Source organism: Vibrio sp. ArtGut-C1, from assembly GCF_002105475.1.
In the GTDB taxonomy this organism is placed as follows: Bacteria; Pseudomonadota; Gammaproteobacteria; order Enterobacterales; family Vibrionaceae; genus Vibrio; species Vibrio diabolicus.
The window spans coordinates 55,652-113,322 of sequence record NZ_NCTH01000003.1 but is presented as its reverse complement, the minus strand read 5'-3'; the positions used below and the strand labels follow the sequence as shown (position 1 = coordinate 113,322).

54 protein-coding genes and 1 riboswitch (2 of these 55 running past the window's edge) are annotated in these 57,671 nt (G+C 45.9%); of the genes, 27 read left to right on the top strand and 27 right to left on the bottom strand.

Annotated features, from left to right (window positions below; translation table 11 throughout):
- From B7360_RS03795 to B7360_RS03770, 6 genes are all read right to left on the bottom strand, one after another.
- Window positions 1-1,064 carry the 5' portion of an acetolactate synthase 3 large subunit gene (locus tag B7360_RS03795; RefSeq protein WP_085342747.1) on the bottom strand. 661 nt of this gene lie to the left of the window's left edge, so the window shows 1,064 of its 1,725 coding nt (coding positions 1-1,064); the start codon lies at window positions 1,062-1,064; the stop codon falls past the left edge of the window.
- Window positions 1,065-1,513: 449 nt separating this feature from the next.
- Window positions 1,514-3,322, bottom strand: coding sequence for a long-chain fatty acid--CoA ligase (locus B7360_RS03790; protein WP_047009048.1), 1,809 nt, complete (start codon window positions 3,320-3,322; stop codon window positions 1,514-1,516).
- A 294-nt stretch (window positions 3,323-3,616) separates the two neighbouring features.
- A complete protein-coding gene (calR, locus tag B7360_RS03785) occupies window positions 3,617-4,576 on the bottom strand; it encodes a LysR family transcriptional regulator CalR (RefSeq protein WP_005379693.1) in 960 nt (319 codons plus the stop codon).
- A gap of 556 nt (window positions 4,577-5,132) precedes the next feature.
- Window positions 5,133-6,179 carry an MJ1255/VC2487 family glycosyltransferase gene (locus B7360_RS03780; RefSeq protein ID WP_006742735.1) on the bottom strand — a complete coding sequence of 349 codons (1,047 nt, stop codon included), beginning with the start codon at window positions 6,177-6,179 and terminating at the stop codon, window positions 5,133-5,135.
- Window positions 6,180-6,182: 3 nt separating this feature from the next.
- A complete protein-coding gene (locus B7360_RS03775; RefSeq protein ID WP_046874026.1) occupies window positions 6,183-6,731 on the bottom strand; it encodes a phosphatase PAP2 family protein in 549 nt (182 codons plus the stop codon).
- Between the two features lie 152 nt (window positions 6,732-6,883).
- Window positions 6,884-7,681 (bottom strand): SH3 domain-containing protein, encoded by a 798-nt coding sequence (locus B7360_RS03770; protein ID WP_085342746.1) that lies wholly within the window; start codon window positions 7,679-7,681, stop codon window positions 6,884-6,886.
- Between the two features lie 513 nt (window positions 7,682-8,194).
- On the opposite strand from B7360_RS03770, the gene leuA reads away from it, so the two are divergent.
- From leuA to B7360_RS03740, 5 genes are all read left to right on the top strand, one after another.
- Window positions 8,195-9,742 carry a 2-isopropylmalate synthase gene (gene leuA, locus B7360_RS03760; RefSeq protein WP_006742733.1) on the top strand — a complete coding sequence of 516 codons (1,548 nt, stop codon included), beginning with the start codon at window positions 8,195-8,197 and terminating at the stop codon, window positions 9,740-9,742.
- 82 nt (window positions 9,743-9,824) lie between these two features.
- Window positions 9,825-10,916, top strand: a complete 1,092-nt coding sequence (gene leuB, locus B7360_RS03755; RefSeq protein ID WP_006742732.1) for a 3-isopropylmalate dehydrogenase — start codon at window positions 9,825-9,827, stop codon at window positions 10,914-10,916.
- A 110-nt stretch (window positions 10,917-11,026) separates the two neighbouring features.
- A complete protein-coding gene (leuC, locus tag B7360_RS03750) occupies window positions 11,027-12,427 on the top strand; it encodes a 3-isopropylmalate dehydratase large subunit (RefSeq protein WP_005383069.1) in 1,401 nt (466 codons plus the stop codon).
- Between the two features lie 11 nt (window positions 12,428-12,438).
- Complete coding sequence (gene leuD / locus B7360_RS03745; protein WP_005430484.1) at window positions 12,439-13,041, top strand: 3-isopropylmalate dehydratase small subunit; 603 nt, start codon at window positions 12,439-12,441, stop codon at window positions 13,039-13,041.
- A gap of 135 nt (window positions 13,042-13,176) precedes the next feature.
- Window positions 13,177-13,959, top strand: a complete 783-nt coding sequence (locus tag B7360_RS03740; protein ID WP_085342745.1) for a DUF547 domain-containing protein — start codon at window positions 13,177-13,179, stop codon at window positions 13,957-13,959.
- 100 nt (window positions 13,960-14,059) lie between these two features.
- Here B7360_RS03740 and djlA read toward each other — a convergent pair whose 3' ends face one another.
- On the bottom strand, window positions 14,060-14,914 hold the full coding sequence (djlA, locus tag B7360_RS03735; RefSeq protein ID WP_085342744.1) for a co-chaperone DjlA: 855 nt from the start codon (window positions 14,912-14,914) through the stop codon (window positions 14,060-14,062).
- Window positions 14,915-15,180: 266 nt separating this feature from the next.
- Here djlA and lptD point away from each other — a divergent pair, with 266 nt between their 5' ends.
- From lptD to B7360_RS03705, 6 genes are all read left to right on the top strand, one after another.
- Entirely contained in the window at window positions 15,181-17,526 is a 2,346-nt protein-coding gene (gene lptD / locus B7360_RS03730; protein WP_085342743.1) for an LPS assembly protein LptD, read from the top strand.
- Between the two features lie 60 nt (window positions 17,527-17,586).
- Entirely contained in the window at window positions 17,587-18,870 is a 1,284-nt protein-coding gene (gene surA, locus B7360_RS03725) for a peptidylprolyl isomerase SurA (protein ID WP_085342742.1), read from the top strand.
- Entirely contained in the window at window positions 18,860-19,858 is a 999-nt protein-coding gene (pdxA, locus tag B7360_RS03720) for a 4-hydroxythreonine-4-phosphate dehydrogenase PdxA (protein WP_005383085.1), read from the top strand. The genes surA and pdxA overlap by 11 nt, the downstream gene beginning before the upstream one ends.
- Entirely contained in the window at window positions 19,855-20,664 is an 810-nt protein-coding gene (rsmA, locus tag B7360_RS03715; RefSeq protein WP_005379669.1) for a 16S rRNA (adenine(1518)-N(6)/adenine(1519)-N(6))-dimethyltransferase RsmA, read from the top strand. Before pdxA ends, rsmA begins: the two co-directional genes overlap by 4 nt.
- 75 nt (window positions 20,665-20,739) lie before the next feature.
- Window positions 20,740-21,120 carry a Co2+/Mg2+ efflux protein ApaG gene (gene apaG / locus B7360_RS03710; protein ID WP_005379668.1) on the top strand — a complete coding sequence of 127 codons (381 nt, stop codon included), beginning with the start codon at window positions 20,740-20,742 and terminating at the stop codon, window positions 21,118-21,120.
- Between the two features lie 15 nt (window positions 21,121-21,135).
- The gene (locus B7360_RS03705; RefSeq protein WP_085342741.1) at window positions 21,136-21,942 is read left to right on the top strand and encodes a symmetrical bis(5'-nucleosyl)-tetraphosphatase; all 807 of its coding nucleotides are present in this window, start codon (window positions 21,136-21,138) and stop codon (window positions 21,940-21,942) included.
- Window positions 21,943-22,210: 268 nt separating this feature from the next.
- Here B7360_RS03705 and folA read toward each other — a convergent pair whose 3' ends face one another.
- The 6 genes from folA to rplU form a co-directional block, all read right to left on the bottom strand.
- On the bottom strand, window positions 22,211-22,690 hold the full coding sequence (gene folA, locus B7360_RS03700; RefSeq protein ID WP_046874034.1) for a type 3 dihydrofolate reductase: 480 nt from the start codon (window positions 22,688-22,690) through the stop codon (window positions 22,211-22,213).
- Window positions 22,691-22,699: 9 nt separating this feature from the next.
- Window positions 22,700-23,173, bottom strand: a complete 474-nt coding sequence (locus B7360_RS03695; protein ID WP_005392295.1) for a threonine/serine exporter family protein — start codon at window positions 23,171-23,173, stop codon at window positions 22,700-22,702.
- The gene (locus B7360_RS03690; RefSeq protein WP_085342740.1) at window positions 23,173-23,973 is read right to left on the bottom strand and encodes a threonine/serine exporter family protein; all 801 of its coding nucleotides are present in this window, start codon (window positions 23,971-23,973) and stop codon (window positions 23,173-23,175) included. The genes B7360_RS03695 and B7360_RS03690 overlap by 1 nt, the downstream gene beginning before the upstream one ends.
- Before the next feature lie 195 nt (window positions 23,974-24,168).
- Window positions 24,169-25,344, bottom strand: coding sequence for an Obg family GTPase CgtA (gene cgtA, locus B7360_RS03685; protein ID WP_005383091.1), 1,176 nt, complete (start codon window positions 25,342-25,344; stop codon window positions 24,169-24,171).
- 206 nt (window positions 25,345-25,550) lie between these two features.
- The gene (rpmA, locus tag B7360_RS03680) at window positions 25,551-25,808 is read right to left on the bottom strand and encodes a 50S ribosomal protein L27 (RefSeq protein ID WP_005383095.1); all 258 of its coding nucleotides are present in this window, start codon (window positions 25,806-25,808) and stop codon (window positions 25,551-25,553) included.
- Window positions 25,809-25,828: 20 nt separating this feature from the next.
- Window positions 25,829-26,140: a 50S ribosomal protein L21 gene (gene rplU, locus B7360_RS03675; protein ID WP_005383096.1), complete on the bottom strand. Its 312-nt coding sequence runs from the start codon at window positions 26,138-26,140 to the stop codon at window positions 25,829-25,831.
- A gap of 256 nt (window positions 26,141-26,396) precedes the next feature.
- On the opposite strand from rplU, the gene ispB reads away from it, so the two are divergent.
- Window positions 26,397-27,368, top strand: a complete 972-nt coding sequence (gene ispB, locus B7360_RS03670) for an octaprenyl diphosphate synthase (RefSeq protein ID WP_005392297.1) — start codon at window positions 26,397-26,399, stop codon at window positions 27,366-27,368.
- A gap of 89 nt (window positions 27,369-27,457) precedes the next feature.
- Here the strand turns inward: ispB and B7360_RS03665 are convergent, their stop codons facing one another.
- Together B7360_RS03665 and mdh are read right to left on the bottom strand one after the other, a co-directional pair.
- Complete coding sequence (locus tag B7360_RS03665; RefSeq protein WP_005392299.1) at window positions 27,458-27,649, bottom strand: hypothetical protein; 192 nt, start codon at window positions 27,647-27,649, stop codon at window positions 27,458-27,460.
- Window positions 27,650-27,762: 113 nt separating this feature from the next.
- Window positions 27,763-28,698: a malate dehydrogenase gene (gene mdh / locus B7360_RS03660; protein ID WP_005392300.1), complete on the bottom strand. Its 936-nt coding sequence runs from the start codon at window positions 28,696-28,698 to the stop codon at window positions 27,763-27,765.
- A gap of 359 nt (window positions 28,699-29,057) precedes the next feature.
- On the opposite strand from mdh, the gene argR reads away from it, so the two are divergent.
- The 4 genes from argR to B7360_RS03635 all read left to right on the top strand — a co-directional run bounded on the left by argR (window position 29,058) and on the right by B7360_RS03635 (window position 34,264).
- Window positions 29,058-29,528 (top strand): transcriptional regulator ArgR, encoded by a 471-nt coding sequence (gene argR, locus B7360_RS03655; protein WP_031780246.1) that lies wholly within the window; start codon window positions 29,058-29,060, stop codon window positions 29,526-29,528.
- A 404-nt stretch (window positions 29,529-29,932) separates the two neighbouring features.
- Entirely contained in the window at window positions 29,933-30,901 is a 969-nt protein-coding gene (locus B7360_RS03650) for a TAXI family TRAP transporter solute-binding subunit (protein ID WP_005392302.1), read from the top strand.
- Window positions 30,902-31,196: 295 nt separating this feature from the next.
- Window positions 31,197-33,776 carry a TRAP transporter permease gene (locus B7360_RS03640; RefSeq protein WP_085342739.1) on the top strand — a complete coding sequence of 860 codons (2,580 nt, stop codon included), beginning with the start codon at window positions 31,197-31,199 and terminating at the stop codon, window positions 33,774-33,776.
- Between the two features lie 44 nt (window positions 33,777-33,820).
- Complete coding sequence (locus tag B7360_RS03635) at window positions 33,821-34,264, top strand: universal stress protein (RefSeq protein ID WP_085342738.1); 444 nt, start codon at window positions 33,821-33,823, stop codon at window positions 34,262-34,264.
- 63 nt (window positions 34,265-34,327) lie between these two features.
- Here B7360_RS03635 and B7360_RS03630 read toward each other — a convergent pair whose 3' ends face one another.
- The gene (locus B7360_RS03630; protein WP_006742959.1) at window positions 34,328-35,404 is read right to left on the bottom strand and encodes an alkene reductase; all 1,077 of its coding nucleotides are present in this window, start codon (window positions 35,402-35,404) and stop codon (window positions 34,328-34,330) included.
- Between the two features lie 92 nt (window positions 35,405-35,496).
- Between B7360_RS03630 and B7360_RS03625 the strand changes: the two genes are divergently transcribed.
- The gene (locus tag B7360_RS03625; RefSeq protein WP_006742960.1) at window positions 35,497-36,444 is read left to right on the top strand and encodes a LysR family transcriptional regulator; all 948 of its coding nucleotides are present in this window, start codon (window positions 35,497-35,499) and stop codon (window positions 36,442-36,444) included.
- Window positions 36,445-36,462: 18 nt separating this feature from the next.
- Here B7360_RS03625 and thiQ read toward each other — a convergent pair whose 3' ends face one another.
- The 5 genes from thiQ to mpl form a co-directional block, all read right to left on the bottom strand.
- Complete coding sequence (gene thiQ, locus B7360_RS03620; protein ID WP_047009041.1) at window positions 36,463-37,167, bottom strand: thiamine ABC transporter ATP-binding protein; 705 nt, start codon at window positions 37,165-37,167, stop codon at window positions 36,463-36,465.
- Entirely contained in the window at window positions 37,167-38,753 is a 1,587-nt protein-coding gene (thiP, locus tag B7360_RS03615) for a thiamine/thiamine pyrophosphate ABC transporter permease ThiP (RefSeq protein ID WP_079882924.1), read from the bottom strand. The genes thiQ and thiP overlap by 1 nt, the downstream gene beginning before the upstream one ends.
- Window positions 38,754-38,794: 41 nt before the next feature.
- Window positions 38,795-39,787: a thiamine ABC transporter substrate binding subunit gene (thiB, locus tag B7360_RS03610; protein WP_047009039.1), complete on the bottom strand. Its 993-nt coding sequence runs from the start codon at window positions 39,785-39,787 to the stop codon at window positions 38,795-38,797.
- 71 nt (window positions 39,788-39,858) lie between these two features.
- Window positions 39,859-39,995: riboswitch (TPP riboswitch) on the bottom strand.
- 37 nt (window positions 39,996-40,032) lie between these two features.
- Window positions 40,033-40,668: a flavin prenyltransferase UbiX gene (locus tag B7360_RS03605; RefSeq protein WP_006742964.1), complete on the bottom strand. Its 636-nt coding sequence runs from the start codon at window positions 40,666-40,668 to the stop codon at window positions 40,033-40,035.
- Between the two features lie 4 nt (window positions 40,669-40,672).
- A complete protein-coding gene (mpl, locus tag B7360_RS03600) occupies window positions 40,673-42,031 on the bottom strand; it encodes a UDP-N-acetylmuramate:L-alanyl-gamma-D-glutamyl-meso-diaminopimelate ligase (RefSeq protein WP_085342737.1) in 1,359 nt (452 codons plus the stop codon).
- A gap of 312 nt (window positions 42,032-42,343) precedes the next feature.
- Here mpl and fbp point away from each other — a divergent pair, with 312 nt between their 5' ends.
- On the top strand, window positions 42,344-43,360 hold the full coding sequence (gene fbp, locus B7360_RS03595; protein ID WP_005392321.1) for a class 1 fructose-bisphosphatase: 1,017 nt from the start codon (window positions 42,344-42,346) through the stop codon (window positions 43,358-43,360).
- Window positions 43,361-43,487: 127 nt separating this feature from the next.
- Complete coding sequence (ppa, locus tag B7360_RS03590) at window positions 43,488-44,018, top strand: inorganic diphosphatase (RefSeq protein ID WP_085342736.1); 531 nt, start codon at window positions 43,488-43,490, stop codon at window positions 44,016-44,018.
- A 74-nt stretch (window positions 44,019-44,092) separates the two neighbouring features.
- Here ppa and B7360_RS03585 read toward each other — a convergent pair whose 3' ends face one another.
- Genes B7360_RS03585 through B7360_RS03570 form a run of 4 tightly spaced genes read right to left on the bottom strand, consistent with a single transcriptional unit; the run spans window position 44,093 to window position 50,371 of the window.
- Window positions 44,093-44,455, bottom strand: coding sequence for a DUF2799 domain-containing protein (locus tag B7360_RS03585; RefSeq protein ID WP_085342735.1), 363 nt, complete (start codon window positions 44,453-44,455; stop codon window positions 44,093-44,095).
- 49 nt (window positions 44,456-44,504) lie between these two features.
- Entirely contained in the window at window positions 44,505-44,852 is a 348-nt protein-coding gene (locus B7360_RS03580) for a gamma-glutamylcyclotransferase (protein WP_012841162.1), read from the bottom strand.
- Window positions 44,853-44,897: 45 nt separating this feature from the next.
- Window positions 44,898-48,662: a translocation/assembly module TamB domain-containing protein gene (locus B7360_RS03575; RefSeq protein WP_085342734.1), complete on the bottom strand. Its 3,765-nt coding sequence runs from the start codon at window positions 48,660-48,662 to the stop codon at window positions 44,898-44,900.
- Window positions 48,659-50,371 carry an autotransporter assembly complex family protein gene (locus tag B7360_RS03570; protein WP_046874047.1) on the bottom strand — a complete coding sequence of 571 codons (1,713 nt, stop codon included), beginning with the start codon at window positions 50,369-50,371 and terminating at the stop codon, window positions 48,659-48,661. Before B7360_RS03570 ends, B7360_RS03575 begins: the two co-directional genes overlap by 4 nt.
- A gap of 167 nt (window positions 50,372-50,538) precedes the next feature.
- On the opposite strand from B7360_RS03570, the gene msrA reads away from it, so the two are divergent.
- Window positions 50,539-51,177 (top strand): peptide-methionine (S)-S-oxide reductase MsrA, encoded by a 639-nt coding sequence (msrA, locus tag B7360_RS03565; protein ID WP_085342733.1) that lies wholly within the window; start codon window positions 50,539-50,541, stop codon window positions 51,175-51,177.
- Window positions 51,178-51,263: 86 nt separating this feature from the next.
- On the opposite strand, the gene B7360_RS03560 is transcribed toward msrA, so the two are convergent.
- Entirely contained in the window at window positions 51,264-51,464 is a 201-nt protein-coding gene (locus B7360_RS03560) for a DUF1107 domain-containing protein (protein ID WP_012841164.1), read from the bottom strand.
- A gap of 214 nt (window positions 51,465-51,678) precedes the next feature.
- Between B7360_RS03560 and B7360_RS03555 the strand changes: the two genes are divergently transcribed.
- From B7360_RS03555 to B7360_RS03525, 7 genes are all read left to right on the top strand, one after another.
- Window positions 51,679-52,230, top strand: coding sequence for a YtfJ family protein (locus B7360_RS03555; protein WP_005392336.1), 552 nt, complete (start codon window positions 51,679-51,681; stop codon window positions 52,228-52,230).
- 236 nt (window positions 52,231-52,466) lie between these two features.
- Window positions 52,467-52,766 (top strand): DUF2607 family protein, encoded by a 300-nt coding sequence (locus B7360_RS03550; protein WP_085342732.1) that lies wholly within the window; start codon window positions 52,467-52,469, stop codon window positions 52,764-52,766.
- Between the two features lie 134 nt (window positions 52,767-52,900).
- Window positions 52,901-53,536, top strand: coding sequence for a DUF2796 domain-containing protein (locus B7360_RS03545; protein WP_085342731.1), 636 nt, complete (start codon window positions 52,901-52,903; stop codon window positions 53,534-53,536).
- 52 nt (window positions 53,537-53,588) lie between these two features.
- Entirely contained in the window at window positions 53,589-54,317 is a 729-nt protein-coding gene (locus B7360_RS03540) for an ABC transporter ATP-binding protein (RefSeq protein ID WP_085342730.1), read from the top strand.
- Window positions 54,314-55,573 carry an ABC transporter permease gene (locus B7360_RS03535; RefSeq protein ID WP_085342729.1) on the top strand — a complete coding sequence of 420 codons (1,260 nt, stop codon included), beginning with the start codon at window positions 54,314-54,316 and terminating at the stop codon, window positions 55,571-55,573. The genes B7360_RS03540 and B7360_RS03535 overlap by 4 nt, the downstream gene beginning before the upstream one ends.
- 4 nt (window positions 55,574-55,577) lie before the next feature.
- The gene (locus tag B7360_RS03530) at window positions 55,578-56,072 is read left to right on the top strand and encodes a DUF3299 domain-containing protein (protein ID WP_012841166.1); all 495 of its coding nucleotides are present in this window, start codon (window positions 55,578-55,580) and stop codon (window positions 56,070-56,072) included.
- Between the two features lie 322 nt (window positions 56,073-56,394).
- The gene (locus B7360_RS03525; protein WP_006742971.1) at window positions 56,395-57,300 is read left to right on the top strand and encodes a TIGR03899 family protein; all 906 of its coding nucleotides are present in this window, start codon (window positions 56,395-56,397) and stop codon (window positions 57,298-57,300) included.
- Window positions 57,301-57,389: 89 nt separating this feature from the next.
- On the opposite strand, the gene cysC is transcribed toward B7360_RS03525, so the two are convergent.
- Window positions 57,390-57,671: the 3' portion of an adenylyl-sulfate kinase gene (gene cysC, locus B7360_RS03520; protein WP_005392350.1), read on the bottom strand. It continues 336 nt past the right edge of the window; the window shows 282 of its 618 coding nt (coding positions 337-618); its start codon lies beyond the right edge, outside the window; it ends in the stop codon at window positions 57,390-57,392.

The window sequence follows — 57,671 nt, the reverse complement described above, 5'->3', positions numbered from 1 at the left end:
TCATCCCACCATGCGGTGATGGCATCTTCATCGTTCCCACCTTCTTGCTCTGCCAGCAGGCCAAGCATGGTTGTAAGCACTTTTTCCGCAGAGCCTACGATAGGTAAATCCACCTTCACGTTTTTCGAGATCGATGATGGATCGATATCAATATGCATGACTTTTGCGTTTGGGCAGTATTTTTCAAGGTTGTTCGTTGTGCGATCATCAAAACGCACACCGATACCAAAAATGAGATCCGCTTCATGCATCGCCATATTGGCTTCGTAAGTACCGTGCATACCCAGCATGCCCAGTGAGTTTTTATGTGTTCCAGGGAATGCGCCTAGTCCCATCAACGTACTGACTACTGGAAGGTTCAGCTTGTCGGAGAGCTCTAAAATATGTTCATGAGCGCCAGAAATCACAGCACCACCACCGATATAAAGCACTGGTTTTTTCGCTTCTAATAGCGATTTAAGCGCTTTTTTAATCTGGCCTTTATGACCCGACGTCGTCGGCTTGTAAGAACGCATTGAAAGCGTTTCTGGGTATTGGTAAGGCAGTTTGATTTGCGGATTCATTACATCTTTCGGCAAGTCAATCACTACTGGACCAGGTCGACCTGTGGTCGCGATATAAAACGCTTTCTTGATCGTTTCAGGAATATCTTCCGCTTTTTTCACTAAAAAGCTGTGTTTGACCACTGGGCGAGAGACACCAACGATGTCACATTCTTGGAAAGCATCATTACCAATTAGGCTATTAGGTACGTTACCCGAGATAACGATCATTGGGATGGAGTCCATATAAGCCGTGGCAATACCAGTAATGGTATTGGTCGCGCCCGGACCTGAACATACCAGTACGACACCCGGTTTACCGGTAGCGCGAGCGTAACCATCTGCCATATGAGTGGCGGCTTGCTCATGCCTTACAAGTACGTGTTTGATTTGATCGGTTTTGGCATGCAGTGCATCGTAGATATCCAAAACGGAGCCACCTGGGTAGCCAAAGATCTGCTCTACGTGCTCTTCTATCAGAGATTGAACCACCATCTCTGCGCCTGACAACATTGCTGTCATAATTGCTCTCCTTAGCCAGTTTCCTCACCGTAAGGTCAACGGATTGGTCTGGTTTTACATAGTCTAGGTCTTATTCGTAGCCTAATCGAAATACTTCCACGTTTTCGGCTATGTCTTGCGTTCGTCATAACATCCCGCAAGGTTACCCAACAAATGTAACGTTTTATTATCAACGGGTCTAATGAGAGGTTGGTCTACTTTTTAAACAAGATGCTAGTAATTAGAATGTTAGTAGGAATAGCAGCCACACATACCTTATTTCACAGTACAACCTAAAAATTTAACGTTTAAAAAAAGAACATTATTTCAGAACCTTTTAAGTATAGGGTGCTAAATAGCTGTATTTGGTGAGCAAAATAGAAAGAATCAACACAAACAAAAATCCCCAGTAATGCGCAATCACATCACTGGGGATTTTTTCATCAATATAAAATCTAAGTCAGCTTAAGTTACTTTTTCTCTGACTTTTCCTTATACATTTCTTCAATTTCATCTTGGTATTTGTCATTGATGACTTTACGACGCAGTTTTTGAGTTGGCGTTAACTCACCATCATCCATAGAGAAAGCTCTTGGTAACAGTTTAAACTTCTTCACCTGTTCAAACTTTGCCAACTCTTTTTGGAGATCGTTAACACGCTTCTCAAGCATTTCGACCACTTGGTGATGCTTAATCAATTCAACGCGATCGTGATACTTGATATTCAGCTCTTTCGCATACTCTTCAAGAGAATCAAAACACGGCACAATCAGCGCCGAGACAAACTTACGCGTGTCCGCGATAACCGCGATTTGCTCGATGAAGTGGTCTTTACCAATCGCACCTTCAATCATTTGTGGAGCGATGTATTTACCACCTGAAGTTTTCATCAACTCTTTGATACGATCAGTGATGAACAGGTTGCCATTTTCATCAATGTAACCCGCATCGCCAGTTTTTAGGAAACCGTGCTCATCAAAGGTCTTTTCGGTCTCTTCTGGCATTTTGTAATAGCCACGCATCACCATTGGACCACGCACCAGAATCTCGTTGTTCTCACCGATCTTCACTTGCGCGCCAGGCATCGACATACCAATAGAGTCTGGGTTAAAGCACTTATCATCCCAACACGATACTGTCGCCGTGGTTTCAGTCATGCCGTAACCTAACTTCACATTGATACCAATCGCGTGGAAGAATCGGCCTATGGTTTCATCTAACTTTGCACCGCCACACGGCATAAAGTTGATTTGTCCACCAAGTAACGCTCGCAGCTTGCTCAGAACCAATTTATCCGCCAGGGCATATGACTTGCGCAGCATGAGCGATGGCTGACGTTTTTCTTGATGACAAGCGGCCATTTTTGCGCCCATGTTCACAGCCCAAGTAAACATGATCTTGCGATGAATTGGCGCGCGAGACACTTTCTCGTGAATCGCAGAGAAGATCTTCTCATAGAAACGCGGCACGGCACACATCACGGTAGGTTGCACTTGGCTCAGTGCATCACGCACCTGCATGGTGTCTTGCAAATAGCAGTTGGTCGCCCCTTTGTACAACACATAAAAGGTCCAAGCGCGTTCAAATACGTGTGACAGCGGAAGGAAACACAGTGACACATCACTTTGAGAAAGGCTCAAACGTTGATCGTGCCCTTCCAATTGCGCCGCAATGTTTGCGTAGTCCAACATGACACCCTTAGGTTGGCCTGTTGTGCCCGAGGTGTAGATCAGCGTGAGTAGATCATCTTCTTTTGCTTGCTCTAAACGTGCGTCTAATTCAACTTGGTATGTGGCATCGCCTTTGGCGACAAATGCTTGCCAAGAGATAACGAAATCATGCTCGCCAAGTTCGATATCATCAGACATGGCAACAATGAGCTCTAACTGCTCGCACTGGTCGAAAATGCTCACTGCTGCGTCAAATTGTGGCTGCTCACCAACAAACAGCACTTTGACGTCTGCGTTGTCAATGATGTACGCCGACTGAGCGGCGGTATTGGTTGGGTAAATAGGTACTGTTACGCCGCGTAGTTGTAGCGCTGCAATATCAGCAATCGTCCATTGCGGCATGTTGTTCGAGAAAATGCCGATTTTATCTTGGACTCCTAATCCCTGAGCCAAAAGTGCAAGTGATAAAGCATCAACTTGCTGACCAAATTGCGTCCACGTAATACCTTGCCATTCCTCACCCACTTTATGCTTGAGTGCAACGCGTGTACCACCGTTCGCAATTTGTTCACGAATACGTTTAACGATATGAAAATCTAACTTGGCCATTCTTTTACTTACCTTTTGGCTTACAGGCGTAAGCTAATTGAGCGAACAAGTGTACTCACGGCTTGCTAAAACGCAACTGACCAGTATCAAACTTATCACTAATAAGAGACAACTATCACTTATACGTCGCGAACATACCCAAAACTGCTGAATGATTACTCTATTTAACTTACTGTTTCGATTGTTGATTGCTAAAACAAAAAGCCCCGAGAGACAAAAATCTCTCGGGGACCAATGAATTGTAAAAATTGATGATTACCAATATGGTCTTAACCGATAAGACCAAACGTCATCTTATTTTGCGGCAACCACTTCACCACACGTGATCATCAGTTGATCGCGCAGCCAAATGTGGCCTTTATCTTTTTCACTTGATTCATGCCAGCTTAAGAAGCCGCTGATTTCCTTGTTTGCAAATGGGAAGTCTAGAATTTGCAGCTGATCGCTGTTTACCGCATTTTCTGCCATCCAACGTGGCGCGATAGTCACAAGCTCAGATTGACCTACCACATATAGTAGGTTGCTTAGACTAGAGCCTTCGTACGCGGCTTGGCAATCCAGTTCACGATATGCTTGTTCTGAGAAGCTGCGTTGACCGTGCACTTTCGATAACTTCGCATGTTTTTCGTTAAGCAGTTGCTCGGCCGTTACACCACCTTGAATGCGTGGGTGTGTTTTTGACGCGATAACCACTAATTCATCTTTGAAGATTTCAGTACTTGAGAAACCTTGCTCATCAAAGCGAGCATAATCGATCACGAAATCAATTTCTTGATAGCGCATACGCTCAGACAACAGACGGTCAAATTCTGCATCTAGGTGAAGCTGAACGTTTGGTGCTTGTTGATTCACTTTTGCCATGATCTTCGGAGCAAAACGCATGTCACAAGGACTGCAAATCGCCAGCTTAAATAAGCGAGTCGAAGATTCTGGTTGGAATACGGAGCTAGGAAGTTCATTACGAATCAGCTGTAATGCTTGGCGAATTGGACCAAACAATTGACGAGCGCGTTGCGTTGGCTGAATACCACGGCCCTGACGCATAAACAGCTCGTCGTTAAACATCACTTTTAGGCGTGCCACGGCATTACTTACTGCCGGCTGAGACATGCCTAAGTTATGTGCTGCACGAGTAATATTTTGCTCTTGCATCACAGCATCAAATACAGTCAGTAGGTTTAAATCTACACCACGCAAAGTGCTTTCCATACGGTAGCTAGCAATTGCGCTCATCGCATCTTTCTTCTCTAACATTGAGTGCGCCTCTTTTGTAATCGTCAACTTTGTTCATTAAATTCATAACGAATAGAATCCCATCTCGCACAAAAGACGGCGGCTGGATTCGAATCATTTTACGAATAGATAACCTAACTTTTTATTATATTTGCTGTCCGGATACTTCCGGCTCGAACTGTACTATCAACTAATCGATTGCGGTTTCGCAACTAGATTGATATTTAATCAGTAAATTTTAGCCGATTAGGTATTTACCCTTTAAATAACAATAACTTGATAAAAACATAAAAAACTATAAAACACGTAAAAGCGCATTCTTTGAGGAAGTATTTAGCAAATTGATGAGACGGATGGTCACCACACGCATGCATTTATCCTAGTTATTAGTCGAAGGCAAACCAACAGATGACGACTATATCTCTGAGTGAAATTTGCACTTATCAGTCAAATTATCAGCAAATACACATTGAATAGAAATGAAAGAGAAAGAATAAAAATGCAGCCTTCTAGATTGAAAGGCTGCAACAAAATCGTGTCAAAAATAGGAAGGAACAATGTACTTAGAACAACGTACTTAAATGTTCGACACGTAACTTGGGAAATCAACTTGCTCCCACAACTGTTTGGATAACTCCGCTTGTGAATCCCACGCGCCTTGCAATACCCAATGGACAATGGCCTGAGCAACATCTGGATATTTCACACTTTCGGCTTGCTGCTCCTTTAGCCACTGGCGTACTGCGGAAATGTCTAAGCTCTCCATCGACATCGCAAGTCCTAAGTCTTCTAAGGTCGCGACATTGCTTTGTTGCTCAAACTGACCTGAGAGTGGCTTAAGCAATAATTTTTTCCCTAGAGACAGAGCTTCCGAAGGGAGCTCGAATCCACCATTGGCAATGACACCACTACACCGATGCAAATGATGCTGAAAGTTGCTGTGGCATAAAGGGCGTAATTCTATGTTTTCCACTTGCTCACATTCGATCACATCGGGGTGATAACAGATGAACGCTTGCTGGTTAAAATGGAACAGTAAATCCGAGATGTCTTCAATGGATTCGAACGGTAGATACACCAAAACAAAATCATCATTTTCTGCTTGGCTATCGACGGTATGCACTATCGGTGGTAGCAAAGGTTGATCAAAATGATGCCAATGCAAACCAAGGTGGTGTTGAGAAGGCGCAAAGTATTCAATGACGGATTTGTCTAACCAACTCGCTCCCTTTAACGGCACTGGATAACGGAAAGCATTTTGATGACTGATACCAATCGACGGCTTATTTTGTTGTTTTGCCGCCCATGCCGTAACAGGCTCGAAATCATTGAGCACGAGATCATAGGACGACAAATCAAGCTGTTTAACTTCTTTGCAAAATTGCACCAAATTGTTACTCAATGCTGTTTTCGCATAGTTCACTGAACCTTTTTCAGTGATAAAGGTGAAGCCTCGGCGAGTCTGATAATCGCCAAACGCTTCCATTGAAAAGTACTTTTCAGGCGCTCGTCCAGAAAACAAAAAATCGACCTCAACATCGTGCTCTTTAAACGCATGACTCATCGCCCTCGCACGCGCAATATGTCCGTTTCCTGTCCCTTGAACACCGTATAAGATTTTCATCAATTAGCCTCCCAGCATCGCAATCGCTAACCCACCACAAAGGCTACCTAGCAGTGCACCAATGATGACATCGGTAAAAAAGTGCACCCCCAATAAGATTCGCGCGGTTCCGATTAAACTTGCCCAAAAGAATGCAGCAACGCCTAGGCTCGGATAGAAATGATCAATCAGCGTCGCCATGACAAACGCAGCGGCAGTGTGTCCTGAAGGCAGGCTATAGCGATCAGAGGGGGTAATAAAAGCAGGAAGGAGTGCACTGAGTTCTTCAGGGCGACGACGCTTAAAACTGTTTTTCAGCGCCCAATAAATTGGCAACTCGATGGCAAAAGCAAGTAAACCCGCCAGTAAAAACCAGACTCCCTGCTCTTTATCTAAATACCAAGCTAATAAACCTAGCACCAAGTACAGATGTCCGTCACCACTGTGGGAGACTCCTTTACTGATGTTGGCAACTTGCTGATTAAAACGGTGCTTAAGACAAACACTAGAGAGCGCTAAATCAAACTTAGCAATGGTTGCAATTGGCTGTGTAACTGTCTCTATGGTTCGCATGTGACCTTTCCTTACTTTGACAACGCCGTTGTGTGAAAAGTAGGAGGTTTAGGTGACAACTGCATGACGGGAGTTTGGACAATTAATGACAAATGCCAAATTAGAGTGTGCCCAATAATCTATCTATTGAGCACAATCGCAGGAGAGAACGATTAAGAAGGGTTTGCTTGCTGCGGTTGAGGCGTATCGATATACCAGACTTTTCTCTTCTTACGACAGGCGCGCAAAGAGCCCATCGTCATGTCGCCATCTTTTGTCAGCTCGTAGCTAAGGGAGCGGCAAGTGTAATTTCCTGACAGTTCATGCTCTATACCCGTTTGCTCAGTTGTGCTCGAAACAGACTCTAAAAGAGGATTAGGCTGTGTCGATAGAATGTCACGATTTACCACATTGCTGCGCGCATAATCCTTATGGACGTAACCTTTTATCACGCCTTTCTGTTCAACGAGAAACCAAGGTTGGTCCACCACTTTTGCCAACACATTAAAAACTTCCCCTTTCGATAACACGCCAAGCTTTTCTCCTTCTAGGCTCGGCTTGGATCGCAGGTTTAATGTGGTCTTAGAGCGATAGGAGACATCCATAAACTCAACGGGGTTTGAGATATCCACACCGTCAGCTGTTGGTCGGAAGACTTCCGCTTGTTGTTTCTCACTAGGTTGCACTCGGATCTTCCACCACGAATAGGTTTCCGGATCTTTGCCTTTAAATTTATCTCGACTGTCCGACTCAAGAGCAACGAGCATTTGATTCAAAAACGACTCACGTCCCTCGTAGCTCAAGAATCGATCCATTTGATCATTAATCACCATGACACTCTGAGAGTGATCATTAATAGCAACAGGGGAAACCTCTGCCATATAGGTTTGAGATTGAAACAGCTGACAACCCGATAAGCTGACCAGAGTAATTACTGCGGCTGAACGTCCAAATTGTTTTGCTAACCTCATTATTCCTTAACCCTTCTTTTTACCTAGTGCAACTGCACTACTATAAATGGTCATTCAAAACTTTTGCCAAACAATTCGGGCCTTTGTGTGACAAGTCGCAATCCCAATGTTTGTTTTGGTAATGAAACGTTGCAAACTTGATGAGAACTTGCCTCTTCTAGCACGTTTCTATCGCACCATGCCGTTTCACTTAGTGCATCATTTTTCTCAAGCAAACGAAAAGACTCATCCGATATGAATAAAAAATCGACTTTAGGGTTGACGCGCTTCATGGAGTGCGGTACTAATTTGTTAACTTAATTATGTGGAAAGCTTAACAACTATGTCAGCTCATTTTTCTATTCTGCTTAGCCTCCTCCTGATCGTGACCAGTTCGCGCGGGTAGGCTGTGGAAGAAAAATAACCACACCAATTTCTAAGAACCCGCATGAGAATGCGGGTTTTTTTATATCTAAATACTGGAAGTAAACGATTAACTTGCACGAAAGTGCAGAAATCAGGAAGGAAGCAAACATGAACGATCAGGTCATTATATTCGACACCACATTGCGTGATGGCGAGCAAGCGTTGTCAGCAAGCTTGACGGTTAAAGAAAAACTGCAAATTGCCTATGCGCTGGAAAGACTCGGCGTTGATGTTATCGAAGCTGGCTTCCCAATCTCTTCACCTGGTGATTTCGAGTCGGTACAAACCATTGCAAAAAACATCAAAAACAGTCGAGTTTGTGCCCTTTCGCGTGCCGTTGCGAAAGATATTGATGCCGCCGCTGAAGCATTAAAAGTGGCCGACCAATTCCGTATTCACACGTTTTTAGCCACTTCCACCATTCACGTAGAAGACAAACTACGCCGCAGCTACGACGATGTACTAGAAATGGCAGTCAACGCCGTTAAACATGCGCGTAACTACACCGATGATGTCGAGTTTTCTTGTGAAGATGCAGGGCGTACTCCTATCGATAACCTATGTCGCATGGTAGAAGCTGCCATCAATGCAGGTGCGAGCACAATCAACATTCCAGATACCGTTGGCTACACAGTACCAAGCGAGTTTGGTGGCATTATTCAAACCCTTTTCAACCGCGTTCCAAACATTGATAAAGCGATCATCTCCGTTCACTGTCACGACGACTTGGGGATGTCAGTTGCCAACTCTATTGCCGCAGTTCAAGCCGGCGCGCGTCAGATAGAAGGCACCATCAATGGCATTGGTGAGCGAGCGGGTAACTGTTCACTTGAAGAGATCGCAATGATCATCAAGACGCGTCAAGAGTTCTTGGGCGTTCACACTGGCATTAAACATGATGAAATTCACCGCACCAGTAAATTGGTGAGCCAGTTATGCAACATGCCAATTCAGAGCAACAAAGCGATTGTGGGCGCGAATGCCTTTAGCCACTCTTCAGGTATCCACCAGGATGGCATGTTAAAGAATAAGAATACCTACGAAATCATGACCCCTGAGTCGATTGGCCTTAAAAACCAAGCACTAAACCTAACCAGCCGTAGTGGTCGCGCAGCCGTGAAGAGCCACATGGACACCATGGGATACAACGAGGACGAGTACAACCTAGACGCTCTATACGCGGACTTCTTGAAACTTGCCGACCGCAAAGGCCAAGTGTTCGATTACGATCTAGAGGCCCTAATGCACTTCTCGAACCTGCGTGAAGAAGATGACTTCTACAAACTGAACTACCTAAGCGTGCAATCGGGCAGCGTAATGGCCACCACCAGCATCAAAATGCAATGTGGCGATGAAGAAATGTGTGAAGCGGCAGTCGGTAATGGCCCAGTTGATGCGCTATACCAATGTATCTACCGCGTGACAGGCTACGACATCGTACTGGATAAATTCGACCTAACAGCGAAAGGCGAAGGTGAAGATGGTTTGGGTCAAGCTGACATCATTGCCAACTACAAAGGTCGTAAATACCACGGCACGGGCGTTTCCACCGATATCGTTGAAGCTTCCGGTCAAGCACTATTGCACGTTATTAATAGCATCCACCGTGCAGACAAAATAGAAGAAATGAAGCAGAAAAAGATTGCGACTGTGTAATAACAACCGGGCTGCATGGCTCAGGAAAGAACACGCTCGTTGAAATAATTAAGCTCAAAATTAGAAAACTTAAAGGATTAACATGACAGACAAATCATACAAAATTGCCGTCCTACCCGGTGACGGCATCGGCCCGGAAGTAATGGCGCAAGCACACAAAGTATTGGATGCTATCGAAAAGAAGCATGGTATTGCGTTTGAGCGTGACGAGCATGATGTAGGCGGCATCGCGATCGATAATCACGGCTCTCCACTTCCAGAAAGCACAGTAAAAGCGTGTGAAGAGTCTGATGCAGTCCTATTCGGTTCAGTTGGCGGTCCGAAGTGGGAACACTTGCCACCAAATGACCAACCTGAACGCGGTGCCCTACTACCACTACGCAAACACTTCCAACTGTTTTGTAACCTACGCCCAGCGCAAATCCACGCAGGCCTGGAAGCTTTCTCACCACTTCGTGCTGACATCTCAGGCCGTGGTTTTGACATCGTTGTGGTCCGTGAACTGACTGGTGGTATCTATTTCGGTCAACCAAAAGGCCGTGAAGGCGAAGGCGCGACAGAAAAAGCGTTTGATACTGAGGTGTACCACCGCTTTGAGATCGAACGTATTGCAAAAATCGCTTTTGAGTCTGCTCGTCTACGTCGCAAGAAAGTGTGCTCTATCGACAAAGCGAACGTTCTACAAAGCTCTATTCTATGGCGTGAAGTAGTCGAAGAAATCGCAAAAGATTACCCAGATGTCGAGCTATCACACATGTACATCGACAACGCAACCATGCAGCTTATCAAAGACCCAGCTCAGTTCGACGTAATGCTGTGTTCAAACATCTTCGGCGACATCATTTCTGATGAGTGCGCAATGATCACTGGCTCTATGGGTATGTTGCCTTCAGCGAGCCTAAACGAAAGCAAATTCGGTCTGTACGAGCCAGCAGGCGGCAGTGCACCAGATATCGCAGGTAAGAACATCGCTAACCCAGTGGCGCAAATCCTATCTGCGGCACTGATGTTACGTTATAGCCTTGGCGAAGAAGCCGCAGCACAAGACATCGAAGCAGCGGTGTCGAAAGCACTTTCAGCTGGCGAGCTAACAGGCGACCTTGCAGGCAACAACCCGGCACTTACAACATCAGAGATGGGCGATAAGATCGCTGAGTACATCTTAAACTCGTAATACAGAACAGATTCATAATAAATACTAAATCCTCTATCCACCAATGACTTACCTCTAATTCATTGGTGCTAAAACAAAGCAACAAGGATAACGAGGAAAGGAAGCAAACAATGGGCAAAACACTATACGAAAAAGTCTACGACGCACACGTTGCCGTCGCAGCAGAAGGGGAAAACCCTATCTTGTACATCGACCGTCACTTGGTACATGAAGTGACGTCTCCGCAAGCATTTGACGGCTTGCGTGAAAAAGGTCGCAAAGTGCGTCAGGTCAGCAAAACTTTTGCCACCATGGACCACAACGTTTCGACAACCACTAAAGATATCAACGCATCCGGTGAGATGGCGCGTATCCAGATGGAAACGCTATCGAAAAACTGTGAAGAGTTTGGTGTAACGCTTTACGACATTAACCACAAATACCAAGGTATTGTGCACGTTATGGGTCCAGAACTTGGTATTACCCTACCGGGCATGACCATTGTTTGTGGTGACTCGCACACTGCTACACACGGTGCATTCGGCTCTCTAGCTTTTGGTATTGGCACCTCTGAAGTTGAGCACGTATTAGCAACTCAAACGCTAAAACAAGCGCGCGCTAAAACGATGAAGATCGAAGTAAAAGGCAAAGTGGCTCCGGGCATTACTGCGAAAGACATTGTGCTAGCCATCATCGGTGAAACGACAGCAGCAGGCGGTACAGGCTACGTTGTTGAATTCTGTGGTGAAGCGATCACAGACCTTTCAATGGAAGGCCGCATGACCGTATGTAACATGGCAATTGAGCTAGGTGCGAAAGCCGGTTTGATTGCGCCAGATGAAACCACGTTCGAATACATCAAAGGCCGTAAATTCTCACCTCAAGGTGCCGACTTTGATGCAGCAGTAGAATACTGGAAGACATTAAAAACGGACGATGATGCTCAGTTTGATGCGGTCGTGACACTAAACGCAGCGGATATCAGACCACAAGTCACTTGGGGTACTAACCCAGGCCAAGTGATCGCAGTAGATCAACCTATCCCAGCACCAGAAAGCTTTGCCGACCCAGTAGAAAAAGCATCGGCAGAAAAAGCATTGGCTTACATGGGCCTGGAGGCAGGCAAGTCATTGTCTGATTACAACGTCGATAAAGTCTTCGTTGGCTCTTGTACTAACTCACGTATCGAAGACATGCGCGCAGCCGCTGAAGTAGCGAAAGGTCGCAAAGTCGCGCCTCACGTTCAAGCGCTAATCGTTCCTGGCTCTGAGCAAGTAAAAGCGCAAGCAGAAGCGGAAGGCCTAGATGTCATCTTTAAAGAAGCGGGCTTTGAGTGGCGCCTACCAGGTTGCTCGATGTGTCTAGCAATGAACAATGACCGTTTGGGTCCACATGAACGTTGTGCATCTACTTCAAACCGTAACTTTGAAGGCCGCCAAGGTCGTGATGGCCGTACCCACCTAGTGAGCCCTGCGATGGCAGCGGCGGCAGCAATTGCTGGTCACTTTGTAGATATTCGTGAACTAGACTAAGGAGCAAACAAATGTCAGGCTTTAAACAACACACAGGCTTAGTTGTTCCTCTAGATGCAGCGAACGTTGATACTGATGCCATCATACCAAAGCAGTTCCTGCAAAAGGTGTCTCGTCTAGGTTTCGGTAAGCACCTATTCCATGACTGGCGCTTCCTAGATGATGCTGGCGAACAGCCAAATCCAGAGTTCGTGATGAACGCTCCGCGCTACCAAGGCGCTTCTATCTTGCTAGCGCGTGAAAACTTCGGTTGTGGTTCATCTCGTGAGCACGCACCATGGGCACTAGCGGATTACGGCATCAAAGCGATGATCGCACCAAGCTTTGCCGATATTTTTTACGGTAACTCGATCAACAACCAAATGGTGCCAGTTCGTTTGACTGAGCAAGAAGTGGATGAGATCTTCCAGTTTGTTGAGGCAAATGAAGGCGCAGAAGTCGAGGTCGATTTAGAAGCGAATGTGGTTCGTGCCAACGGCAAAGAGTATGGTTTTGAAATCGATTCGTTCCGTCGTCACTGCTTACTAAACGGTTTGGACAACATAGGCCTAACCCTTCAGCACGAAGATAAGATTGCTGAGTACGAAGCGAATATCCCAAGCTTCTTAAGCTAATTAAAATCGCAATTTAAACAAACAAAAGGTTGGCTTATGTCAGCCTTTTTTCTTTTATTTTCATTGCCTCAAGAAAGAAACTTCGCCTTATGCAGGTCTACACTATCAATAAGGTTTTAACCCAAAGGTATCTCTATGAAGCGTCTGTTATTGCTATTGTGTTCTCTAGTTTCTTTCTCGGCGTTCGCTGCACCTAAATCTGATTTATGGCCGTATTGGCAACAATCGAATCAGGCCAACCAAACCCAAATTTCTCATCAGGAATGGCAACAACTGTTAGACAATTACTTGGTTGAACAAGGTGAGAATACTTTGTTTCGTTATAGCCAAGTGACCTCTGTCGATAAAACTAAGCTGAAACAATACATCCAGCGTTTGGCAAAACTAGACCCTCTACAATACAGCCAAGCAGAGCAATACGCCTATTGGGTGAACCTTTACAACGCCACCACGGTTGATCTTATTTTGGATAACTATCCCGTCGAATCCATCACCAAGCTGGGTGGCTTATTTAGCTTTGGTCCTTGGGGAGATGATGTGGTCGTGGTCAACGGGAAGGATCTGACTTTAAACGATATTGAACATCGAATTTTGCGTCCAATTTGGAATGACCCAAGAACACATTACGCCGTAAATTGTGCAAGTTTGGGATGCCCTAACCTACAAGCTCAAGCATTCACTGCCGAAAACACTGAAGCCTTACTTGAAAGTGCTGCCAGAACGTTTATTAACAGCAACAAAGGCGTATCCATTCAAGGAAACACGGCACAGCTGTCTTCCATTTATGATTGGTTTGCAGCGGACTTTGGTGGAGAAAAACAAGTCTTCAGCCACATCGCGAAGTACGCGCCACAGTACAAAGACTTCTCTGGAAAAGTGAAGTACGAATACGATTGGAGTTTGAATCAAGCTGACTAATTTATCGCCACCGTTCAGCTTGCAACGCTTTTGGTCACCCGTAACCCAAAAGCTAACAAGGGCACCAAGTGCCCTTTTTACTTTCTAGATTTTGACAAAATCACTTAAAGCCTTTGACCTTTTTAATCAGATCGTAAGCGTTTTGAATCTCTTGAGATTTTTCTTTCGCTACGTTCATCATCTCTGGTGGTAGACCTTTAGCCATCAATTTGTCTGGGTGATGCTCGTTCATCAGTTTACGATAAGCACGCTTGACGGTTTTACTGTCGGCACCTGAAGACACATCCAGAATTTTGTACGCGTCAGCCAGTTGATCCGCTTGTGAAGCTTGTTGCCAGCTACCTCCAGAAGATTGGCCTTGATGCTGACCATGAAAACCACCCTGGCTTTGGAAACGGAATGCGGCTTCTTGCATTTGCAAGCGACGCTCTAGCTGCTCAGAAGAGAAACCCAAACCACGTGCTATTTTGTGTAACACATTTCGTTCACTAGGATGAATCGAGCCGTCAGCAAAGGCCGCCGAGATTTGTAGTTCAAGGAAAAATTGCAACAAGTCAAAACGGCCTGCTGTCGAAATTTTCACACGAACAAGAACGTCTTCTAACGGAAAGTCACTGTCTTTACCTTCACGAAACGCATCTTGCGCAGCGCGGCGCTGTTCGCCATGCAAATTCATGCGATCCATCATGGCAGAAGCCAGTTGGATTTCCTCTTTGGTGACTTGGCCTTTCGCTTTTGCCACATGTCCCATTACCGCAAACGCCGCTTTAAAAAATTCTTCTTGGCGCTGAGCTTGGCTCGGCCCTTTTCCAAAGCCGCCAGTAGAGAACCCGGCTTGACTCAAGCGACGTGCTTTATCGAATTGATGGCCAATAAATAAGCCAAAGAGTAAACCTAGCGGCCCGCCAAGTAACAAGCCAAAAAAGGCACCCAGAATTTTGCCAAAAATATGCATTATGTGTTCTCTATCAATGAATTTTTATCGACGACGGCGGTCTTATAGTGCCGGATGCAACGATTTCCTTTATGATAATGGAATTAGTTTTATTTCGGCTAGGCCATTTCGCCTGCTTATCTTTGCAGCTATTTTGTCGTCATTATGCCACAGTGAATCAATACGCTGGGATAAATGCGACTATAGTTGATTCATTTGGCTATTACGCTAGGGTACAACAAGCCCTATAGCCATCGAGTAGTAGTGACACAGGAAAGTTCAATTCAATGCAACATTTCTCCCGCACATGTTTAGCGGCCTCTATCAGCACCGCCTTGTTTGTACCCACCACTCAAGCTGAAGCGAATATCCATGATAGTGTGCAGGAAATGCCCGCCACAGATCAATGTTTGGTCGATACCAGTGGCGAGGAGGACGCTCTTAATACCCCAGTAGTGGTAGAAGCTGACACCCTGCAAGCCATCAATGGTGACAAAGCTCAGTACTCAGGTAATGTACAAGTCACCCAAGGCCAGAAGAAAATCACCGCAGATAGCGTAACGCTGCACCAACAAGATAACGTCGTGGTTGCCGAAGGCAACGTGACTTTCAATGACGGCCAAGTCAAAGCTCGATCTGATCGTGTTACTAATGACATCAACCAAGACACGTTTTCACTGGAGAACACCGATTATCAGTTCCTTTGCCAACAAGGTCGAGGCACAGCAGCATACATCGCGCGTACAGGTCAGTCGGTTTATGAACTCGAAGATGGTTCTATTACATCATGTCCTCAAGGCGACAATTCATGGCGTTTAGTGGCATCAGGTATTGACGTTGACCAAGATGAAGAGACGGCGACGCTGCACCATCCTCGATTTGAAGTGTTAGATGTGCCTGTTTTCTATGTGCCGTATCTAACCATGCCAATTGGAGATACGCGTAAAACGGGTTTCCTCTTCCCTTCTTTATCGTATGGTTCTAGCGATGGTATGGAAGTCGAGGTGCCATTCTATTGGAACATCGCGCCTCAATATGACATGACGCTCACCACGCTCTATATGCAGCAGCGTGGAACAAAACTCGATACTGATTTCCGCTACCTAACGGATGGCTGGGGGAATGGTGAAATCAAAGGCGAATACCTCAATAGCGATCGCAAATATCAAGACGAGTCTCGTTGGGGCTACCAAGTTAAACACGACGGTATTATCAATAAACAGTGGATAGTCAAAGTCGATTACTCAAAAGTGAGTGATATTGATTACTTCCTCGATCTCGACTCCGATATTGGTAACCGTGAAGATGGTCAACTGGTTCAAGAAGGACAAGTACAATATCGTTCTGATTTCTGGGATGCCTCGTTAACCGTTCGTGACTTCCAAATCTTATTGAAAGAAGAGAACCGCCCTTATCGCCTGCTTCCTCAGTTAGACTTGAACTACTACACGCCATTGTGGGGAGATTACCTCAACTTTGACGTGAAGAGCCAAGTGAGCCGCTTCGATACGAGCGATACTGCGCGACCAAATGCGACCCGTGTTCATATTGAGCCAGGACTTACATTGCCGCTTTCAAATTCATGGGCAACGTGGACAACGGAAGCTCGCGTGCTTTCCACGTACTACTCTCAAGACTTAACGGGTCTGACAGATGTCAACTTGCAAAACCAGTTAGATGACGAAGTTTCTCGTGTTATCCCCGAGTTCCGTACGCATGCGCAACTTTACTTAGAGCGAGACACGAGTTGGATCAAGGGCTACACACAAACACTGGAGCCTCAGCTGCAGTACTTGTACGTACCTGAAGAAGATCAAACCAATATCTACAACTACGATACCACCTTGCTACAAACCGACTACTACGGGCTATTCCGCAGTCGTAAGTACAGTGGCATTGATAAAATCGCCTCTGCGAACCAGTTAAGCTACGGTGCAAGTACGCGCTTCTTTGATGATGACTATAAAGAGCGTCTTAACGTTTCATTTGGTCAGATTTACTACTTCGATAAAAAGACCAAACTGAGCAACAGCCCAAATCTTCCGGATGAGACCACCAACTACTCATCATGGGCGATTGAAGCTGATTTCAACTACAACGATTACTTGTTCTATCACGGTGGAATTCAATACGATATCGATTTGAGCTCCATGCAGTTGGCGAACAGTACCTTAGAGTACCAATTTAACGGTGGCTTTATTCAGGGTAACTATCGTTACGTCACGCGTGAATACATCGAAGATACGATCATTCTCGAAAACCTAGACACAATTACTCGTAAAGGCATTTCACAAGCAGGTATTGTAGCGGCCTACGAGTTCAACCCGAACTGGTCTGCAAGTGGTCAATACTACTACGACCTAAATGAAAATGCGGACCTAGAATGGCTAGCGAGCCTGCGTTACCAGTCTGACTGTTGGTACATTGGTGTGACTTACGCCAACCAATTGCTTGGTTGGGAAAACCAAACTATCGGCAGCACTGGCGCATCACCTGAATACGAAAATAACTTTAGCGTTAACTTCGGTATTCAAGGCTTTGCGACCAATCAGCGTGAAGACACTGCAGTCAAAGAACTGGATGGTTCTGACAACGCGATTAAGTACGGCCGCCCATTCTATCTGAACAATTAATCGAAATAGGCGTCTTAAATGAATAAGACGCCTATTCAAAAAATACTGACGGAATTTTAAATGAAAATTTGGAAATCAATCTTATTCACGACCCTACTCTCTTGCGGAGCGGTTGCAGCACCAGTAGAGATCGATAAGGTTGCGGTCATCGTGAACGACGGTGTAATTCTACAAAGCGACATCGAAACAGCGATGAAAACGCTGCAAGCCAACGCACGTCAAAGCGGAAAGAGCTTACCTTCTGCTAGCGTGTTAAAAGAACAAGTTGTTGAAAAGCTGATTATTGACACGTTGCAAGGCCAAGAAGCAGACCGTATCGGTGTGCGTATTGACGATAACCGCTTAAACCAAGCGATTGCGGAGATCGCACGTAATAATGAACAATCTGTAGAACAACTCGCCGCTTCTGTAGAAAGTGAAGGCTTGAGTTACCCAGAATTCCGCGAACAAATCCGTAAGGAAATCGCCGCTTCAGAAGCCCGTAATGCACTGGTTCGTCGCCGTATTAATATCCTTCCAGCAGAAGTCGACAGCCTTGCTGAGCAACTATCACAAGAAACCAATGCGACCGTTCAATACAAAATTGGACACATTCAACTGCGCTTCTCTGATGACAAAGAAAAGTCTGCTGTAGAAGCAGAAGCAAAAGAGCTGGCGAAAAAGCTAAACGAAGGTGCAGACTTTACGGAGATGGCCTACACCTACTCAAAAGGTCCTAAAGCTTTACAAGGTGGCGACTGGGGCTGGATGCGTAAAGAAGAAATGCCAACCATCTTTGCCGATCAGATCAAAATGCAAAACAAAGGCAGCATCATTGGCCCATTCCGCAGTGGCGTCGGTTTCCACATCCTAAAAATTGAAGATGTAAAAGGCTTAGAAACGGTTGCGGTAACGGAAGTAAATGCGCGTCATATTTTGATTAAACCAACCGTGATTCTGAGTGACGAAGGGGCGAAGAAGCAACTGAATGAGTTTGTACGCCGCATCAAAGCTGGCGAAGCCACTTTCGCTCAATTGGCAACGCAATACAGCCAAGACCCTGGCTCGGCAGCACAAGACGGTGAGCTAGGTTATCAAACGCCAGATCTGTACGTGCCAGAATTTAAACACCAAGTAGAAACTCTGCCTGTTGGCTCAATCAGCGAACCGTTCAAAACCGTTCACGGCTGGCATATCGTTGAAGTGTTGGATCGTCGCCAAGTTGACCGTACTGACTCAGCGATGAAGAATAAGGCTTACCGTATTCTATTTAACCGTAAATTTAATGAAGAAGCGGGCGCATGGATGCAAGAGCTACGCGCAAGTGCGTTTGTTGAAATCGTGGATGACAACAATGACAACTAATACAATTCGTAGAATTGTCGTAACCGCAGGGGAACCTGCGGGTATCGGCCCAGACTTAGTGCTTGCCCTATCGAAAGAAGATTGGGCGCACCAAATTGTCGTCTGTGCCGATAAGAATATGCTGACGGAGCGAGCCAAGCAGCTTGGCATCGAAGTCCAACTGTCTGATTACAATCCAGAAGAAGCACCTAAAGCACAAAAAGCTGGCACGCTTATCGTTGATCATATCCAAATATCGGAACCTGCGGTCGCAGGCGAGCTCAATGAAGCGAATGGCCACTATGTATTAAAAACGCTAGAAAGAGCGGCTTTAGGCTGTATGAATGATGAATTTGATGCTATTGTCACCGGCCCTGTTCATAAGGGGGTGATTAATCGCGCAGGTGTTGCATTCAGTGGTCATACTGAGTTTTTCGCCGAGAAGTCACAAACGCCGCTAGTCGTAATGATGCTAGCAACGGAAGGGCTACGCGTGGCGCTGGTTACAACACATATTCCTTTAGCTTATGTGTCCAAAGCGGTCACCGAAGAGCGATTAGAAAAAATCATCGATATTCTTCATAAAGACCTTGTAGAAAAGTTTGCTATCGCACAACCAAACATCTACGTTTGCGGGCTTAACCCTCATGCTGGCGAAGATGGCTGCTTAGGTCGTGAAGAGATCGAAACCATCACTCCAACACTGGAAAAGATTCGACAAGAAAAAGGTATCAACCTGATCGGCCCTTTGCCGGCAGATACCATTTTCAATGAAAAATATTTAAATGATGCTGATGCTGTTTTAGGCATGTACCACGACCAAGTGTTGCCAGTATTAAAATACAAAGGCTTTGGTCGTTCAGTAAACATTACTCTTGGTCTACCTTTTATTAGAACATCGGTGGATCACGGTACTGCATTAGATCTGGCAGGGACAGGTCAAGCGGATACAGGGAGTTTCCGAACAGCGCTCACGCATGCGATAGATTTGGTAGAGAAGAAACAATGAGAAATGATGTCCATTTAGGACACAAAGCGCGTAAACGTTTTGGTCAAAACTTCCTGAACGATCCATACATTATTGATGGAATCGTATCAGCGATTAACCCAAAACCAGGTCAAAACCTGGTTGAAATCGGTCCTGGTCTTGGTGCAATCACTGAGCCGGTAGGTCGTGAAGTGGATAAATTCACGGTCATCGAACTGGACCGCGATCTGGCGGAACGCCTACGTACTCACCCTGAACTGGCGGATAAGTTGACCATCCATGAGGGTGACGCTATGCGTTTTGACTTCACTCAATTAGTGAAGCCAAACAACAAGCTACGCATTTTCGGTAACTTGCCGTACAACATCTCTACACCATTGATGTTCCACCTTTTTGAATTCCATAAAGACATTCAAGACATGCACTTTATGCTGCAAAAAGAAGTGGTAAACCGCTTAGCTGCCGGTCCTGGCAGCAAAGCTTACGGCCGTTTAACGGTAATGGCTCAGTACTACTGTAAAGTGGTACCAGTACTGGAAGTACCGCCAACGGCATTCGTTCCACCACCGAAAGTGGACTCTGCTGTCGTTCGTCTAGTGCCATACGAAGAGCTACCATGCCCTGCGAAAGATCTGCGTTTGCTGGATCGCGTTTGTCGTGAAGGCTTTAACCAACGTCGTAAAACAGTTCGTAACTGCTACAAATCGTTGTTAAGCACAGAAGTACTAGAAGAGCTAGGTGTTAATCCAAGCATGCGTCCAGAGAACCTGACGCTAGAACAATTCGTCGCGATGGCGAACTGGCTTGCGGATAACCCGCAGCACTAAGAACTCAAACGATAAGCCAAACCCTTGCCGGTTTGGCTTATTATTATTGGGATATTACGTTTCTGAGGAGTGCACATGGACGTCATTCAACCTTGCATCAAAATTCAAGTTCACACCAAATACATCGAAGAACAGTCCAATCCTGAGCTACAACGCTACGTTTTCGCCTATATCATCACCATCAAAAACCTTAGCCAACAAACCGTGCAGTTAGTGAGCCGTCGCTGGTTAATCACAGACTCGAATGGCAAGCAAATGACGGTTGAAGGTGATGGTGTGGTGGGTCAACAACCTTTTATTCCAAGCAATGATGAATACACGTACAGTAGCGGAACCGCGTTAGAAACCCCTGTCGGCGTTATGCAAGGGCACTACAAAATGCTGGATGAAAAAGGACAGGAGTTCATCACCGAAATTGAACCCTTTCGTCTTGCTGTTCCAAATGTTTTAAATTAGTAAATTGGAGATTCAGTGGCTACCTATATTGTTGGCGATATTCAAGGCTGTTTTGATGAATTGCAGCGACTACTAGAAGAAGTCTCTTTCTCTGCGAAAAAAGACCAACTTTGGCTCGCTGGTGATTTGGTCGCCAGAGGGCCTAAATCACTAGAAACTTTACGCTTTGTGAAGTCGCTTGGCAAAAGCGCAACCGTTGTGCTTGGTAATCACGACCTTCACCTGCTCGCCGTTGCTCACGGGATAAAAAAGGTCAAAGACAAAGATAAAACCGCGCCTATTTTCACAGCACCCGACAAAGAAGATCTATTAGCATGGCTAGCTCAGCAACCTCTTATGGCTGAGCATGACGAGTTCGTGATGTGTCACGCTGGTATATCACCGCAGTGGAATCTAAAAACCGCAAGAAAATGTGCCCGCGAAGTTGAACGCATCATCCAAAGTGAAGAGCTGCCTTGGCTCTTAAAAAACATGTACAGTAATCAACCTGATTCCTGGGATGACTCTCTACAGGGTTTGGACCGATACCGTTATATTATCAATGCTTTTACGCGGATGCGCTTTTGTTTCCCCGATGGTCGTTTGGATATGGATTGTAAACTACCACCACAACAAGTTTCCGGTAACGAACTTATTCCATGGTTTGATGTACCTCAGCGCGTTCACCTCAATAAAACGGTGTTATTTGGTCACTGGGCTGCACTACAAGGCCATGTAGACGAAGAGATCATCGGTCTGGATACTGGCTGTGTTTGGGGCGGAAGCCTAACCATGATCCGTTGGGACGATAAGAAAATCTTTACTCAGGATGCGTTAAGTTAAACACGGAATAATAGTCGATAATCCATCGTAGGGAGAATGCCTGTCACCTAACATCTCCTGTAGGGTCATTCCAGCGAGCCTTAGCGAGACTAGGAATCTAATATCCGCACGCTGCGGGTAGATAGAGATACCTTTGACAACAAAGTACTCGTATAGAAGATCCTGAATCACGCTCCTCCGTCGCTTTCAGGATGATGGCAGGCCGGGATGGCCGCTCGCTGTTATACGAACGGCATTATCGTATTAACTACGCTGTATTAATCTCGAATTACTTTTCTAACACAGTAAAGCGCATGTTGTAGGCGTTCTTCTCATCGGCTTGATACTTTTCTGAGTAAGTTTCCTTAAACTCGTCTCCCCAATCTGGGAACTGAGTATCACCATCAATCGCGGCTTCAATGTGTGTTACATATAGTTTATTGGCCATCGGTAGGCAAGCTGCGTAAATCGCACCACCACCAATGATCATCACTTCTTCCACGTCACCAGCCACGTCCAAAGCTTGCTCAATCGATGTTACGGTAGTGACGCCTTCGATCTTTAGTGTCTCATCACGGCTGATAACAATATTCAAGCGACCAGGTAAAGGGCGACCAATAGACTCATAGGTTTTGCGTCCCATCACAACCGGTTTTCCCATGGTGCAACGCTTAAACCAAGCGAAATCAGCGGGAAGATGCCAAGGCATTTGATTGTCTTTGCCAATGATGCGATTGTCGGCCATCGCGGCAATCATACTAATGATCATGTTAGGTCCTTATACAATAGGTCTGCGGCGATAGAATAACAGCCCTGGAACAGCAAGACCAACAGCTAAACCTGCAATAATAAACATGGCCTTAAGAAAGTTCTCCATACAAGTTGCAACGAGCTCAGGTGAATAACCAATATGGTTGATCTCAACCATGGCTATCATTGCTTTGTATGCAAACACGCCAGGTACCATCGGGATCAAAGCTGCCACAGTGAACACTTTTGGGTGCGCGAGAAAGCGGCGAGACCAGTATACCCCGATCATCCCAACTAGCGTCGCGGCAAAAAAGGTCGCCCATTCAATGGGAATACCAAACTGCATCATCAAATAACGGCTGCCGTGTCCAATCGCGCCGCCAACAGCGCAATACACTAAAGCTCTTTGTGGCACGTTAAAAACCAGTGCAAATCCAACTGCGGGAATCGCAGCGAAAAACATGTCATTCAGCAGGCCAAGCATCAAATCAAACAAACTCATTAGATTGCCCACCCCCAAATTCCAGTAACGCTCATCGCAGCAACGATGCCCAAACACGTCGCCAACGTCAGTAAGCTGGCCATCACAAACCGGGCAATCCCCATGTTAATGTGCCCTTTCAGCATGTCTGCCACTGAGTTAATCAACGGGAAACCCGGTACAAGCATTAATACCGACGATGCCATTGCAACGGTGGGCATATTGCCGATTTGGTAGATTTCCGCTTGCGCAGAAATTAGGGTCGTGACAAAGGCGGTCGCTGCAAAGTTCAGTAAAGGGTTAAAGTGACGATGACCAATTTCTTGGCGAACGATCATGCCACCAGCTGATGCTAAAAAGGTCATAACAAATACCCCCCAATCGCCACCAGCCAGATGACTGAATGCCGCACATGACAAGCCAATCATAAACACCACCAGCCAGCGGTTATAACGCTCTGGACTGATGGCGTTCAGCTTTTTCTGCGCCATGGTTTCATCGAGCAGCCCACGCTCCATCATGATGCAGATACGTTGAATTTGCGTAATAACGCGCATATTAATGCCACGATCGGCACAACTTCGGGTGGTGGTGATGCAGTGTCCATCCATTACCGTCGTTACAACCAGTGCATTGGCTGATAGCGCAACCGCAACTTCATTAACCCCACAAGCAAGGCCAATACGGCGCATAATATCGCTCACCAGAGTACTTTCAGCACCATGAGCGAGTAGCATTTGCCCGGCTTGGGCAACAAGGCGAGAAATAGATCGTTGAGTGGATACCGCCAACTCTCCAGACGGTATGGTTTCTAGAGTCATAAATCAGTCTAATTCCTTTTAGGGTGTTGCTCATTCATACGCGAGAGGTCCAAACTAGCCCTCAAAAATCACGACGTATCGGCTATTGTGCCGTAAATCACACCATCTAAATATGATTTAGATACAAAAAAAGCCGCAATAAATAATTGCGGCTTAATGAATTATTGGTAAACAGGCATTGTTTGACGGTTCTGATTAGTCACGAACGTAGACAACGTGACCGTCATCTTCTTCATCGTCCCAGTCATCCCAATCGTCGTCGTCATCTTCAGTGATAACGTCTTTACCCGCCATCGCATCTTTATGGTAGTCATCCCACATGAAGTTAACTTTATCTTCTTCAGCCACTTCTTCCTCTTCGCGAGGTAGATTATCCATAAAGTCAGCCAGTTTGTAACAAAGCTCTTTAGTGCCGTTGCGGTTGATCGCCGAGATCTTAAAGTACTCGTCTTCCCAGCCTAGTGCGTCTAAGATTTCTTGGATCTTCTCATTCGCTTCTTCTTCAGGCATTAAATCAACTTTGTTGAATACTAACCAGCGTGGCTTGCTTGCCAGTTTTTCACTGTATTGCTCTAGCTCATCAATGATCGTTAGTGCATTTTGCACCGGATCAGACTGATCAATTGGCATAATATCGATCATGTGCAGCAACACTCGGCAACGCTCTAAGTGCTTCAAGAATCGAATACCAAGACCAGCGCCATCTGCTGCACCTTCGATAAGACCTGGAATGTCTGCAACAACAAAGCTTTTCTCTGGTACGACACTCACTACGCCCAAGCTTGGGATCAACGTCGTGAATGGGTAATCAGCGACTTTTGGTTTTGCTGCTGAGACTGCGCGGATAAAGGTTGATTTACCTGCATTAGGTAGACCAAGCATACCAACGTCAGCAAGAAGCAATAGCTCAAGGCGAATTTCACGTACTTCACCTTTTGTGCCTAATGTTCTTTGACGAGGCGCGCGGTTTACTGAAGATTTGAAACGCGTGTTACCTAGACCGTGCCAACCGCCTTTTGCGATCATCACTTTCTTACCGTGTTCAGCAACTTCTGCCACGATTTCATTTGTGTGGATATCCACTGCGCGCGTACCTACAGGCACACGAAGAACGATGTCTTTACCACGTTTACCAGTACAGTTACCACCGCGGCCATTCTCACCACGCTCCGCTTCGTAGAAGCGCTGGAAACGATAATCAATCAGAGTGTTAAGGTTTTCATCGGCTTGGATATAAACATCACCACCGTCGCCACCATCACCGCCATCAGGGCCACCTTTAGTGATGAACTTTTCACGCCAGAAACTCACAACGCCGCTACCGCCGTCGCCAGCCTGAACTTTTACTACCGCTTCATCTACGAACTTCATCTTTTACTCCGACTACTTCGTGCGTGGATTAAATCTACTTTGTCATCTGACAATTTTAGCAGATGACAGATCTAAGCTCCCAGCCCACAAATAAGGTGGAAACGAGAAACTTCGATATGTCGACTGCCATAAATAAAAAACCCCGCCGATTCGGCAGGGCTTTTGAATTCAGCTTAAAGCTATTAAGTAACTTGGTAAAAACCTAATTACTCAGCTTCGATGCTTACAAACTTACGGTTCTTAGGACCTTTCACTTCGAACTTCACTTTACCTTCAGTAAGAGCGAATAGAGTGTGGTCTTTACCGATACCTACGTTGTTACCAGCGTGGAACTTAGTACCACGTTGACGAACGATGATGTTACCTGCAAGTACAGATTCACCACCGAAACGCTTAACACCTAGACGTTTGCTTTCTGAATCGCGGCCGTTACGAGTAGAACCACCAGCTTTTTTGTGTGCCATTGTTAAACTCTCCTAATAGATTAAGCGTTGATACCAGTGATCTTCACTTCAGTGAACCACTGACGGTGACCCTGTTGCTTACGAGAGTGCTTACGACGACGGAACTTAACGATTTTAACTTTATCGCCACGACCGTGTTGTACAACTTCAGCAACAATTTTGCCGCCCTCTACAAGAGGAGCACCAACTTTGATGTCTTCGCCGTTAGCAACAAGAAGAACTTTATCAAATTCTACAGTTGCACCAGTTTCAACGTCTAATTTCTCTAAACGAAGAGTTTGACCTTCGCTTACACGGTGTTGTTTACCACCAGATTGGAAAACAGCGTACATATTTTACTCCGCTTTTTCCGCACAGCCTTTCTTGAGGGTGTGCGCTAAACTAATCATCAATAGGGCGCAGATTCTACAGAATAGATGCTCCTATGACAAGCCATATTTTGAAAAAATTGGCGAAAAGCTAATCGCCAAAGAAAAGTGCGGCAATCATGCCCTTTAGTAATGTATTAATCAACGTTTTTTAGTGTATTATTCGACAATTATATAAATCGAATAAGCCTTGCAGGGTCTAACTTCAGCCGGATATACGATGGATTTTAAAACTATCCAAGCGCTTACTGCCGATGACATGGCAAAAGTGAATGAAACAATTCAAGCCCAACTTAATTCTGATGTCTCTTTAATCAACCAGCTCGGTTTTTATATCGTGAGTGGTGGAGGCAAACGTCTGAGACCGCTTTTAGCGATACTGTCAGCCCGCGCACTTGGTTACCAAGGCAACGGTCATACAATGGCAGCTGCGTTTATTGAGTTCATCCATACAGCGACTTTGCTGCATGATGACGTGGTCGACGAATCAGACATGCGCCGCGGTAAAGCAACTGCGAATGCTGCATTTGGCAATGCTGCTAGCGTGTTAGTTGGGGACTTTATCTATACTCGCTCATTCCAAATGATGACGGAGCTAGGATCCATGAAGATCCTTAAGCTAATGAGCAACGCCGTAAACGTGATCGCCGAAGGTGAAGTTCAGCAGTTGATGAACTGTAACGATCCTGACACGACAGAAGAAAGCTACATGCAAGTCATCTACTCTAAGACAGCACGCTTATTTGAGTCTGCAACTCAAATTGGCGCAATCTTAAACGATGCTCCTGAGCATGTTGAAATCGCAATGCAAAATTACGGTAAGTATTTGGGTACTGCGTTTCAGCTTATTGATGACGTCATGGATTACACCTCTGATGGCGAAGACATGGGTAAAAATGTGGGGGATGATTTGGCTGAAGGCAAGCCAACTTTACCTCTACTTCACGCTATGCGTAATACCACGCCAGACAATGCCCTCATGATTCGCGAAGCAATTGAGAAGGCCAATGGCATGGATCGCTTAGAAGAAATTCTCGCGGTGATGAAAGAGGCCGGATCTCTGGAATACACGACGCAAAAAGCACTAGAAGAAGCAGACAAAGCAATCGAAGAACTATCAGTATTGCCGGAATCTGAATACAAGCAAGCGCTTATTACTCTGGCTCATGTCGCGGTACAACGCACGAAGTAATCATAGCAACCCATAACGCAAGACTTAAAACAAAAAGGAAGAGCAAGCTCTTCCTTTTTTGTATCTGATACCTAATGCCGTGATAGGCGCTAGTAATATCTGTCACTACCGCCATGCAGTTGTGGGTCATCTTCTATTTCATCAAAGCTAACCGCAATCTGCTGATCAGAGCCTTGTTTCGACAACAGTACCGTCTCTGCTTCACGGTCGACCACCAATATCGTACCTACGCCCTGCTGGCACTCAACAACCATGCCTTTACGGATTCGACTTGCTTCCATCATCTTCTCCTTCACCACGTTGTTTTGATCAAGTAATTTTACGAAGCAGAGAAGCCAAAGATCAAAAAAGCCGATCATTTTGATCGGCTTTCTTCTTATTCGAGCTTTCTAGATTACTTTGCGAATTCAACACCAATGTTGATGTCGCCATTTAGTGTTTCTAGCATACCGTCTAGTGCAGACTTTTCGTAGTCGCTGAGTTTGCCGTAGCTTAGTACTTCTTCTACGCCTTCTTTACCCAGTTTCACAGGCTGTGCGAAGTAAGTCGCATGTTCACCGTCGCCTTCAACGTATGCACATTCAACTACGCCTTCTTCTCCTTGAAGAGCACGAACTAGAGACAGACCAAAGCGACATGCAGCTTGGCCCATTGATAGTGTTGCACTACCACCACCCGCTTTCGCTTCTACAACTTCAGTACCTGCGTTTTGAATACGTTTCGTTAATGCTTCTACTTCTTCAGCTGTAAACTCAACGCCTTCCACTTGAGACAGTAGAGGTAAGATCGTTACGCCAGAGTGACCACCGATAACAGGTACGCGAATGTCACCTGGATCTTTGTCTTTTAGCTCTGCAACGAATGTTTCTGAACGGATAACATCCAGTGTTGTTACACCGAACAAGCGACGCTTATCGTAAACACCCGCTTTTTTAAGTACTTCAGCGGCAATTGGCACTGTTGTATTTACCGGGTTTGTGATGATACCAACACAAGCTTTCGGACAAACAACCGCAATCTTCTCCGCTAGCGACTTAACGATACCAGCATTTACATTGAATAGATCCGCGCGATCCATACCAGGCTTACGAGCAACACCTGCAGAAATCAGCACAACATCCGCACCTTCTAGTGCTGGAGTAGGATCTTCACCCGCGTAACCTTTGATAGAAACTGGCGTCGGGATGTGGCTAAGATCAGCAGCCACACCAGGAGTTACTGGAGCAATATCGTATAGGGCTAAATCAGAACCAGCAGGAAGACGGTTCTTAAGTAGAAGGGCCAGGGCTTGACCGATGCCACCAGCGGCACCAATAACGGCTACTTTCATGTAGTTCTCCTTGAGAGTATTTCTCTTATAAACGTATTCGTAGGGTAGTTTGTAACCAACTTAAATAAAGCTATCGGAATCACAACTTGATTACAATCAATTAACGCTAGCTTTGCGACCTCGCGCAACTCGCTGTTACCGTGCTACAAATGGGGCTTGGATTATTCTTTTATTCTGTTGAAATGACAAGGAATTCAAGAAAACAAAAACAGCCCTACTTCATATAGTTAAAGAATTCCATGTGGTATATAGTTTACAGTGACGTAACTAACATAATACTGGGACTCTTTGGCACCGCATGAATATATATGCGAGAATATGCAAAATTGCTGACCCGTAATAAGAGATTCGTAATGACTATGCGCAATTCAGAAAAACAAGACAACTTAGTCCGCGCCTTTAAAGCCCTGTTAAAAGAAGAGAGCTTTGGCTCACAGGGTGAGATTGTTGATGCACTCAAACAACAAGGATTTGAAAGCATTAACCAATCGAAAGTATCACGCATGCTGACTAAATTTGGCGCCGTCCGCACACGCAATGCAAAAATGGAAATGGTTTACTGCCTTCCTGCTGAGCTAGGCGTACCGACTGTAAGCAGCTCTTTGCGTGAACTGGTGCTAGACATTGACCATAACGCGGCATTAGTTGTTATCCATACTGGCCCTGGTGCTGCGCAGTTGATTGCTCGCTTGCTTGACTCACTGGGTAAATCCGAAGGTATTCTTGGTGTTGTTGCAGGTGATGACACTATCTTTATCACTCCAACGATGGCGATTACGACTGAACAGTTGTTCAAATCAGTGTGTGAACTGTTCGAATACACTGGCTAAGTTCTTTCACATTTAGATCAGCTAACTCTTTGTGGGCTATAAAAGAAATCTCATTTTGTAGCCCATGATTTATGTAAATTTTTTCTTATCCAGACCATTATTTAACCACCTATTTTGTGATTAACATCACGCAATTGATCTTTTTCACTTCGTTCACTTAATACTTATTAAGTGTTTGTTATAAAAAGAATTAAATCACAAATCTAACACTATCCTCCTGCACAAGATTCAGACTTATCAACTATAACATTTAACAATTGGATAATTTTCTGCCAATTTTTTGTTATGATTCGCTCGCTTTTTCAAACGATTGGATTGGAAAAGATGCCGTTTCCAAATAGGAAACTCCAGAAGTGATTTATGGTTATTTCCGGGTAAATAATGAATATAAGGAAGGGAAATTCATGGCATTTAACAAACTTCTCAAAGTAGGCGCTATCGCTGCAGCAGTAATGGGTGCAGGCGCAGTTAACGCTCAAGAGTTTATTACTATCGGTACTGGCTCTGTGACAGGTGTTTACTACCCTACTGGTGGTGCTATCTGTAAATTGGTCAATAAAGGTCGTAAAGAACACAACATTCGTTGTTCAGTAGAATCGACTGGCGGCTCTATTTACAACGTTAACACTATCCGTGCTGGCGAGTTAGATTTTGGTATCGTGCAATCGGATTGGCAGTACCACGGCTACAACGGTACGAGTAAGTTTGCGGAACAAGGCCCGTACAAAAAGCTACGTGCAATGTTCTCTCTTCATACAGAACCTTTCAACATCATTGCTCGTGCAGATTCAGGTATCGAAAACGTTGAAGACCTAAAAGGTAAGCGCGTAAACATCGGTAACCCTGGCTCTGGTGACCGTGCAACCATGGGCGTTGTTATGGAAGCGATGGGCTGGACAAACGACAGCTTCAAATTGGCTTCTGAGCTAAAGGGCTCTGAGCGTTCTCAAGCACTTTGTGACAACAAAATTGACGCATTCATTTACATGGTGGGTCACCCGAACGGTTCAATCAAAGAAGCAACAACATCATGTGATGCTAAGCTAGTTTCTGCAACTGGCCCGAAAATCGATAAGATTGTTGCTGATAACCCATACTACGCCTTTAGCTCAGTGCCGGCTGGCATGTATCGTGGCACAGACAAAGACGTAAACAGCTTTGGTGTTGCAGCAACGATGGTTACAACAGCAGACGTTTCAGACGATGTCGCTTACAACGTTGCAAAAGCCGTGTTTGAAAACTTCGATACGTTCAAACGTCTACACCCTGCGTTTGCAAACCTGAAAAAAGAAGACATGGTGAAAGCGGGTCTATCTATCCCTCTTCACCCAGGTGCAGAAAAATACTACAAAGAAGTGGGTCTACTTAAGTAACTTCCTCAGACTCCAAACTCACAGGCAGGAAAAGATGGTTTTCTGCCTGTTTGAGCATGCAGGTTGTAGCACGTGCTAACTGCATGCTTCATTCGCCAGTTTTCTTCCGAAAATTGCGAGTTCATACCCAAGAAAAACTTAAACGCCGCCTAGCAGAGTCTCCAAAATTCAACACTTTGAGTTCAGGCAGCAAAATACTCGAAAGCAAACTTCGCTCCATTCGCTACACTGATAAAGGCGAAGTGTGGTTCTCGATAAAAATCCGACAGGACCATCAATAATAAGGAAAAAGTACATGGCGACGAATCAAGCTCCGTCACAAGATGTGCAAGAAATGGTGGCTCAGGCAGACACAGGTGCACGTAGCCCCTCGGGAATGCAAGGACGAATCCTTTGGTTTGTTCCTCTGTGTTGGTCACTATTTCAATTATGGTACGCATCTCCGCTACCATTTATTTTTAATTTCGGCGTACTGAACGACACGGAAGCGCGATCAATCCACCTCACTTTCGCGATCTTCTTGGCTTTCACTGCTTATCCAGCGATGAAAAATTCCCCTCGCGATCATATCCCTCTTGTCGATTGGATATTGGCGCTAGCAGGTAGTTTTTCTGCGGCATATATTTACCTTTTTTATACCGAGCTAGCTGGACGTTCCGGTGCACCAACAACGGCAGATATCGTCGTTGCTGTCATCGGTATGGTTCTCCTTTTAGAGGCAACACGCCGAGCGCTCGGTCCACCACTGATGGTGGTTGCTGCTGTCTTCCTTACTTACACCTTTGCAGGCCCTTACATGCCCGATGTCATCGCGCATAAAGGAGCGAGCTTAAACAAGGCCATGTCTCACTTATGGCTAACAACGGAAGGTGTATTCGGTGTCGCATTAGGCGTTTCAACCTCTTTTGTGTTCTTGTTTGTATTGTTTGGCGCCATGCTGGAACGTGCTGGCGCAGGTGCTTACTTCATTAAAGTCGCCTTTTCTTTACTGGGTCATATGAAAGGTGGTCCTGCAAAAGCGGCCGTTGTTGCATCTGGTTTATCCGGGCTTGTTTCTGGCTCTTCAATCGCAAACGTGGTAACCACTGGTACCTTTACCATTCCATTGATGAAACGTGTCGGTTTTCCGGGCACCAAAGCGGGAGCCGTTGAAGTTGCTGCCTCAACCAATGGTCAGTTAACGCCACCAATCATGGGCGCGGCGGCATTCTTGATGGTGGAATATGTCGGTATCTCCTACGTTGAGGTGATTAAGGCTGCCCTACTTCCGGCACTTATCTCTTACATCGCTTTGATTTACATCGTTCACCTTGAGGCGTGTAAAGCGGGTATGACAGGTCTTCCTCGTCGCCACAACCCAACGTTAGTACAAAGTTTGCTTTCCTTTACTGGCACAATCTTAGGACTGTGTGTGATCAGCGCATTGGTTTACTACGGAGTGGGTTGGACGAAAGATGTCTTTGGTGATGCCGCGACGCCAATTGTTACGGTTGCCCTGTTAATTGCGTACGTTGGCTTGGTGAAGATCTCAGCGAATCATGTGCAAGATGGCGCAATTGAGATTGATGCAGAGTTAACAGAAGTACCAGATCCTGGCCCAACGGTTAAATCTGGTTTGCACTATCTACTGCCTATCGTTGTATTGGTTTGGTGTCTGACTGTAGAGCGCTTCTCGCCAGGTCTTTCAGCATTCTGGGCAACGGTGTTCATGATTTTCATTTTGCTGACTCAGCGTCCATTGATTGCTCTGTTATCAAAGCAAGGTGACATGATGCAGAAAACCAAAGATGGCTTCGTCGATCTGGCTGAGAGCTTGGTTGCTGGCGCTCGCAATATGATTGGTATCGGCGTTGCAACGGCAGCGGCAGGTACCGTAGTTGGGGTCGTCACCCTAACGGGTATCGGCCTGGTCATGACGGACTTCGTCGAGTTTATCTCTGGCGGTAGCATCATTCTTATGCTGCTGTTTACTGCAATAATCAGCTTGGTTCTTGGGATGGGTCTACCGACAACGGCGAACTACATCGTCGTCTCTACGTTGATGGCACCGGTTATTGTCACGCTAGGTGCAGCACATGGCTTGATCATCCCACTCATTGCGGTGCACTTGTTCGTTTTCTACTTTGGTATTTTGGCCGACGACACCCCACCCGTAGGTCTTGCGGCATTTGCGGCGGCTGCGATTGCTAAATCAGACCCAATTCGTACCGGTATCCAAGGCTTTACTTACGATATTCGAACCGCCATTTTGCCATTCATGTTTGTGTTCAATACCCAACTACTGTTGATGGGGATAGACTCTTGGTGGCATTTAGCACTCACGGTCATCTCATCGATCATTGCGATGCTGATCTTCTCCGCCGCAACACAAGGATGGTGGTTCACACGTAACAAGTGGTGGGAAACCGTTCTATTATTAGTACTGACATTTTCGTTTTTCCGTCCTGGTTTTTGGTGGGACATGCTGTATCCAGCGAAAGTTCTTTCTCCTGGCGTTGAGGTAGCTCAAATCACGGAAACGCTAAATGTAGGAGAATCATTGGAGCTACGTGTTGCCGGCGAAAACCTTGAAGGCGACTACATCGAGAAAACGGTTCGTCTTCCATTCGAAGACAGTGCGACAACAGCGGAAGCACGTATTTCGTCTATGGGTCTGATGCTGACCGAAAGCGACAACAAAATGATTGTAGATATGGTCGAGTTTGGTAGTCCGGCAGAGTCTGCAGGTATCGACTTTGATTGGGAGATCAAGTGGGTTATCCAAGATGCAGAACGTCCGATGAAAGAATGGGTATTTGTGCCATGCTTAATGATTTTGCTGGTGCTTGCCATGAACCAAAAACGTCGTGCTCGTAAGGAACAATTGAGCGCATAACCGATTTGGCCCCGAGGACAAGGGGCCTTAGTGAGAGACATTGAATGTACAAACAAATTCTTGTTCCGGTTGATCTAAATGACCAAGGCTTTTCAGACCGAGCGGTTGAACTAGCGGTTTGGCAGGCAAAGCAAGCGAATGCGCAAATCCACCTTCTAACAGTACTACCTGGTATTCACATGTCGATGGTTGCTACATACTTCCCAAAAGATGCAGCAGCCAAAATGAAGCAAGACGTGAAGCAGCAATTAAAAGCTTTTGCCAATAAGCATATTGCTGAAGATGTGGTGTACCAAGTGCATGTTGCTGAGGGCAAAGCCTACGCGACGATTCTTGATTATGCAGAGCGCTTGGGCGCTGATCTCATCATTATGCCAAGTCACAAGCGTTCTAAAATCAATAAAGTAATGCTTGGCTCTGTCGCAAGTAAGGTCGTGGAATATTCTCCAATCAATGTGATGGTCGTGAAACCGCAAGCGCAAGGTTAAACAACTAAAGAAACGAAAAAGGACGCTAACATTAGCGTCCTTTTTATATTGAACAAGTAAGGATTATGCCATTACTGGGTAATCGGTATAACCTTCTGCTCCACCTAAATAAAAGTGCTCAGGTTTTGCCTCATTAAGAGGTGCATTTTTCTTAAATCGCTCAACTAAATCAGGGTTGGCGATAAATGGAACGCCAAATGCGACCACATCAACTTGATTTTCTGCAATTGCCGTTGTCGCTTCTTGTGCACTGTAGCCCACGTTGGCCATTAGGTAACCTTGATAGTTTTCGCGTGCTGGCTTGAGAACATCTGCTTTTTGTACGCCCTTTAGATCCGCACGCATCACGTGCCAATAAGCAAGATCGAAAGCATTAAGTTGCTTAGCTAAGTAACGAACCAAGCCAACCGGATCGCTGTCTTTCATGTCATTAAATCCATTTAATGGTGATGTGCGCAGCCCTACTCTTCCAGGTCCCCATACCTCGACCACTTCTTTAACTATCTCAAGTAAAAAACGGGCACGATTTTCGACTGAGCCACCGTATTCATCAGTACGTAAATTCGATCCATCACGAAGAAAGTTATCGATAAGATAACCATTGGCGCCATGTATCTCCACACCATCAAAGCCTGCTCTCTTAGCGTTTTTCGCACCTTGCTTAAACGCTGCCACAATGGAAGCTATCTCATCCACTTCGAGTGCTCGTGGTACCGTATATGCTTGCTTACCTGAAGGGGTATGAACTAACTCATCACGAATGGCTAGTGCGCTCGCTGCAACAGGCGTTTTCCCATCATTCAGTTCAGGATGACAAGCGCGTCCCGCATGCCAAATTTGCAATACGATCTTACCGCCTCTTTCATGAACCGCATCCGTTACCTTTTTCCAAGCTGCAATTTGTTCTTCGTTATAAATGCCCGGTTCTGCCATAAAAGCAGACGTTCCTTCCATCACCATGGTGCATTCAGCAATGATAAGTCCAGCACTCGCGCGTTGAGCATAGTACTCAACCATAAGGTCATTCGGGATATGATCTGCGCTGGCACGAGCGCGCGTTAAAGGGGCCATAATGGCACGGTTATCTAATGCTAATTGACCGAGTTCGATAGGAGAAAATAAGTCTACAGAGTTGGACATGTTGTTTACCTCAAATGACAATAACTTGATGGCTAAGGATGAAGAGCCAGACTATAATCAGATCAATATTGAAACAATATGGATAATTGAAAGTGATTGTTCGAAATTTAGAAACAATTGACTTTAGGACGCTCTCTATCTTTGTCACAAGCTGTCGACTACTGAGCTTAACCAAGTGCGCGCTGGAGTTAAACCTACCAAAATCTACTGTTAGTAAAGCCATAACCAAACTCGAACAACACTTTGAAGCCAAGCTCCTAGAGCGCACGACCCGAAAGTTGGTGATTACCGAAGCTGGTCAAATGGTTTTAGAGCGTGCTGCAAGCTTAGTTGAGGAATTTCACTCGATTGGTCAAGACGTTCAAGAAATGGAACAGCAGATCCAAGGTCGGCTTCGCATTGCTGCGCCGCCAGCCTTGGATGCGTATATGGCTGAGCACATCTTTTTACCATTTTTAAAACAATGGCCAAAAGTACAAATTGCGTTAGAAGCATCGAACGATTTTGTTGATCTGTTTTCACACGGTTTTGATATGGCAATTCGAGTCGGCCAGATCGTCGATGATCGACTGATTGCTAAAAAATTGGGTTACACCACCCGAGTATTGGCCGCCAGTCCTGAGTATTTAGCTGAGTGTGGCGTACCTAAAACGCCAGAAGATCTGACAACACACAACTGTTTGAGATATCAGTATGTTTCAGAGATAGGCCCTTGGACGTTGATTTCGCAGGACAACACGGTCAACGTCTCAGTAAGCAGTAACTTCTCTAGCACCACCGTAGAAGCGGTATTAAAAGGCGCGCTCAAAGGATTGGGAATCGCTAACTTACCTATGCAAAACATGACGCAAGAGCTGGAAAATGGCTCCTTAGTCAGAGTCTTACCTCAATGGCACACGGTACCAATGCCCATTTATTTAGTCTATCGTCCTGGCGCAAACCGAACGCGACGAGTACAAGCGATGATTGACCATATCATGAGCCTAAGATCTCAATTTGAATTTGGTCCTCGACATGGTTTGTGTTGCGGAGAAGCATAACCCAGCCACCATTGAGCATTAGCGTGCGGCTCGGATAAATGCCGCAAGCTTCTCACTAGCATGCTGCTCACTCAATGCAGACATACTATCCGCCGCTTCCACTTTGCCATCAGCCACAAACACAAAGTGGCTGGCAATGGCTTTGGCATCGCTTAAATGGTGCGTGACCATCAATACGGTTATTCCCCGCTCTGCCGCCAGTTTTTTTACCAAGCTCAGCATCTCTTCACGTAAAACCGGATCAAGCGCCGAGAAAGGCTCATCCAACAGCCACATGGGATGAGGCTGAACAAAACAACGCGCCAAGGCAACACGTTGACGCTGCCCTCCAGAAAGGTGCTCAGGCAAACGGTCGAGGTACTCTGCAACGCCAACTTGCTGCGCCGCTTGTTCAACCTGACGTTTTTGGTCTACCGTAAGCTTTAGCCCTGGGTGTAAACCTAAGCCAATGTTGTCACGCACCGACAAGTGAGAAAACAAGTTATGCTCTTGGAACAGCATGGAGAAAGGACGCTGATAAGGCTCTTTGTGCACAATCGACTCACCATCAACCCGAATGTCACCTTGGTCAGGATGGATAAACCCAGCCACCAACGCTAGCAACGTCGATTTTCCAGCCCCACTTGGTCCCATCAGCGACACTATCTGACCTTGCTCAATCGTTAAATCAAAACGAAACAGCTCACGTTGGTAGGTGTACTGCACATCATCCAACACTAACATTACGCTCTCTCCTTCGTTTTCAATACTTTCTCAATCAAGGCAAAACAGCCCACACTCAACAACAACAAGGTCACCGATACCACCGCAGCCGCGTCCATCTGATAGCTGCCAAGTAACTGGAACAAATACAGAGGTAAAGTTCGGAACTCTTGTCCACCAAACAACGCAATAGCACTTAAATCGCCAATCGCAAACATAAAGCTGATCGCAAACGCATGTGCGAATGGCTTGCGCAGCGCCTGCCACTCCACCACTTTAAAGCGTTGCCAGCCACGCATGCCTAAGCTGGCACACACATACTGGTATTGCTGCTCGATGTGCAGCATTGGCTGTGCCAGCGTTTTGATCACGTAAGGCAAAGCCATCAAACCATTTACCAAAATCACAACAAAAAACGCCAAGCTAAAAACATCGGTAAATGATCGCAACAGCAAGAATAATCCGGTGCTAATCACCAAACCAGGAGTCACCAAAATAATGGTGCCGATTAGCTCAATCTGATCGGCTCGCGTATTTTTGTACTGCAACCGCCAACGGCGACTGGTCAACAATATAGACACGCCCGCAGCGACCGCAAGCGCACTGGCTAACCCTGCCACTTTGAGTGAGTTAGATAACGCAGACCAAAAACGTTCATCGGTTAACACCGTCCAAACTTGTTGGTTGATGCCACTCAGTAACACCATCAATAACGGTGGTATCACCAGTAAAAAGGCACCTATGATCCAAAAGCTATCCCAAGCTTTTGACCACCCATGATCCTTCGTTAAATATTGCTGTACCGATGTGCTGCCAGCACTGATAGAAACAGGCTTTGTTAACTTCTGCACTCCAATGGCAAGCAGTCCACATAACAGCATCTGCCACAGCGCCAATAACGCCCCAGCTTGTAAATCAAAATCAAACTTAATCGCTTGGTAAATTGCCAATTCAATGGTGGTAGATTTTGGCCCGCCCCCCAACGCCATTACAGTGGCAAAACTGGTGAAGCACAACATAAATACCAAGCCACAAACGTGGGGAAGTTGCTGCCTTAAACGCGGCCATTCCACCCAACGAAACTTATTCCAATGGTTCATACCTAAATGCGCACACAGCTTATGTTGCTCGGCAGGAATAGATTCTAATGCTTGCAACAGCAAGCGCGCAGCATAAGGTAAATTAAAGAACACATGGGCGAGTAAAATGCCGTTCAAACCGTAAATAGAAAATGGCAGTTTGCTATCGAAACTCTGTAGCCACTGCGCTAACAAACCGCTGTTGCCATAAATCGCTAATAGCCCGAAAACACCAACCAAAACAGGCAAAACTAGCGTCGATGCAAACAGCTTAAGCAGTAATGATTTACCAATAAATTGGCGACGCGAAAGCGCGTGCGCAACTGGAATGGCCAAGCCAACACTGAGCAATGTGGAAAGAAAAGCTTGGTAAAAGCTGAACTTGGTGACATGTTGATAATACGGGTCGTCCCATACCACAGACACATCAAGTGAAGGGGCTTGAACAATCAAAGCACCTAGGGCAGAAACAACAAAGGTCGCGATGATCATCGCGACCCCTAAACCTATTTTTGGAACAGAATTCAAAGGTAAAACCTATCTCATTCAGATGAGGGGTGGAACGTCAGCTAAAACGTCAGTGCGCTTTGCCATTCGCGAATCCAAGACTTACGCATTTTTGCCACTTCATCAGCACTAAAGCTCAACGACTTGTTTGGAACGCTCAAGGTTTCAAAACCTTTAGGTAACTCAACGTCAGTAACAGGGTACATCCAGTTACCCGTTGGCATCGCTGACTGGAACTCATCACTTAAAATGAAATTCATAAATTGATCAGCAAGTTCTGAATTTTTTGCCCCTTTCACTTTAGCGGCGACTTCAACTTGCATGTAGTGACCTTCAGCAAAATTCGCCGTCGCAAACGTTGAATCGTTTTCCGCAATTAAGTGGTACGCAGGTGACGTAGTGTAAGAAAGCACTAAGTCTGACTCGCCGTTAAGGAACATGGAATACGCTTCTGACCAACCTTTCGTGACCGTTACGGTTTTGCTCGCTAGCTTCTGCCACGCTTGCGTCACATCGTCGCCATAGATGGATTTCATCCACAGCATCAAGCCTTGGCCCGGCGTTGACGTACGCGGATCTTGATAAATCACTTTCAAATCGTCGCGCGTTTCCACCAGCTCTTTCATGCTTTTCGGCGGATTAGCCAGTTTCTCTGTGTTGTACACAAATGCGAAGTAGCCGTAATCGTACGGTACAAACGTCGTATCGCTCCAACCATTTGGTAACACTGTGTTGGCCGTATCCACATTGTGCTCGGTAAGCAGACCGGTTTTCTTTGCTTCTGCCATCAGGTTGTTATCCAGACCTAACACGATGTCGGCTTTGCTATTACCGCCTTCAAGACGAAGACGATTCAGGATCGATACACCATCGTCCAACGCTACGAAGTTAACGTCACAGCCACATTTTGCTTCAAAAGCTTGCTCGATTTTAGGACCCGGCCCCCAATCTGCGGCAAAAGAATCGTAGGTATAAATAGTTAATGGGTTTTCAGCAGCAAACGCTGAAGTAGAGGTAATTGCAGCTAAGGCAATCAGACTTGAAGTGGTTTTCACTGCTCGCTCTCCATGAGTATTTCAGAGAAATAAGTTGAGCGGCACAGGGTTGAGGCGGCTATTAAGGACTTCCAATATCCAGACTCAATTCCTACGCCAGCATTATCTGGTTCAGGTAATACGGGTCCCTAGTTAAGAACTTAGGTCTCAGCGCCCAAATGCATTGATTGACTCAATGCTAAATGGGTTTGCTCCCCGATGAGTTGGATGGATTGTAAAGGTATTTGAGTGGTTACACAATCAGCTCACGAACGCTGGTCATAACCCCAACGAGGCACTAAACCTTGCTCGATACCTAAGTGGTCGAGAATTCTCGCCACCATAAAATCCACTAAGTCTTCAATGCTCTTTGGCTGATGGTAGAAACCCGGAGCCGCTGGCATGATGGTGACGCCCATTTGCGATAGCTTGTGCATGTTCTCCAGATGCAGCGTTGAAAATGGTGTTTCGCGAACGACGAGCAACAACTGCCCACGCTCTTTCATTACTACATCAGCGGCCCGTTCGATCAAGTTGTCCGACATACCGTGTGCTATGGCCGCAACGCTTCCCGCAGAGCATGGGCAAACCACCATTTGCTTGGGTGCAGCAGAACCAGACGCAACCGGCGAGAACCAGTCATCTTTACCGCAAACGGTGATGTTATTTGGGTCACAGTTGAGGTGTTCCACCAACGCTTGCTTTGCGGCTTCTGGCCCACTTGGCAACTTAAGGTTGTGTTCGGTTGCCATCACGACACGAGCCGCCGAAGAGATCAGAACGTAGACATGATAATCCGCCGCGACCAAACATTCTAAAAGGCGCAGACCATAAGGCGCACCAGATGCTCCAGTTAACGCTAAAGTGATGGCTTTTTCTGCTTGCTGCTGTTTGTTTTGCATAAAATCAGACTTTTTGTTTAAGTTGCTCGAGAATCTTGCCGTGAATACCGCCAAAGCCACCATTACTCATGACTAGAATTTGGTCACCTGGTCGCGCACGTTCGACGATCTTGGCTACAAAGTTATCTATATCCGCATCGACAAACGCTGGCTGTTTACATTGGTCGGCAATGTCTTGCACAGACCACTCGATATTATCTGGCTGGAACAAGAAGACTTCATCTGCACTGCGTAGTGACTCTGCAAGTGTATTTTTGTGTACACCACGCTTCATGGTAGCAGAACGCGGCTCTAACACAGCAAGGATGCGTTTTTCACCTACCTTGTTACGCAAACCACCGACAGTGAGTTCAATTGCCGTTGGGTGATGCGCAAAATCATCGTAAACCGTGATGCCTTGTTCTTCACCTTTGAGCTCTAAACGACGCTTAGTGTTGATGAAACGGCCCAGAGCCTGACACGCAAGCTCCGGCGTTACGCCAACGTGTCGCGCCGCGGCAATCGCCATCAGTGCATTATCAACGTTATGATCACCCACCAAATCCCATTCGACGGTACCGACCTTCTCGCCTTGCAGAGCAACTTCAAATTTTGAGCCATCGACCACTAATTTGTGCGCTTGCCAGTCGCCATCAACACCTGAAAACTGCTTTTCTGTCCAGCAACCACGCTCTAATACATCCGCCAAAGCTTGGTCTTGCTTCGGAGCTAAGATTAAGCCATTGCCGGGAACCGTTCGCACTAAATGATGGAATTGGCGCTTGATCGCCTCTAGATCATCGAAGATGTCAGCATGATCAAACTCAAGGTTGTTCATGATTAAGGTTCGAGGATGGTAGTGCACAAACTTAGAACGCTTATCGAAAAAAGCACTGTCATATTCGTCCGCTTCAACGACAAAAAACATGCTTTCTCCCAAACGAGCAGAGACTCCAAAGTTACCAAGAACTCCACCAACTAGGAAACCAGGTTGATAACCGCAGTCTTCGAGTATCCAAGCCAGCATGCTCGACGTGGTCGTTTTACCGTGTGTACCCGATACCGCCAATACCCAGCGATCGTGCAGCAAAAACTCGTTGAGCCACTGCGGACCAGAGGTGTAGCGCATGTTGGTATTGAGCACATGTTCAACACATGGGTTACCACGGCTCATGGCATTACCAATCACCACAAGGTCTGGTTGAGGGTCGAGTTGAGACGAGTCGAAGCCTTCAATAATTTCAATACCTTGAGACTCAAGCAACGTGCTCATCGGTGGGTAAACGTTGGCATCAGAACCAGTGACTTTATGCCCTAATTGGCGCGCTAAAATCGCAGCGCCGCCCATAAATGTGCCACAGATACCCAAGATATGAATGTGCATAAACTAAACCTTGTAATGCGTTCTTTAATGCTTTCATTATCGCGATCACAACCAGAAAAGCGAGAGACTTTAGCCTTCTTCTTGCAGTCCCTTTCACAAATATGACAAGGTTGAACACAGACTGTACAACCTCTTGCTTACTGATGAATCGCTCAAACAAGTCTACAAATAAATTGAGATCTCAAACAGTTACTTCATTACCATTAAAAAGATCTGCGACTTAAACTTACATCCAGCGCAATCGTTTAACATCCATAAAGAGATGCTCACTTGCGCACTACCCCCAATGAAATGAAAATGTAAGGATTAACCATGTCAGGACTGCGCACCCTAGGCGAGTTCATTGTCGAAAAACAAGCGGATTTCCCCCACGCTAGCGGTGATCTATCATCCCTTTTAGCCTCCATTCGTTTAGCTGCAAAAATCGTTAACCGCGAAATCAACGCAGCGGGTCTCGGTGATATCACTGGTGCTGTAGGCACGGAAAATGTCCAAGGTGAAGACCAGCAAAAGCTCGATGTTTACGCGAACGATAAGTTCAAAGCCGCGCTTGAAGCTCGTGACCAAGTGTGTGGCGTTGCCAGTGAGGAAGAAGACGAAGCGGTTGCTTTCAACAAAGAGCTCAACCAAAACGCCAAATATGTGGTACTGATGGACCCACTTGATGGTTCTTCTAACATCGATGTGAACGTCTCTGTCGGTACTATCTTCTCTATTTATCGCCGTGTTTCACCTATTGGCACACCAGCGACAGAAGAAGATTTCCTTCAGCCTGGTCATAAGCAAGTTGCCGCTGGTTACGTGATTTACGGTTCATCAACCATGTTGGTTTACACCACGGGTAACGGCGTAAACGGCTTTACTTACGACCCATCTATCGGCAGCTTCTGCCTTTCTCATGAAAACATGATGATCCCAGAAGAAGGCAAGATTTATTCGATCAACGAAGGTAACTACATTCGCTTCCCTCAAGGGGTAAAGAAGTACATCAAGTACTGCCAAGAGAATGTGCCAGAAGACGGTCGTCCATACACTTCTCGCTACATTGGCTCATTGGTTGCTGATTTCCACCGCAACTTACTGAAAGGTGGTATCTACCTTTATCCTAGTACGCAAAGCCATCCTCAGGGCAAACTGCGTCTGCTTTATGAATGTAACCCTATGGCGTTCTTAATTGAGCAAGCGGGCGGTATTGCATCAGACGGCGTCAATCGCATCATGGATATCAAACCAACCGAATTGCACCAACGTGTGCCTTTCTTTGTTGGTTCTAAGAACATGGTTCGCAAAGTTGAAGAGTTCCTTGAACTGCACCGCGACGAAGAATAATTTCAGACCTTTGTCCAACGCGGCAGGTGTTTACCTGCCGCGTTTTTGTCGCTAAAGTGAAACGCGAATTTATCATCAGATGAAGCCGCTTCTGTGTGACTCATCGTTAATGAAAAGGAATATTCTAATGAGCTTAAACCATGTGCCAGCAGGCAAGTCGCTGCCTGAAGATATCTATGTCGTGATCGAAATTCCTGCAAATGCAGATCCAATCAAGTACGAAGTAGATAAAGAATCTGGTGCGGTATTTGTCGACCGTTTCATGTCTGCACCAATGTTCTACCCATGTAACTATGGCTACGTGAACAATACGCTGTCTCTTGATGGCGACCCAGTCGACGTACTGGTACCAACACCATACCCACTAATGCCAGGTTCAGTGATTCGCTGCCGTCCTGTTGGCGTTTTGAAGATGACGGATGAGTCAGGTGAAGACGCAAAAGTGTTTGCGGTTCCACACACCAAAATCTCGAAAGAGTACGATCACATCCAAAATGTGGACGATATCCCAGAACTACTGAAAGCGCAGATCACGCAATTCTTTGAGCGTTACAAAGAGCTTGAAGCAGGTAAATGGGTGAAAGTGGATGGTTGGGCAGATGTTGCTGCCGCTAAAGCTGAAATCCTAGAATCTTACGAGCGCGCTCAGAAAAAATAAGCATCACGGCTGATACAAAATTTAAAAGAGCTGCTTTAGGGCAGCTCTTTTGCTTTTCATCTTGTGTAAGTCAACTAGATAGGCGCGCCTGCAGAAGACATTCGACCGGCGTCATAGTCATGCTGAAAGAAGGGGTCTAGGTCATCACAAATACCAAAATACGGACGCCCGATAACACCAAGCATATACGCGCTTTGTTCACAATACTCTTGCTTCCCTTGCTGATAACCCGTTTGATAGGCCATGATCAGTTCAGGCGTAGCATGATTAGTACCATCCAGTGCAGCGATACGATCTTCAGATAAAACTCTTAATCCATCTAAGGCAGACTGCTTACCAAACGCTTGCCAGTCGGTAGCATTACTCGAGGTCGGCAGAGTTGTTTGCGCGCATGCGGCAAGAATCAACGCCATTGATACAATTACGAATACCTTCATCATGACTCCTTAGTGACCAGCTCGTCGCTGTTGATAATGTCAGTATAGCTCACACCTTTTGACACCAATCTCCGGAAGCGATTTCTTCGGTCAGTTGTTCAGTATCTTGATACAAGTAGATCCAAGCTTGGCCAAACGGCGTGACGATGCTCTCTCGACGATACTCTACTGGCACATCTTCCAACTTATCTAGCTCGGATAAGGTTTCATCATCAATCAGATACACTTCACCTTGTATCGAGCGCTGCCCAACAGACAACGCAGGATAAGGACCTAAGTCATACAGTGCGAACTGAGCATCCGTTTCATGCTGACCAAGAAACTGGGCCGAGCTCAGAAAGTGATGATTACACTCTCCTTTACGCAAGGTCCCATATACAAAAACTAAATGCTGCATAACCACTCCTTAGTCATGAACTTTATGTACGCAGGTGAACAAGCTCTAATCGAACTCAAATTGATAGAGTAGGTCAACCGCACTATCTACACCAGAAACCGCCTCTAAATACAGATCTTGCATCAATCGATAACGCACTGTGAACTCGCCTAGTGAGTTAAAGATGCCGACGCCGTATTTCACCTGTAATCCCGGCAGAATGTAACCACTGACGGTCACTTGAGAATCATCGCCCGACCCCGCTGTATCCAATTGTAAATCTTGAACCCCAAAGGCTTCGCCGATTTCACCAACCACGCGTCCACTCTTTGCCAAACTTAGGCCGATCAACGTGGTCGTCATAGCATTGCCTCCCGCTTCGCCATCAATGTCTTGACCACGAAGTAGGTAAGAGAGCGCATTCGCTTGAGGCATCGCTGGCTCAGAGAATATCTCCACATTTGGATCCGATGCTGGTCCTGTTACACGCACACCAGCAATCACATCATCTTGGGTATTATCTGGGTTTCGAATCGCCTTAATAGAAACGTACGGCTGATCTGCCGGACCATTCATTAAGATCTTACCTTCTTCAATCACCAAATCCTGACCAAAAGAACGGTAAGAACCGTCGACGATATTAACCTCACCAACGATGAACGGACCTTTATCTTTCTGTGTCACATTGAGGTTACCTTTCAGACCACCTTTCAAGCCAAAGGCGGCCAGTTGGAAGTCATCACCGATTTTAATGTTGATATCCGTTTCAACATCAAATGGCATTGGCTCAATATCACTCACAGGCTGTAAGTTCTGGTCCAAAATCACGGTGTCGCTTGAAACACCAACCGCACTTGGTGGCAGCTCTTCAACCACTACTCGTCCCCAAGGCAGATTAATATTACCTTCGACCTTAGCAAGCTGCGGTGTGACATCAATAGTCATGTCCGGCTCAACTTTGATTTTTACCATTGGTGGAAGATCCACCTGAAGCTCTTTCGCAAATACGCGCGCTTTGGTATGCCAATTTTGTAGATCCTGCCAATCGGCCTCACCGGTCACTTCCAACTCACCATCTGGCGTCATGATACCCGCATCAAGATCCGCTTGGTGACCTTTAAAGTTGATCGCGACCTGACCGGAGTTAATGTCTATCGGCGTGACTTCACCTTGTAGCTTCATTTGTTCAATCAAGAACTGACCGTTGACTTTAGGGTGCATAACATCACCAGATATCGCCAAATCAGTATTCATGTTCGCTTTGAATAGGCTGTACTCACCTATCAACGGCGCTAAGAAATCCAGATGGAATGTCGATAGCGAGACCTTACCGTCAATCTCAGGCTGCTCAGACGTTACATCGACCAAAGAAACCTGACCAGATAAGTCACCGTTGTCTCTCACATCAAATAACCACTCAGCATCTAACTTGTCTTTTGCCAGCGCCGCTTTAAAGCTAAAGCTTTCCCAACCAAGAGTTATCGGCTGCTCTAATGCTTGCTCTACTTGACCTTTAGGCATATCAACGTTCACCGTGACTTCCGGTTTCATCTCTGGTGCCCATTTTGCTGTCGCTTGCGCGTTGACCGACCCTTGTAATTTCGTCTCTGGCGGCAGGAACTGCTTGATTTGTTCAAAGTCAAAGTCGTTCACAGCTAACTTGGCTTCGCCACTTTGACCAACACTAATATCTTCGGTCAAACAAACACTCGAATTGGCTTGCAGCCAACAATGTGCTTGAACATCAGCGATTTGTTTATCGATGTTGACTTTAACCGCCGTCGATTTCTGCAACGCCCAAGGTCCCTGCGGCGTGCTCAAAGTAAGACGACGCAATGCACCATCCCAGATCATTTGCGGCTTCTGTATGAATGAGCCTTCAATTTCTAAGCTGGTTGATACAATGTCAGACACCACATCTAGCGTCAGTTGGTGCAGTTTTTCATCCCCAGAAACTTCAAGGTCTGCACTATCAACTTTAATGTCGTCGTAGGTAATGTTGTTCGCAATGAGGCTTAAGTTCGCTTTCGGTGCTGGCAGAGGCGTCACATCCCCCTTCAAGGTTATGTTTTCAACGTTCGCTTGCTGCTGCCAGTTCACTTGGTTTAGCGCTAGGTCTAATTTGATGTCAGGCTCTTTCAAGCTACCACGCAGCGCAACATTGCCCTGCATCTTACCTGCAAGATCCGGAACACTTTTCGCAAAATCGGGGAAGTTAACCTCAACATCCATTAATATCTGCTTATCAATCTTACCCTTGGCACTCAATTGGTTAGGGCCATGAGAAAGCGCTAAACCTTGCGTGGTAAGCTGAATGTCTTCACCTTTGCCATTCTTATCAGACGCTTCCAGTTGGCCTTCCACATTCAGCGGATAACCGCGCAAAATGCCATCGATATCTAACTTAGGTAAACTGACTTGCCAACCGCCTTGTTCTGTTAAAGAACCTGAAGTCGAGAGGCTACCACTGATATCGCCTTCCGCTTCTTCCCATTGAAGCCCTGGTTGAATATGTTGCAAATTAAGGTCAGCTTGCCAGTTGATTGGCGCAGCCCAATTCGCCATCACCTGACCGGATAGCTCACCGCCCAATGTTTTAACTACCAGGCTTTCAAGATCGATTTGCTCTAATGTGCCTTTGCCGTTTAGTGCAACATCTACAGCAGGAATATCTTTACCCGAAGCTTGTGTTTCTAGTGCCACGGTGTATCCGTCCAGGGAACCTTTTGCAGATAAACTTGGTACCGATACTTGATAATCACTTTGACCGATTAACGGCCATTGCGCTTGCACATTTTTGATTGCAACATCAAAGGGTAACTGCGCTTTCAGGGGCTGAAGTTCACCTTTGATCTCCGCTTCGACTAGTTCAGATAAGGTCGCAGTGAGAGAAAGGTCTCCCACCGTGCCAGCAGCTGACAGAGACAGCTTTTGCCCTTTCGCATCCGCTTGCTTCACCAGCGCATCGAGCTTAGCTTTGAGAGGATAGTCAGCAGAAAGCGTTACTTGCGTGCTTAACTTACCTTCCACTTCAGGCATATCGAGTTCTAATGTTTTCACATCCACACGGTCGCCCCCCGCTTTCGCTACAACACCAAGGTGGTGAACGATCACCGGCTTCTCACCTGCAAGCTTGAAGTTATGAATATCGAGGCGTCTTGCCTCCACAGTGAGTGGAATCCACACCTCGGGTAACACAATATCTTGCGGCGGAGCGTCAGCGTCTTTCGGCTCGTCTGTGGCCGCTTCAGGTTCAGCTTCACTTGGAGCCAGTGCAACATTGATGTCTTTTAATGCCGTCGGCGCAATCACTAAACGGTCGCCTTGCATAGAAAGCCCGGTAGAGAAATCTTGCCAGTCAATTTGGTTGCCTAAAATGTTTAAGTTAATGTCATCAAAACTGACCTTATTAACAAAAATAGGGACTGGTGTACTGACTGTACGTAATGGTGGTGTCTCCTCTGGCTCTTCGCCTGCCGGAGGGAGCTCTGGCATCTGAAAGTTAACACCTTGCAGGGTTAGCTCATCGACACAGACTTTAGGATCAAAGAAACAACGGAAGTTAACCGCTAACGCTAAACGATCGACTTTTGCGTCGATGTTCAAAGATTCGTCGACAAAACTGACGTTCTGTAGCTCAAAACGAGGAAATAATGAACCCTGAACTTTCTCTATCTGTAGTTGCGGTAAAGCCTTTTCTGCTCCCCACAACGCGAGCTTAAGACCAGGGTGAGTAAATAGCACTGTCGCAACAAAAATGATGAGCAACAGCAATAGACCAATCAAACTTAGCGACAGCCATTTGGTCCACTTAAACATCATTTTGATCATAACTCAGGCCCCAATGAGAAGTGGATGCGGAACTCTCTTTCTGGTTTTTCATCCAGTCCCCACGCAAAATCAAAGCTAACCGGTCCAACCGGAGACGCCCAACGGATACCCACACCAGCACCCGATTTCCATTCAGGTGTTTCGTTAAATGCATCACCAATATCGTAGAAGGTGGCTGCCCACCAGTTTCCATACACGCGATATTGATATTCTAATGTGCTGCTAACGATGTATTTACCACCCGTCAAGGCGCCACTTTCATCCACAGGTGAAATAGACTCATATCCATAACCACGAATGTTGTTATCACCACCAGCGAAGAAACGCAGAGAAGGCGAAAGCTTTTCAAATTCGTCAGTGATGTTCGCACCACCTTCTAAACGGAACAAACCACGATGATTATCACCGATCCCGCGGATCCAAGATGATCGCCCTAATAGGCGCAATACTCGCGTTTCTGACAGCAAAGCAGGATCACCATATTCGATCGTTACACTTTGCTTATCCCCCCACATTGGCATGTTGCCACCACGGACACGAGTTCGTGAAAAAGTGGCTCCGGGTAACACAAATTGCACCCCATCATCTTGCAGACCTTGAGAGAAGTTTTCGTACAAGTGACGAACATAAATGGTTTTATGCCAGCCGCCATCGGTTAGCCAATGTCGTTCAACTGCCAGGTTGGATTCCAAACTCTCCGTATCTCGGTTATCAAGGTGTTTTAAACCAAATTGCAGTTGGTAGTATTCACGCAATACATCATCAAGCGGGATTTTGTAGCCTGCCGTGATCGTCTGCTCTGGCTTTGATAGTGATAACGCCGTATTAAAGCTGTGGCCACGTGAACTAACCCATGGTTTTTTCCATTTTAACGTGCCACGCACACCAGTATCGGTCGAGTAACCAAGACCGGTTTCTATTTGGTTTTTTGACGCTGGCGCGAGCGAGACCTTAATTGGCAATTCGCGTCCCTCATCCAATTTACTTAAATCAGGCTCCACAAAAACCGATGAAAACCAATCTGTATTAGACAGATTTTGGTTGTACTCCCCCACTTGCGAAACCAAGTAAGGTTCACCAATTTCAAAAGGTCGCATTGATTCAACACGGTTTTCCCAAATCTGACTGCCGGTAATGTTAATCGGACCAAAGTGATAACGAATACCACTGTCATAATGCAAACGCACATTCGCTTCATTGAAGTCAGGAATCACTTCAAGTTTGCTGAGCTTGTAATCACCATTGAAATAACCACGCTGCAACGCCAAGTTACGAATACCCGATTTCAGGCTATCGTATTCACCTTGATTCAATACTTTGCCGACTTTAAGCGGTGAACGTTCAATAAGTTTGGCGAACTCTTCATCGTCTTTTGCTTCACCTGTGATCACCACATCCATGACTTTCACTTTCACAGGTAAACCCGGCTTGATGCTGACGATCAACTCATCATTCCCTTCCGGAATAGAGTATGAAATTTTTGCATGATAATACCCAAGCGCATTAAGAGCTTCAGTGATACTTTGATCTAATCTCGCTTGAAAACGCAGAGAAGTGGAGTAGTCCTTCGCTGGAATGGACGACAGGTACGCACTGACATTCTCTTCTAAAGCGCCATCGATGCCTTTTAAAGTCAAAGAAACATCGGCATAGGCACCATGAGAAAAGGCAAACAGGCCAACAATGGTGAGGAGAGCTTTTTTTATCATGCTTTTTTGGCTGAATGAGGTTAAGTAAACGTAAATAATGATAACGCCAATTAAAGTCTAAGTCTGTAATATTAATAGGTTTAACGCGGTCTATGTCATCACAGCATCAGATACAGACGAAATGAAAAAGTTCGCAAATTTAAGACACGTATTGAAGGACAAATACCATGCTCAACAAACAAACATTGATCAGTATAGAAGATGCCTTGCCAGGTAGAGAGCAACCGATCCAGGTTGAAGATCATCATTTTGTAAATAAATCTAACTTAAAGGCACCATTGGAGCCGCATCAACAACAAATTCTGCTGGGAATGGGCTGCTTTTGGGGTGCTGAGCGCGTATTTTGGCAACTGGATGGGGTTATCTCCACTTCGGTTGGCTACGCCGGTGGATATACACCCAATCCTACTTATGAAGAGGTGTGTACGGGTAAAACAGGCCATACAGAGGTAGTACGAGTCGTCTTCGATGAACGCGTGATTTCCTTAGAAAAACTACTGGCCGTTTTTTGGGAGAAACATGACCCAACCCAGGGGATGCGTCAAGGTAACGATTTGGGCACACAATACCGTTCGGCTATTTATACTTATTCCGCGAAGCAGCAAGAGAGCGCAGAAAAATCGAAGCTCTTGTATCAACAAGCACTGCAAGAGGAACTACGCGCGAATATCACCACTGAGATACAGCCAGCGGGCCCGTATTGTTTTGCCGAAACTTACCACCAGCAATACCTGGCTAAAAACCCTGACGGTTACTGCGGTATCGGTGGCACAGGTGTTTGCTTTCCACCCAGCTTACAAAGTTAGTTCCTACGACTAACTCAAACCAAAAAGAGCGACCTATTCGGTCGCTCTTTTTTGAAATCGAAAACTAAATTCAAGCCAACGGGCTCTTAAACAGACAGCGAAGCAATCACTTGGTTGACTTCTTTAAAGATGGTGAGTCTTTTCTGATCGTTGACGTCAGGGAGCAAAACTTTGCCATTGTCGAACTGAAAACATCCAACCCCAGCAATAAAGAATTGACCTTTGAACAACGTTTTAACGAAACGTGCCACTTGTAATGGTCGGTATACAGCAAACTCACGTAGCATAACTCACCTCAATTCCTTTGAGAAAACACGGATTGCTTATTTATCCTCTGCAATCTTGATGCGCAATCTGCGACGAGGTTCATTTTAGCAAATTCTAAATATAACGCAATATTACACCACCCTATACGTTAAATAAATGTTATCAACAGTTCTACAAATTTCCTAGATCTGGATATATACTGGAAAACTTCCAACTCGTACGGAATATAACAATATGAAAACTAAGACTCTCCTACCTCTACTATTGGCTATAACGCCAAGCTTTGCGTTTGCACACAACCTATCTGTCGGTGAGACCGTTCCTTCTGCCAAGGTCGCGGCTTATGGCGAGATTGTTTTGCAGGGTGAGGGCGTGGCATACCAACCATGGGCAACCCAGCATATGCAGGGTAAGGTTCGTGTTATTCAAGCAATCGCAGGTCGTAGCAGTTCAAAAGAAATGAACGCCCCTTTGATGTCAGCAATAACCGCCGCGCAATTCCCGCAAGAAAGCTACCAAACAACTACGATCATTAACCAAGATGATGCGATCTGGGGGACAGGTTCGTTCGTGAAATCTTCAGCCCAAGACAGCAAAAAAGAGTTTCCTTGGTCATCTATGGTTCTGGATGAAAATGGCGTAGTCGCCAACACTTGGGATCTTAAAGAAGAAAGCTCTGCCATTATTGTTCAAGACAAAACAGGCAAAGTGCTGTTTGTAAAAGAAGGCGCACTTGAGCAAGATGAAATTGCAAAGGTGATCGAGCTAATTAAACAGAACATCTAGTCTCGTTGCTTGGCTCCTTAATATCCGTAGTACGCAGTATAAGGAGCCATGCGACCAAACTTAAAGCCGAGATTTCTGTTGCCCCCTAGTTTAACGCTCAGTGATTCCACCAAGGAGACTGTCTCAGATTCGGCGACATCGCATGTGTTGACGTAAATTTTCCCACTAGCCAACAAAAGAGTGAACTTTTACTCATTATGGGTGTTATATTATAACAGTCGGTAAGAGGAGCTCAGATGTACCACCACCAGCAAAAGATACAGAAGCATTGGCATCGCACTGTTTTATTTTTCAGTGTCGCGTTGCTGATCGCTTGGAACTTTGCGGTAATCCTTCATCAAGTTGATCTGACTCCCGAACACCACACACACCATCATTGCCAGCTATTTTCTGGGGTTCAGCACGGCATAGCCAAAGCTCAACCGACCCTATCGACGCCAACATTTACGCGCATCCAATACCATGATGTCTTTCAGCGCCTTGTTAATAGTGAAGACATTCGTGGTGCAGCTCGTGCCCCACCTTATTTTGCTTAATTTCCAAACTATTCCACACTCAACATAATTTGTGCGTATTCCTGCACCTCACGTGTCAACGAATCGCACCTTAGTAAATACAAATCTGATCCGGTATTGCTCGGGTTAGTGCCAGCAAAATTAGGAAACACAAAATGTCATCGAAACATGTTTTAGCGCTTGTCATTGGTCTCTCTTTATCGACAGCAGCAAATGCGGACGAATACCGCCAGCACGGTGCTCATGTGCATGGTCACGTCGAATTTAATATCGCCCAAGATGGAAAGGATCTGTTAGTGGAGATTACTGCTCCCGGTGCCGATGTGGTCGGTTTCGAGCATGCTCCAGAAAATGAACAGCAAGAGCAAGCACTTAAACAAGCCATTGCCACCCTAGAAGACAGCAACACACTGTTTGCTATTAACGCGCAAGCCAATTGTGATATTGAAGAAGCTTACGTAAACCATAACCTCAGCACCCCTCATGATGACCATGCAAATCACGCTCATGAAGGGCACGAACACCATGATCACCACAATGAACATCATGATGAACATGAGCACCATGACGGTCACGATGCTCACCATGAGGAGCATGAAAATGGCGGACATGGTGAGTTTTCGGTGCAATATCGCTTCAGCTGTGACCAAGTTAACCAACTCAGTCACATTCAAACCGACTGGTTTAATCAATTTCCAACGACTGAGTCAATCAACGTCAATATATTCACTGACACCATGCAATCAGCCATCAAACTGAGCAAAGATAACTCCCAAATCGTAATCAAATAACACGAGTGGCGTGTAAGTACACACTTACACGCCAATGCTTTGGTGATTTAGTATGACTGAAATCATGTCAAACGTTGTTGAGCTAAATAATGCCCAGTTTGTATGGCCCGGTTCAACACACGCAACCATTCATATTCCACAGTTACATATTGCCCAAGGTGAGCACGTATTTATCAAAGGTCCCAGTGGCTGCGGTAAATCTACGCTGCTTGCCCTACTAACTGGCATCAACACGTTAACATCAGGCTCTCTATCCGTACTGAATACTGACCTTGTTAGTTTAAGTGCAAGTCAAAGAGACAAATTTCGCGCCGATCACATTGGCTATATCTTTCAGCAGTTCAATTTATTGCCTTATTTAAACGTACTTGAAAACGTACTACTGCCTTGCCAATTCAGTCAAACACGACGTGGCCGCGCGCTTTCAAGAACGTCATCTCAAACGTTAGAAGAGCAAGCTCAAGCTCTGCTTGAAAGGCTCCACCTACCCAGCGAGCTTCATGCTCGTCCGGTATCGGTACTGAGCATTGGCCAACAACAACGTGTTGCGGCTGCACGAGCACTCATTGGGTATCCGGGGTTAGTGATTGCTGACGAGCCAACCTCCGCTCTAGACCACGATAACCGTAAAGCGTTTATTGAACTCCTGATGGAGCAAACTAATCAAGCCAACGCTACGCTGATCTTCGTCAGTCACGATCCAACGCTTGAGCCCTTATTTGACCGCACACTTAACCTACCAGATATTAACCAAGCATCTAACCTAGGAGCCGCATCATGAGCGCTGTTGCAAAGCTCGCGTGGAAGAGCTTAATCAATCGTAAGGCGACGGCAATATTAACCATCATGACAGTCGCGATTTCTGTCATACTCCTTTTAGGAGTAGAACGCATTCGTACTCAGGCAAAAGATAGCTTCGCCAATACAATTTCAGGCACCGACCTCATCATTGGTGGCCGTTCTGGACAAGTGAACTTGCTGCTCTACTCTGTGTTTCGCATTGGCAATGCCACCAACAACATTGACTGGAAGAGCTACCAAGAGTTTGCCAATCATCGAGCAGTAGATTGGGCGATTCCAATCTCACTTGGCGACTCGCACAAAGGATTCCGAGTCATGGGAACCAACCTCAGCTATTTTGAACACTATAAATTCGGAAGTAAGCAACCACTAACATTTTCAGAAGGCCGAGAATTCAATGGTTTATTTGAAACAGTGCTCGGTTCTGATGTCGCAAAACAGCTGGGGTATCACGTCGGTAGTGAAATCATCATTGCCCACGGCATTAGTGATGTAGGCTTTAGCCGACATGACAACCTGCCATTCAAAGTTGTCGGGATTCTTGCGCCCACTGGCACGCCAGTCGACAAAACCGTCCATGTATCGCTAGAAGCCATCGAAGCGATTCACGTCGGATGGGAAAGCGGTGCACGTTTAGGCCCAACACCCAAAGCACAAGACCTCAAAAACAGAGACTTTCAGCCCAAGCAAATTACCGCGATGCTGGTCGGTTTGAAATCTCGTATTCAGACTTTCGCCCTACAAAGGCAAATCAACACTTATCCCAAAGAACCGCTTAGCGCGATTATGCCCGGGGTTGCGTTGCATGAATTGTGGGGAATGATGTCTGTTGCCGAGCAAGCCTTAATGGCAGTGTCTGGCTTTGTGGTGATTGCAGGATTACTCGGCATGCTAAGCAGCTTATTAACCAGCTTACAGGAGCGCCGCCGTGAAATGGCGATTTTGCGCGCTATGGGGGCAAGACCTCGTCATGTTTTCTCATTGTTGATCAGCGAAGCCAGTCTACTTACTGCTGCCGGAATTGTGACCGGAGTGGCAGGGCTGTATGCCATTCTCGCCATCGTGCAACCCATCATTCAACAGCATTATGGAATACATCTGACTTTAAGCCTCTTATCGCCCTATGAATGGATGCTATTAGGTTTCGTACAATGCGCTGGAATTGTAATTGGTTTCATCCCGGCTTTTCGCGCCTACCGACAGTCACTAAGTGACGGAATGACAATAAGGATTTAATAAAATGTGGAGAAAAATACTCGCAAGTTGCTTGCTGATCGTCTCATTTATAGCGCCAGTACTCGCAAGCGAGGAGCCATTAACGCTCGACTGGATTGATCTAGTACCTGAGAAAGAACGCAAACTGTTCGACAGTGTGGGCATGCCAGCTTCTGATCACAGTGGCGGCGCAGCGCAACAGTCTAAAATTGGTAACGTTCGACCAGAGCTAAATGGAAGCCAAGTTAAAATCCCGGGCTTTGTCATCCCGCTTGAAGGTGACGCGAATACCGTCACCGAGTTTTTGTTGGTGCCATACTTTGGAGCTTGTATCCACGTACCACCACCGCCACCAAACCAAATCATTTACGTGAAGTTTCCCAAAGGCGCACCCGTTCAAGAACTGTGGGATGTCATATATGTGGTTGGGGAGTTGAAAACCGAAACGATAAGCCACGAGCTGGCTGAAACGGCTTACGTTATTGAGGGATCGAAAATAGAAGCCTACGACGATATGTAGTTTAAGTCGTTGACATGCATCGGTACACCTAAGGCGTCACATCGGCGCCTTTTTTAGTTCTGTGTTACACGATATAACGAGACAAATACGCTAATACGCCAACATAAATAACCAAAAGAAACGCTATCGACAGGTGCTTTTTTAATTTACCTGCTTCTGAGAACTTCATTGTCCCTCCAAAATAACGATAACAATTTTAACAACTCATTATCATTTTGGATAGCCCTATTCGTTCAAAAACTGAGAACTCCTATCTGGTCGCCTGGTTAGATAAGGTGTAAATTTAAACAAGCGAACAGCGCAGTTCTTGGTAGGAAAATTAATGGCAGAACCGACAAAGCAACCTGTTGTCATCGAACATCAGTCAAACGCACAAAAAAATACGCAACAAGAAAAGAAGCAGGGCTACATCAAAGACAGTGCCAGCAAGGTAAAAACCATTGCCCAAATACACGGTCTTGATGCCTTACTGCAAACCGATCCACCAGCCAAATCCGCGCTTGAAAGAGCCCAACTGCGTGAACAGAGACGCCAAGAACAGCGACAAAAAAATCTAGAGCAGATTTTAAAGCTAGCACACAGTTCATGCCGAGATGAAACTGCCGGAGAGCCCGACCAAGACTGGTTGTATCGTTTTTTTGAAATGGCTCAAGACATCCATAACAGCGCGATGCAAAAGTTATGGGCTCAAGTGATGAAGCGTGAAGTGACAAACCCAGGCTCGACGTCTATGAAAGCGCTCAAAGTCCTCAAAGATATGTCACCAAAAGAAGCACAAACTTTGCAAAGAGCCGCCTCTCTGGCGTGCAGTTTTGGAGGGGATCACAGTCGCAAGCTGTTAATTGGTTATAAAGCGCAAGGAGGAATATTTAGCTTCGGCAAACGAGACATCGCCAACAGCTTAAACATGGGAAGTTTTCAGCTGCCCTATTCAAGTTTGTTGCTGTTGATTGAACTAGGGTTACTGCATAGTACCGAGCTTGAATCTGGCGAAATTGGTATCGAGACGCCATTGATCCTCACCTACCAAGGTAAAAACTTGTCGCTGAACGTGAACAGCAAAGGCGTCCGCCTTTTATATTACCGCTTCACGCCAACAGGCAATGAGCTCTGTACCTTGCTCGGTAACAAACCACATGCCGACTACTACGACCAAATGCTTGCGCTTTTAAATCATAGATTTAGTGTCCATAGTGACGCTAAAAGTACGGTTCATCATACCGTGTAGGCAGTTCGAGAAGCATTTGACTACCCATGATCTAAATGCTTCTTAAGCCGTTCAAAGAGCTTGAGGTCACCAATGATCCAAATGCTTATTTATCGGATCACTGCACGCGACTTAAGCGCTTCCAAGCACAAGTCCACCAGCTCATCGACGCTTTTTTCGCCCGCTGGTAAATCGACTTCCGGATTCTTCGGTGCTTGATATTCAGAATCAATACCAGTGAAGTTAGGAATTTCTCCCGCACGTGCTTTGCGGTACAAACCTTTAGGATCGCGACCTTCGCAGACTTCTAGAGATGCATTGACGAACACTTCGATAAACTCACCTTCTGGCAATAAGTCGCGCACTAGCTGTCGCTCTGCGCGATGCGGTGA

What these genes read in the sequence shown, in the direction of transcription:
- B7360_RS03790 (WP_047009048.1), bottom strand. Translation starts at nt 3,322, where the DNA reads ATGGCCAAGTTAGATTTTCATATCGTTAAACGTATTCGTGAACAAATT.
- calR (WP_005379693.1), bottom strand. Translation starts at nt 4,576, where the DNA reads ATGTTAGAGAAGAAAGATGCGATGAGCGCAATTGCTAGCTACCGTATG.
- B7360_RS03780 (WP_006742735.1), bottom strand. Translation starts at nt 6,179, where the DNA reads ATGAAAATCTTATACGGTGTTCAAGGGACAGGAAACGGACATATTGCG.
- B7360_RS03775 (WP_046874026.1), bottom strand. Translation starts at nt 6,731, where the DNA reads ATGCGAACCATAGAGACAGTTACACAGCCAATTGCAACCATTGCTAAG.
- B7360_RS03770 (WP_085342746.1), bottom strand. Translation starts at nt 7,681, where the DNA reads ATGAGGTTAGCAAAACAATTTGGACGTTCAGCCGCAGTAATTACTCTG.
- leuA (WP_006742733.1), top strand. Translation starts at nt 8,195, where the DNA reads ATGAACGATCAGGTCATTATATTCGACACCACATTGCGTGATGGCGAG.
- leuB (WP_006742732.1), top strand. Translation starts at nt 9,825, where the DNA reads ATGACAGACAAATCATACAAAATTGCCGTCCTACCCGGTGACGGCATC.
- leuC (WP_005383069.1), top strand. Translation starts at nt 11,027, where the DNA reads ATGGGCAAAACACTATACGAAAAAGTCTACGACGCACACGTTGCCGTC.
- leuD (WP_005430484.1), top strand. Translation starts at nt 12,439, where the DNA reads ATGTCAGGCTTTAAACAACACACAGGCTTAGTTGTTCCTCTAGATGCA.
- B7360_RS03740 (WP_085342745.1), top strand. Translation starts at nt 13,177, where the DNA reads ATGAAGCGTCTGTTATTGCTATTGTGTTCTCTAGTTTCTTTCTCGGCG.
- djlA (WP_085342744.1), bottom strand. Translation starts at nt 14,914, where the DNA reads ATGCATATTTTTGGCAAAATTCTGGGTGCCTTTTTTGGCTTGTTACTT.
- lptD (WP_085342743.1), top strand. Translation starts at nt 15,181, where the DNA reads ATGCAACATTTCTCCCGCACATGTTTAGCGGCCTCTATCAGCACCGCC.
- surA (WP_085342742.1), top strand. Translation starts at nt 17,587, where the DNA reads ATGAAAATTTGGAAATCAATCTTATTCACGACCCTACTCTCTTGCGGA.
- pdxA (WP_005383085.1), top strand. Translation starts at nt 18,860, where the DNA reads ATGACAACTAATACAATTCGTAGAATTGTCGTAACCGCAGGGGAACCT.
- rsmA (WP_005379669.1), top strand. Translation starts at nt 19,855, where the DNA reads ATGAGAAATGATGTCCATTTAGGACACAAAGCGCGTAAACGTTTTGGT.
- apaG (WP_005379668.1), top strand. Translation starts at nt 20,740, where the DNA reads ATGGACGTCATTCAACCTTGCATCAAAATTCAAGTTCACACCAAATAC.
- folA (WP_046874034.1), bottom strand. Translation starts at nt 22,690, where the DNA reads ATGATCATTAGTATGATTGCCGCGATGGCCGACAATCGCATCATTGGC.
- B7360_RS03695 (WP_005392295.1), bottom strand. Translation starts at nt 23,173, where the DNA reads ATGAGTTTGTTTGATTTGATGCTTGGCCTGCTGAATGACATGTTTTTC.
- B7360_RS03690 (WP_085342740.1), bottom strand. Translation starts at nt 23,973, where the DNA reads ATGACTCTAGAAACCATACCGTCTGGAGAGTTGGCGGTATCCACTCAA.
- cgtA (WP_005383091.1), bottom strand. Translation starts at nt 25,344, where the DNA reads ATGAAGTTCGTAGATGAAGCGGTAGTAAAAGTTCAGGCTGGCGACGGC.
- rpmA (WP_005383095.1), bottom strand. Translation starts at nt 25,808, where the DNA reads ATGGCACACAAAAAAGCTGGTGGTTCTACTCGTAACGGCCGCGATTCA.
- rplU (WP_005383096.1), bottom strand. Translation starts at nt 26,140, where the DNA reads ATGTACGCTGTTTTCCAATCTGGTGGTAAACAACACCGTGTAAGCGAA.
- ispB (WP_005392297.1), top strand. Translation starts at nt 26,397, where the DNA reads ATGGATTTTAAAACTATCCAAGCGCTTACTGCCGATGACATGGCAAAA.
- B7360_RS03665 (WP_005392299.1), bottom strand. Translation starts at nt 27,649, where the DNA reads ATGGAAGCAAGTCGAATCCGTAAAGGCATGGTTGTTGAGTGCCAGCAG.
- mdh (WP_005392300.1), bottom strand. Translation starts at nt 28,698, where the DNA reads ATGAAAGTAGCCGTTATTGGTGCCGCTGGTGGCATCGGTCAAGCCCTG.
- argR (WP_031780246.1), top strand. Translation starts at nt 29,058, where the DNA reads ATGCGCAATTCAGAAAAACAAGACAACTTAGTCCGCGCCTTTAAAGCC.
- B7360_RS03650 (WP_005392302.1), top strand. Translation starts at nt 29,933, where the DNA reads ATGGCATTTAACAAACTTCTCAAAGTAGGCGCTATCGCTGCAGCAGTA.
- B7360_RS03640 (WP_085342739.1), top strand. Translation starts at nt 31,197, where the DNA reads ATGGCGACGAATCAAGCTCCGTCACAAGATGTGCAAGAAATGGTGGCT.
- B7360_RS03635 (WP_085342738.1), top strand. Translation starts at nt 33,821, where the DNA reads ATGTACAAACAAATTCTTGTTCCGGTTGATCTAAATGACCAAGGCTTT.
- B7360_RS03630 (WP_006742959.1), bottom strand. Translation starts at nt 35,404, where the DNA reads ATGTCCAACTCTGTAGACTTATTTTCTCCTATCGAACTCGGTCAATTA.
- thiQ (WP_047009041.1), bottom strand. Translation starts at nt 37,167, where the DNA reads ATGTTAGTGTTGGATGATGTGCAGTACACCTACCAACGTGAGCTGTTT.
- B7360_RS03605 (WP_006742964.1), bottom strand. Translation starts at nt 40,668, where the DNA reads ATGCAAAACAAACAGCAGCAAGCAGAAAAAGCCATCACTTTAGCGTTA.
- mpl (WP_085342737.1), bottom strand. Translation starts at nt 42,031, where the DNA reads ATGCACATTCATATCTTGGGTATCTGTGGCACATTTATGGGCGGCGCT.
- fbp (WP_005392321.1), top strand. Translation starts at nt 42,344, where the DNA reads ATGTCAGGACTGCGCACCCTAGGCGAGTTCATTGTCGAAAAACAAGCG.
- ppa (WP_085342736.1), top strand. Translation starts at nt 43,488, where the DNA reads ATGAGCTTAAACCATGTGCCAGCAGGCAAGTCGCTGCCTGAAGATATC.
- B7360_RS03585 (WP_085342735.1), bottom strand. Translation starts at nt 44,455, where the DNA reads ATGAAGGTATTCGTAATTGTATCAATGGCGTTGATTCTTGCCGCATGC.
- B7360_RS03580 (WP_012841162.1), bottom strand. Translation starts at nt 44,852, where the DNA reads ATGCAGCATTTAGTTTTTGTATATGGGACCTTGCGTAAAGGAGAGTGT.
- B7360_RS03575 (WP_085342734.1), bottom strand. Translation starts at nt 48,662, where the DNA reads ATGATCAAAATGATGTTTAAGTGGACCAAATGGCTGTCGCTAAGTTTG.
- B7360_RS03570 (WP_046874047.1), bottom strand. Translation starts at nt 50,371, where the DNA reads ATGATAAAAAAAGCTCTCCTCACCATTGTTGGCCTGTTTGCCTTTTCT.
- msrA (WP_085342733.1), top strand. Translation starts at nt 50,539, where the DNA reads ATGCTCAACAAACAAACATTGATCAGTATAGAAGATGCCTTGCCAGGT.
- B7360_RS03560 (WP_012841164.1), bottom strand. Translation starts at nt 51,464, where the DNA reads ATGCTACGTGAGTTTGCTGTATACCGACCATTACAAGTGGCACGTTTC.
- B7360_RS03555 (WP_005392336.1), top strand. Translation starts at nt 51,679, where the DNA reads ATGAAAACTAAGACTCTCCTACCTCTACTATTGGCTATAACGCCAAGC.
- B7360_RS03550 (WP_085342732.1), top strand. Translation starts at nt 52,467, where the DNA reads ATGTACCACCACCAGCAAAAGATACAGAAGCATTGGCATCGCACTGTT.
- B7360_RS03545 (WP_085342731.1), top strand. Translation starts at nt 52,901, where the DNA reads ATGTCATCGAAACATGTTTTAGCGCTTGTCATTGGTCTCTCTTTATCG.
- B7360_RS03540 (WP_085342730.1), top strand. Translation starts at nt 53,589, where the DNA reads ATGACTGAAATCATGTCAAACGTTGTTGAGCTAAATAATGCCCAGTTT.
- B7360_RS03535 (WP_085342729.1), top strand. Translation starts at nt 54,314, where the DNA reads ATGAGCGCTGTTGCAAAGCTCGCGTGGAAGAGCTTAATCAATCGTAAG.
- B7360_RS03530 (WP_012841166.1), top strand. Translation starts at nt 55,578, where the DNA reads ATGTGGAGAAAAATACTCGCAAGTTGCTTGCTGATCGTCTCATTTATA.
- B7360_RS03525 (WP_006742971.1), top strand. Translation starts at nt 56,395, where the DNA reads ATGGCAGAACCGACAAAGCAACCTGTTGTCATCGAACATCAGTCAAAC.